Source organism: Eximiradius proteiniborus, assembly GCF_058546985.1.
Window position 1 is genome coordinate 1,672,471 of record NZ_CM178592.1, and the last position, 57,671, is coordinate 1,730,141.

At 39.4% G+C, this 57,671-nt stretch carries 46 protein-coding genes, 1 tRNA gene and 2 pseudogenes (2 of these 49 only partly in view); 12 read left to right on the forward strand and 37 right to left on the reverse strand.

Annotated features, from left to right (window positions below; genetic code table 11):
* Positions 1-168, reverse strand: the beginning of a protein-coding gene (locus tag ACY2LT_RS06930; protein ID WP_491814762.1) for a hypothetical protein. The gene continues 714 nt to the left of window position 1, outside the view; 168 of the gene's 882 nt are visible here — the first part of the coding sequence; it begins with the start codon at positions 166-168; its stop codon lies off the left edge, out of view.
* A 305-nt stretch (positions 169-473) separates the two neighbouring features.
* Between ACY2LT_RS06930 and ACY2LT_RS06935 the strand changes: the two genes are divergently transcribed.
* Positions 474-3,470 carry a methyl-accepting chemotaxis protein gene (locus tag ACY2LT_RS06935; protein ID WP_491814764.1) on the forward strand — a complete coding sequence of 999 codons (2,997 nt, stop codon included), beginning with the start codon at positions 474-476 and terminating at the stop codon, positions 3,468-3,470.
* A 212-nt stretch (positions 3,471-3,682) separates the two neighbouring features.
* Here ACY2LT_RS06935 and cydB read toward each other — a convergent pair whose 3' ends face one another.
* The 10 genes and pseudogenes from cydB to ACY2LT_RS06985 all read right to left on the reverse strand — a co-directional run bounded on the left by cydB (position 3,683) and on the right by ACY2LT_RS06985 (position 10,325).
* Complete coding sequence (cydB, locus tag ACY2LT_RS06940) at positions 3,683-4,708, reverse strand: cytochrome d ubiquinol oxidase subunit II (RefSeq protein ID WP_491814765.1); 1,026 nt, start codon at positions 4,706-4,708, stop codon at positions 3,683-3,685.
* An 11-nt stretch (positions 4,709-4,719) separates the two neighbouring features.
* Entirely contained in the window at positions 4,720-6,087 is a 1,368-nt protein-coding gene (locus ACY2LT_RS06945) for a cytochrome ubiquinol oxidase subunit I (RefSeq protein ID WP_491814767.1), read from the reverse strand.
* Positions 6,088-6,346: 259 nt separating this feature from the next.
* Complete coding sequence (secG, locus tag ACY2LT_RS06950) at positions 6,347-6,682, reverse strand: preprotein translocase subunit SecG (RefSeq protein WP_491814769.1); 336 nt, start codon at positions 6,680-6,682, stop codon at positions 6,347-6,349.
* 69 nt (positions 6,683-6,751) lie between these two features.
* The gene (gene fliO, locus ACY2LT_RS06955; RefSeq protein ID WP_491814771.1) at positions 6,752-7,147 is read right to left on the reverse strand and encodes a flagellar biosynthetic protein FliO; all 396 of its coding nucleotides are present in this window, start codon (positions 7,145-7,147) and stop codon (positions 6,752-6,754) included.
* Between the two features lie 30 nt (positions 7,148-7,177).
* Positions 7,178-7,438 (reverse strand): annotated as a pseudogene (fliN, locus tag ACY2LT_RS06960) (flagellar motor switch protein FliN); the annotation flags it as partial.
* A 155-nt stretch (positions 7,439-7,593) separates the two neighbouring features.
* Complete coding sequence (gene fliM / locus ACY2LT_RS06965; protein WP_491814772.1) at positions 7,594-8,634, reverse strand: flagellar motor switch protein FliM; 1,041 nt, start codon at positions 8,632-8,634, stop codon at positions 7,594-7,596.
* Between the two features lie 3 nt (positions 8,635-8,637).
* The gene (locus ACY2LT_RS06970; RefSeq protein WP_491814773.1) at positions 8,638-9,267 is read right to left on the reverse strand and encodes an SPFH domain-containing protein; all 630 of its coding nucleotides are present in this window, start codon (positions 9,265-9,267) and stop codon (positions 8,638-8,640) included.
* A gap of 358 nt (positions 9,268-9,625) precedes the next feature.
* Positions 9,626-9,895, reverse strand: coding sequence for a 30S ribosomal protein S18 (gene rpsR / locus ACY2LT_RS06975; protein ID WP_491814774.1), 270 nt, complete (start codon positions 9,893-9,895; stop codon positions 9,626-9,628).
* A 4-nt stretch (positions 9,896-9,899) separates the two neighbouring features.
* The gene (gene rpmE, locus ACY2LT_RS06980; RefSeq protein WP_491814775.1) at positions 9,900-10,133 is read right to left on the reverse strand and encodes a 50S ribosomal protein L31; all 234 of its coding nucleotides are present in this window, start codon (positions 10,131-10,133) and stop codon (positions 9,900-9,902) included.
* An 18-nt stretch (positions 10,134-10,151) separates the two neighbouring features.
* Positions 10,152-10,325 (reverse strand): hypothetical protein, encoded by a 174-nt coding sequence (locus tag ACY2LT_RS06985; protein WP_491814776.1) that lies wholly within the window; start codon positions 10,323-10,325, stop codon positions 10,152-10,154.
* 181 nt (positions 10,326-10,506) lie between these two features.
* Between ACY2LT_RS06985 and ACY2LT_RS06990 the strand changes: the two genes are divergently transcribed.
* From ACY2LT_RS06990 to ACY2LT_RS07035, 10 genes and pseudogenes are all read left to right on the forward strand, one after another.
* A complete protein-coding gene (locus ACY2LT_RS06990) occupies positions 10,507-12,033 on the forward strand; it encodes an amidohydrolase (protein WP_491814777.1) in 1,527 nt (508 codons plus the stop codon).
* Positions 12,034-12,207: 174 nt separating this feature from the next.
* Positions 12,208-14,457 (forward strand): UvrD-helicase domain-containing protein, encoded by a 2,250-nt coding sequence (locus ACY2LT_RS06995; protein WP_491814779.1) that lies wholly within the window; start codon positions 12,208-12,210, stop codon positions 14,455-14,457.
* Positions 14,454-15,602 (forward strand): putative lipid II flippase FtsW, encoded by a 1,149-nt coding sequence (gene ftsW, locus ACY2LT_RS07000; RefSeq protein WP_491814780.1) that lies wholly within the window; start codon positions 14,454-14,456, stop codon positions 15,600-15,602. Before ACY2LT_RS06995 ends, ftsW begins: the two co-directional genes overlap by 4 nt.
* The gene (locus ACY2LT_RS07005; protein ID WP_491814781.1) at positions 15,595-15,858 is read left to right on the forward strand and encodes a hypothetical protein; all 264 of its coding nucleotides are present in this window, start codon (positions 15,595-15,597) and stop codon (positions 15,856-15,858) included. Before ftsW ends, ACY2LT_RS07005 begins: the two co-directional genes overlap by 8 nt.
* A gap of 2 nt (positions 15,859-15,860) precedes the next feature.
* Positions 15,861-17,486 carry a bacillithiol biosynthesis cysteine-adding enzyme BshC gene (gene bshC, locus ACY2LT_RS07010; protein ID WP_491814782.1) on the forward strand — a complete coding sequence of 542 codons (1,626 nt, stop codon included), beginning with the start codon at positions 15,861-15,863 and terminating at the stop codon, positions 17,484-17,486.
* Between the two features lie 15 nt (positions 17,487-17,501).
* Entirely contained in the window at positions 17,502-18,137 is a 636-nt protein-coding gene (locus ACY2LT_RS07015) for a dTDP-4-dehydrorhamnose 3,5-epimerase family protein (protein ID WP_491814783.1), read from the forward strand.
* A 1-nt stretch (position 18,138) separates the two neighbouring features.
* Positions 18,139-19,020: a glucose-1-phosphate thymidylyltransferase RfbA gene (gene rfbA, locus ACY2LT_RS07020; protein WP_491814784.1), complete on the forward strand. Its 882-nt coding sequence runs from the start codon at positions 18,139-18,141 to the stop codon at positions 19,018-19,020.
* 52 nt (positions 19,021-19,072) lie between these two features.
* Entirely contained in the window at positions 19,073-19,501 is a 429-nt protein-coding gene (gene fliW, locus ACY2LT_RS07025; protein WP_491814785.1) for a flagellar assembly protein FliW, read from the forward strand.
* Positions 19,502-19,505: 4 nt separating this feature from the next.
* Positions 19,506-19,685 (forward strand): annotated as a pseudogene (gene csrA / locus ACY2LT_RS07030) (carbon storage regulator CsrA); the annotation flags it as partial.
* A gap of 118 nt (positions 19,686-19,803) precedes the next feature.
* A complete protein-coding gene (locus ACY2LT_RS07035; RefSeq protein WP_491814786.1) occupies positions 19,804-20,439 on the forward strand; it encodes a response regulator in 636 nt (211 codons plus the stop codon).
* Between the two features lies 1 nt (position 20,440).
* On the opposite strand, the gene ACY2LT_RS07040 is transcribed toward ACY2LT_RS07035, so the two are convergent.
* The 18 genes from ACY2LT_RS07040 to ACY2LT_RS07125 all read right to left on the reverse strand — a co-directional run bounded on the left by ACY2LT_RS07040 (position 20,441) and on the right by ACY2LT_RS07125 (position 50,722).
* Positions 20,441-20,698, reverse strand: coding sequence for a hypothetical protein (locus ACY2LT_RS07040; protein WP_491814787.1), 258 nt, complete (start codon positions 20,696-20,698; stop codon positions 20,441-20,443).
* Positions 20,699-20,710: 12 nt separating this feature from the next.
* Positions 20,711-21,058 (reverse strand): hypothetical protein, encoded by a 348-nt coding sequence (locus tag ACY2LT_RS07045; RefSeq protein WP_491814788.1) that lies wholly within the window; start codon positions 21,056-21,058, stop codon positions 20,711-20,713.
* Entirely contained in the window at positions 21,045-21,491 is a 447-nt protein-coding gene (locus ACY2LT_RS07050) for a flagellar protein FlaG (RefSeq protein ID WP_491814789.1), read from the reverse strand. The genes ACY2LT_RS07045 and ACY2LT_RS07050 overlap by 14 nt, the downstream gene beginning before the upstream one ends.
* Before the next feature lie 16 nt (positions 21,492-21,507).
* Positions 21,508-23,025: a flagellar filament capping protein FliD gene (gene fliD, locus ACY2LT_RS07055; protein ID WP_491814790.1), complete on the reverse strand. Its 1,518-nt coding sequence runs from the start codon at positions 23,023-23,025 to the stop codon at positions 21,508-21,510.
* 17 nt (positions 23,026-23,042) lie between these two features.
* Positions 23,043-23,396, reverse strand: coding sequence for a flagellar export chaperone FliS (locus tag ACY2LT_RS07060; protein WP_491814791.1), 354 nt, complete (start codon positions 23,394-23,396; stop codon positions 23,043-23,045).
* Positions 23,397-23,479: 83 nt separating this feature from the next.
* Positions 23,480-24,457, reverse strand: coding sequence for a flagellin (locus ACY2LT_RS07065; RefSeq protein ID WP_491814792.1), 978 nt, complete (start codon positions 24,455-24,457; stop codon positions 23,480-23,482).
* A 171-nt stretch (positions 24,458-24,628) separates the two neighbouring features.
* Complete coding sequence (locus ACY2LT_RS07070; RefSeq protein ID WP_491814793.1) at positions 24,629-25,618, reverse strand: flagellin; 990 nt, start codon at positions 25,616-25,618, stop codon at positions 24,629-24,631.
* A gap of 186 nt (positions 25,619-25,804) precedes the next feature.
* Positions 25,805-26,869, reverse strand: coding sequence for a glycosyltransferase family 9 protein (locus ACY2LT_RS07075; protein WP_491814795.1), 1,065 nt, complete (start codon positions 26,867-26,869; stop codon positions 25,805-25,807).
* 9 nt (positions 26,870-26,878) lie between these two features.
* Positions 26,879-27,613: a hypothetical protein gene (locus tag ACY2LT_RS07080; RefSeq protein WP_491814796.1), complete on the reverse strand. Its 735-nt coding sequence runs from the start codon at positions 27,611-27,613 to the stop codon at positions 26,879-26,881.
* Between the two features lie 58 nt (positions 27,614-27,671).
* Positions 27,672-28,754 carry a glycosyltransferase family 2 protein gene (locus ACY2LT_RS07085; protein ID WP_491814798.1) on the reverse strand — a complete coding sequence of 361 codons (1,083 nt, stop codon included), beginning with the start codon at positions 28,752-28,754 and terminating at the stop codon, positions 27,672-27,674.
* Positions 28,755-28,757: 3 nt separating this feature from the next.
* Entirely contained in the window at positions 28,758-29,534 is a 777-nt protein-coding gene (locus ACY2LT_RS07090) for a T9SS type A sorting domain-containing protein (protein WP_491814800.1), read from the reverse strand.
* A gap of 84 nt (positions 29,535-29,618) precedes the next feature.
* Positions 29,619-32,813 (reverse strand): T9SS type A sorting domain-containing protein, encoded by a 3,195-nt coding sequence (locus ACY2LT_RS07095; RefSeq protein WP_491814802.1) that lies wholly within the window; start codon positions 32,811-32,813, stop codon positions 29,619-29,621.
* Between the two features lie 20 nt (positions 32,814-32,833).
* Positions 32,834-34,006, reverse strand: coding sequence for a T9SS type A sorting domain-containing protein (locus tag ACY2LT_RS07100; protein ID WP_491814804.1), 1,173 nt, complete (start codon positions 34,004-34,006; stop codon positions 32,834-32,836).
* Positions 34,006-35,943: a T9SS type A sorting domain-containing protein gene (locus tag ACY2LT_RS07105; protein WP_491814805.1), complete on the reverse strand. Its 1,938-nt coding sequence runs from the start codon at positions 35,941-35,943 to the stop codon at positions 34,006-34,008. The genes ACY2LT_RS07100 and ACY2LT_RS07105 overlap by 1 nt, the downstream gene beginning before the upstream one ends.
* Positions 35,944-36,035: 92 nt before the next feature.
* Positions 36,036-44,057, reverse strand: coding sequence for a YCF48-related protein (locus ACY2LT_RS07110; RefSeq protein ID WP_491814806.1), 8,022 nt, complete (start codon positions 44,055-44,057; stop codon positions 36,036-36,038).
* 101 nt (positions 44,058-44,158) lie between these two features.
* Positions 44,159-44,884, reverse strand: a complete 726-nt coding sequence (locus ACY2LT_RS07115; protein WP_491814807.1) for a tetratricopeptide repeat protein — start codon at positions 44,882-44,884, stop codon at positions 44,159-44,161.
* A 37-nt stretch (positions 44,885-44,921) separates the two neighbouring features.
* Positions 44,922-44,995: transfer RNA gene (locus tag ACY2LT_RS07120), tRNA-Arg, on the reverse strand.
* Between the two features lie 240 nt (positions 44,996-45,235).
* On the reverse strand, positions 45,236-50,722 hold the full coding sequence (locus tag ACY2LT_RS07125) for a T9SS type A sorting domain-containing protein (RefSeq protein WP_491814809.1): 5,487 nt from the start codon (positions 50,720-50,722) through the stop codon (positions 45,236-45,238).
* Positions 50,723-51,297: 575 nt separating this feature from the next.
* Here ACY2LT_RS07125 and mgtE point away from each other — a divergent pair.
* Complete coding sequence (gene mgtE / locus ACY2LT_RS07130) at positions 51,298-52,677, forward strand: magnesium transporter (protein WP_491814811.1); 1,380 nt, start codon at positions 51,298-51,300, stop codon at positions 52,675-52,677.
* Between the two features lie 78 nt (positions 52,678-52,755).
* Here mgtE and ACY2LT_RS07135 read toward each other — a convergent pair whose 3' ends face one another.
* From ACY2LT_RS07135 to ACY2LT_RS07170, 8 genes are all read right to left on the reverse strand, one after another.
* Entirely contained in the window at positions 52,756-53,430 is a 675-nt protein-coding gene (locus ACY2LT_RS07135; protein WP_491814812.1) for a hypothetical protein, read from the reverse strand.
* 87 nt (positions 53,431-53,517) lie between these two features.
* Complete coding sequence (locus ACY2LT_RS07140) at positions 53,518-54,237, reverse strand: ComF family protein (protein ID WP_491814813.1); 720 nt, start codon at positions 54,235-54,237, stop codon at positions 53,518-53,520.
* A 104-nt stretch (positions 54,238-54,341) separates the two neighbouring features.
* The gene (locus ACY2LT_RS07145; protein WP_491814814.1) at positions 54,342-54,719 is read right to left on the reverse strand and encodes a RidA family protein; all 378 of its coding nucleotides are present in this window, start codon (positions 54,717-54,719) and stop codon (positions 54,342-54,344) included.
* A 45-nt stretch (positions 54,720-54,764) separates the two neighbouring features.
* Positions 54,765-55,703, reverse strand: a complete 939-nt coding sequence (locus ACY2LT_RS07150; protein ID WP_491814815.1) for an ROK family protein — start codon at positions 55,701-55,703, stop codon at positions 54,765-54,767.
* The gene (locus ACY2LT_RS07155; RefSeq protein WP_491814817.1) at positions 55,703-56,014 is read right to left on the reverse strand and encodes an FtsB family cell division protein; all 312 of its coding nucleotides are present in this window, start codon (positions 56,012-56,014) and stop codon (positions 55,703-55,705) included. Before ACY2LT_RS07155 ends, ACY2LT_RS07150 begins: the two co-directional genes overlap by 1 nt.
* Before the next feature lie 2 nt (positions 56,015-56,016).
* Complete coding sequence (gene gcvPA, locus ACY2LT_RS07160; RefSeq protein ID WP_491814818.1) at positions 56,017-57,357, reverse strand: aminomethyl-transferring glycine dehydrogenase subunit GcvPA; 1,341 nt, start codon at positions 57,355-57,357, stop codon at positions 56,017-56,019.
* Positions 57,358-57,405: 48 nt separating this feature from the next.
* Complete coding sequence (locus tag ACY2LT_RS07165) at positions 57,406-57,660, reverse strand: hypothetical protein (protein WP_491814819.1); 255 nt, start codon at positions 57,658-57,660, stop codon at positions 57,406-57,408.
* A protein-coding gene (locus ACY2LT_RS07170; RefSeq protein ID WP_491814820.1) for a DNA methyltransferase crosses the window boundary here: on the reverse strand, positions 57,657-57,671 show its 3' end. The gene runs 1,098 nt beyond the window's last position; only the last 15 of its 1,113 coding nucleotides appear in the window; its start codon lies beyond the right edge, outside the window; it ends in the stop codon at positions 57,657-57,659. Before ACY2LT_RS07170 ends, ACY2LT_RS07165 begins: the two co-directional genes overlap by 4 nt.

A 57,671-nucleotide genomic window follows, 5' to 3' on the forward strand; every position in this document is an offset into this window, starting at 1 on the left:
GGCTGGGGCATCGTCTTTCGGATGACCCTTCACCAGCGGAGCTTCGTATCCGTGCTGAGTTGCTGCATTGTAGGTGCGTTCTATTGCTTCCAATGTAACGCTATCAGCAAAGAACGGTCGCCCCTTGCTATCGTTGAAATTCCCTGTCCGAAATACCTCAATCCACATTTTAACCTCAGATAGTGTTGAACCTTGTTGCAAATCTATCGAGGCATAGCGAACAGGTTAAAAAACTGAATAATAATTTTGTTAAAATTGAGTTTATAGTATTATTTAGTATTATGGAATTACTGTGGAACTGTATGCAAAAATATTCAATACTAATAAATCATTATTTTCGTTAAAATACGAAAATTAATTCAAGTTTTCTTATGCATTACCGAAAAATATTATTGTCGGATTAGCCGTTGATTGGGAGAGAATAATCGAAAGCAAATGATATTATTGTTTAATAATAAATATGGAGTTTTTCAATGAAAATTGGTGTCAAAATTGCACTTAGTTTTGTCGGTGCATTTATTTTCGTCTTAGTAATCGGATATTTTGGTGTTACTTCCTTATCCAAAATAAACGAGAACACACAACAAATCGTAAATTATTATTACCCCAAAACCATTTGGGCAAACGAGATAGTTGATCAGTTAAATATTAATGCAAGAGCCCTGCGTGATGCTATTATTCATAAAGATGATGAGAAAAAGCTAAATGCTGATATTGAGCGTGCAAAAGCTGTCTCTCCAATAATCTCTAAAGCTATAGATTCATTGCAAGATTTGAAATCAACAGAAAAGGGTGCTCTGCTTGTCAATAAATTAAATGATACAAGGGCGCAATATAGAACTGCCAGAGAAAAGCTTTTCGAATTATTTGAAAATAAGCGTTTTGATGAAGCTTTTGCACTAATGACTGGTGATTTAGAAAAATATGAAAAACAATATTTTGAAGTTTGTGATGATATGATTAAGTATGCATCAGAAGAATTGAATAACTTCGGAAAAATTGCATCACAACAATATCAATCTACATTGAGATTGTTTATTATAATTTTAGCTGCTGCTGCTATAATTGGACTAATCATGGGATGGTATTTGATCCGTTCTATCACAAAACCGCTCAACCAAGCAGTTACTGCAATTGATAATATTGCTCGTGGCAATGTTGATGTCAATCTGGAAACAAAATCCAAAGACGAAACAGGAATTATGCTTAATGCTCTAAGCACAATGGTTGGCAATTTGAAAAATTTAGTCAAAGAGATGAACACAATGACCGATTCTGCATTAAATGGAAAATTAGACGCCCGAGGAAAAGCAAATCAATTCGAAGGTGAATACAGAAAAATCGTCGAAGGATTCAACTCAACACTCGATGCTGTTATCGGACCTCTCAACGTTGCTGCTGAATATATCGACCGCATCTCCAAAGGTGATATTCCTCCAAGAATAATTGATGAATACAAGGGTGACTTTAACGAAATTAAAAATAATATGAATGTGCTCATTGATGCGACACAAAATATTGCAGATGTATTAGTTCAGGTCTCGAAAGGTAATTTGGATATTGCGATAAAAGAGCGTTCATCGTCGGATATATTAATTCAAAGTGTTAATACAACTATCAATTCAGTTCGTCAGCTGACAATGGATGTGAAGTACTTAGCAGAAAATGCTATGCTTGGCAATTTAAATGTCGAAGTAGATGAAAACAAATACGAAGGCGAATATAAAAATATCATTTCTGGTGTGAACAATACATTATTAAGCGTTGTCAATATCATTAATTCAATGAATGCAAGCGTTATGATCGGTGATAAGAACGGAATAATTAACTTTGTAAATAAATCCAGTTTTGAATTATTCAATAAGCATATTAACAATATAAAATCGCATCTTCCTGATTTCTCAAGCGACAAATTGATTGGCAGCCCAATCGACAAATATCACAAAAATCCAACTCATCAGAAAGCAATGCTTTCAAAAATGGAATCCCCGATTAATAGTTTCATTAGTATGGGCGAAGCTAAGTTCAAACTAAATGTTTCACCAATAAACAATAGAAATGGCGAACGACTTGCATACGTAGTTGAGTGGCTCGATCAAACAGATGAAATAAACTTCAACGAAGGATTGAATAACTTGATTGAAGATATTACCGAAGGACACCTAAAATCAAGAATGGATTCTGAAAAAGTCGCTGGTATATACCAACAAACTGCTTCCGGAATAAACAGAATGCTCAATAATCTGCTCGAACCGATAAACGACGTTACTGATGCACTCAAGCAAATGGCAGAAGGTAACTTATCATTAAAAGTCGAAGGCAACTACAAAGGCGATCACGCTATTTTGGTAAATGCACTCAATACAACTATCGAACAAATGCCTTTCAAAGAAACAATTCAGGTGCTTCAAGGTGTTGCTAATGGCGATCTTACCCACAAAATAGAAGGCAACTACAAAGGCGATGCTTTGAAATTAAAGGAAGCGTTGAACTCCACAATCGACAGTCTGAACGAAATTCTCACTCAGGTCGCTGTAACAGTTGATGAAGTTACTCGTGGCGCTATGCAGGTTTCTGACGCAAGTACTGCACTATCGCAAGGAGCAACCGAACAAGCAGCCTCGCTAGAAGAAATCACAAGCTCAATGGCAGAAATCGGCTCGCAAACTAAGACAAATGCCGAAAACGCCAACCACGCAAATATTCTCACTTTCGAAGCTAAAGAAGCAGCAGAAAAAGGCAACCGCGAAATGCTACAGCTCAACGACGCAATGGAAGAAATTACCGAATCAAGCCGCAACATTTCGAAAATCATCAAAGTTATTGACGAAATCGCCTTCCAGACAAACTTGCTCGCACTCAACGCCGCAGTAGAAGCAGCTCGCGCTGGACGCCACGGCAAAGGTTTCGCAGTTGTTGCCGAAGAAGTTCGCAATCTTGCTGCCCGCTCGGCAACAGCCGCAAAAGAAACTTCCGAACTTATCGAAAACAGTATCAAAGCCGTTGAAAATGGTTCTATGATTGCTGTTCGCACAGGTGAAGCTCTGGAAGAAATTAAGAACAGTTCCGTAAAAGTTGCCGATATTGTTGGCGAAATTGCTACTTCTTCCAACGAACAAGCTCTCGCTATTTCGCAAATAAATGAAGGGCTCTCGCAAATCGACAAAGTTACGCAAACAAACACTGCAAGTGCCGAAGAAAGTGCTTCCGCTGCAGAAGAACTCTCCGGTCAAGCAGCTCAATTGAAGGCTATGATTGCAAGATTCAAATTGAACAACGATAACGTTCAATTTAGCAATTTCGAAAGCTCACATTATGTTTCGGGCCGCCGAAGCCGTTCGCTCCCTCACCACCAAACCGAACAAACCGACTATAGCAGTATAGACTTAGGAAGTGAGGAAGACTACACAAGCAATATTGACCCATCAGATATTATTAAGCTCGACGAAGATGATTTCGGTAGGTATTGAGGCGTAAACAATTTGTATAAATAACCACAAAGGCTGCCCGGGACAAAAGGCAGCCTTTTTTGTGCTTCAATCACTACAAAGTTTCAGTTTTTATTATTATAATTCAACCTATACATATTTTCTTCGGATGAATAAACCAAAAGGCTGCCCACGCAAGAGCAGCCTTTTTCTATTATTTCAAATTCTAATTTATCTGTAAATTTTATATACTTTTAATAGCTCATTTTGTTTAATTTGACTTTTCCTCTGAATATCCAGTAAATCGTAAATGTATATGCAACAACAAATGGCATACCGATTAGTGCAATTAAAAGCATTATACTTAATGTTTTTTGTGATGAAGCCGCATTGTAAATCGTAAGTGAATTTGCAGGGTCTGCCGCCGGAACAATATTCGGGAAAATACCAATCGCAAATAGTGTTAGCAATGCCAAAATTGAAGCACACGACGACAAAAATGCCCGAAATTCCCTACCGTGATGAATTTCACGTGGAATATTTGCAATGGCAAGCATATTCAAAAGCGGAACAATAAACAATATCGGATATTCTTTTATGTTTCCTATCATCTGTGGGAAGAACGTCAAAGTTACCATTGTTGTCGAAACATAACAAATCACAAAGAAAATAATAGTATTATTCACCCAACCGCGAACTTTCGCCTGCAGTTCACCTTCGGTTTTCATAACAAGATATATAGCTCCGTGCATCATAAATAATGCTACTGTTGTTATGCCAACAAGAATAGGATACGGAGTAAGCAAGCTAAACAAAGTGGTTCGCATTTCGAAATCAGGTTGCACAGGCAAGCCCACAATAACATTACCCATAGCGACACCCATAAGCAAGGCAATCAAGATGCTCGAAACAGAAAATGCAATGTCCCAGTTGCGTCGCCAGGTTTTCGATTCGTGCTTGCTGCGGAATTCAATTGCAACTGCACGGAAAATCAGCACAAACAGCAGTATCATAAAGGCAACGTAAAATCCGGAAAATACAGTTGCGTAAGCGTGTGGAAATGCTGCAAATAATGCACCACCACCTGTTACCAACCAAACTTCGTTTCCGTCCCAAATTGGTCCGATTGAATTCAGCAAAATACGCCTATCGGTATCGTCTTTGACAAGTAAATATAATGCACCAACCCCAAGATCGAAGCCATCTAATATTGCATAACCGGTGAATAATATTGCAATCAGAACGAACCAGACAAAATTTAAATCTAAGAACTCAAACATATATATTCCTCCTAATTTTTTTCAAAGATATATTTTTGTTGTGAGTAAACATCGTCGCCTTCTTCATAAGCATCGGGTCCGTGTTTGATTTTTCTATCCAGCAGGAACAAAAAGAGCAGAAACAAAAGTAAATATATTGCTGTAAACAAAATTAAGGAGAATAATACTTCGCTTGAGTTCACTGTTTTAGACAGTGCATCTTTTGTGCGCATAATTCCATAAACTATCCACGGCTGACGCCCGACTTCTGCTGCAATCCAGCCGATTTGATTAGCCAGTTGCGGTAGCAGAACGCTCCAAACCAAAACGTGATGATACCACCGCACATTTTCTAATTTGCCACGCCACCAGAAAAACACCCCAAGATACGCAATCAATATCAAAAGCATACCTATTGAAATCATTATATGATATGCCTGAAATACAATTTGAACCGGTGGTCTGTCTTCTTTTGCAAATTCGTTAAGTCCCGTAACAGGTGTTTTGCTGTCTCCATAAATAAGCCAGGAAAGCATACCGGGAACTTTAAATCCATAAACTTTATTATTTTCTTGATCAACCCACCCAAAAAGATATAAGTCCGCCGGACCTGTTTCATAATGTCCTTCGAATGCAGCCATTTTAGCAGGTTGAGTTTTAGCAACTTGCACACCGCTTGCGTGCCCGGTGAATAACTGAAGCATAGTAGCAAAAGCGGCCACTACAAGAGCAATTTTAATTGATTGCTTTGCAAAGAAATTATGACGGTTTTTAATCAAATAATAGGCACTAACACTTAACACAAGAAAAGCACCTGTTATCCACGCTGCCGAAATAGTATGCGACAGCCTTTCAAGTGTTGATGGGTTGAATACAACTTGCCAGAAATTTGTTACTTCGGCTCGTGCCATAGCACCTTCACCTACGATATGAAATCCGGCAGGAGTTTGCATCCACGAGTTCGCAACCAATATCCATACAGCACTAAGATGAGCCCCAAATGCAACCATAATAGTAGCAATAAAATGCGTTCTTGGTTTCACTTTGTCCCAGCCAAAAACAAGAACGGCAAGGAAGCCCGATTCAAGGAAAAATGCGAAAATTCCTTCTGCTGCCAATGCACTGCCAAATACATCCCCTACAAATCGCGAATATGCCGCCCAGTTTGTCCCGAACTGAAACTCCATCACTATGCCAGAAGCCACTCCCAAAGCAAAAATCAGTGCAAATACTTTTACCCAAAACTTAGTCATGTTGTGGTACCGAATATCTTTGGTTTTCATATACATACCCTCCATAATCACAAGCAACAAGCCAAGCCCGATGCTCATCGGAGGGTAGATATAATGAAAACCGACTGTTAATGCAAACTGGATACGAGAAAGTAGTTCTACATCCATTAATTGACCTCCAAGAATACTCAAAAATATTAACGAAGACAAATTTTTGACGAAATATTCATTAATTTGTTTTGAAAGTTGCATATTTTTTAGACATATTAATTTTTATAAAACGAGTTTCTGACATATATGATATTTTTCTATTCTATCATTGCAGAAATAATGAAACTAAGACACGCGCGCCAATTGCGTCTATAAAATAAAAAAATGGCTGTCTATCGGATAAACAGACAGCCATTATAAGGCGTATATAGCTTTATTAATTATTCGGAGCAGGTGTGTTTGGAATTTGATTTGGAACCGGTGCTTGTTGCATTGGAACTTCTGTGCCTTCGATAACTGGTTTTTCGATGCTTTCTTTTGGTCCAACAAGGAACATATTAATAACTATTACTATTACTGCAATTGCAGCAGCCAATCCGATTGTGATTTTTTGCAATAAATCCATTGCCCGACGACTGCCAAACATCGATGAAAAAGTGCCACTCAATCCACCTAAACCTGTAATCATATCACCTTTACCGGGCTGGATAAGTACTACAGCAATTAGCAAAATTGAAATTAAAAGCAATAGTATTGTCAAAAAAGTGTACATTTTTATACCCTTAATTATTTTAATCTTATTAAGACAACAAATATAAGAAAAAATAACGAGATAGAAAAATCAATTTTCTCTCGCCCGCAATCCGATTGAATCTTTAAGAAAATTCATAAATGATAAATCTTTGCTTTTGCTCTCAGTTTCTGCACTTTTGATTTTCTTTGTCTTGCTTGCAACTTGTTTCAAATCAATATTTGTATAATCAAATTCATCCTTTAATTGTGAAATCAGATTAATACTTTTATCTGTAACTCCCACAAGCAGTGTTTTGCCATCGGCTTCGACCACACACAAGAAGCTTTTCTGCCCGAGAGGAAGTTTAGCCACAATTTTCAAGGGGAATTTATTAGGTTGATTTATGAGTTTTGAGGAGTATTTTTTTATCAGCATAAGCACGATAAACACAACACCCACACTTGCAAGCAATATAGCGAATGATTTAAGAATAGCTCCATCCATAGTTATCTCCTTCCCTGGTTCAATACTAAATTACTTACGCAAACCGCGCAGTCTATCGGTTGGATCGACCAACGTTGTAATACGAATACCGAAGTGCTTATCAATCACGACAACTTCACCTTCGGCAACTTTCTTTCCGTTAATCAAGACGTCCACCGGCTCGCTAACAAGTTTGTCGAACTCAATAACAGAGCCACGTCCAAGCCGCAAAATATCGCGGATAAGCATATTAGTGCGCCCCAACTCAATCGAAACCGGAAGTTGCAAGTCATACAACAGTTCAAGCTTCGGATCGAGCGGTGAATATATTGTATCGGCAGAACCGAGTTTCAGCTCACCAAATTCAGCACTCTCGGCTTCCACTGCCTCTTGCTCTACTTCCGACGATTCCTCCGATTCGAGAGATCCACCGGCAATGAGAGCATCAATTTCTTCCTGCGTCATTGTCATATATTCGATTCCTTAGGTTTATATGAAATATCTTCTTCAACAAGGTCTTCCTCAGTCAATGGACGAGTAATACGGACTGCCCGTTTACCATCGACTGAACCCGGACGCCCTGCAAGTTTGCGTTTTCCACCAATAACAATCTCAATCTCTTCGTTAACTCGTTTTTTTAGCTTTATTACATCGCCCACTTTCAATTCCATCAAATCGCCAACCGTTAGAGATGTCTTTCCTAATTCAGCTACAATAGGCAAATAAGTTGTGGAAATTTGCTGATTAAGGATTTGCATATTTTCTCTCATACGTTTTGGCGACTGCCTGCCCACTGTTGTTGTTACCTGCTGGCGATTAAGCTTTGCAAGCACTTCTTCAAGTGCAAAAGTCGGGAAACACAGGTTCATCAAAAATGTGTGCACACCAACATTTACATCGAACGAAACAACAATTACAATTTCCGATGCGGGAGCTACCTGCACAAAGTCTGCTTCCATCTCTAATCGCTGAAAACGAAAATCTATTTCAGCAATCGACCTCCAGGCATTTCGCAAATCGTACAATGCGTGTTCTATAATACCGCGAACTACTGCCTGCTCAATTGGAGTAATAGTGCGGGCTTTTGGCAGTTGCTCCGCCGAACCTCCAAGCAAACGTTCGACAATTGTCAGTGCAAGCTGAGGGCTTACCTCCAGAATACCGCTTCCGTCTGTTCCAACTATATCAAACACATACAGGCAACTTGGATTCGAAACTGAAAGAATATATTCGCTATAGAAAAGTTGGTCCACTGATGTAACTGTTATAGAAACAACAGTTTGCAGTTTCGATACAAGGTAATATCCGAATACTTCCGCAAAGCTTTCGTGAACCGAACTTAATGTTCGCACTTGATTTTTCGAAATACGGTTCGGACGGCGGAAGTCGTAATTCGTGACATCGCCTTTTGCGTATTTCCCGCTCAGCACATCATCGACAGCCATTCGTCCGCTCGACATCTCACTGAGCAGACTGTCTATTTCGTGTTGTGATAAAACGTCAGCCATAATCTATTCTTGAATAATAAATTCTTGTATAGTAACATTCACCAATTGTAATTCATAATCTCGGAATACCGGACGAAGCTCTTTCTTAACAAGCTCTGGTATTTCCGGTCTTTTTTCAAGTAATTCTTCTTTTGTATATGAAGCAATCATATTGTTCAATGTGCTACGAATTCTTGCCATCATTTTTTTTATTATTGGGTGCTCCATATTTACAGCGCCTTCTTTCACCAATGTTTTATATTCGCTGTTGTCTTTGTCCATAAGTCTGAATTCAAAACCAAAATTTACCACAACGAATACAGAGGCGGCACCTTTTGGGTTTGTGGTTATGCGACCTGTCTCCATTAAAGCAATGTCTTCAAGCTTTGCTAAATAATCTTCGTCCTCTCCTTCCGCGTTTTCTTTTGATTTCGCCACTTTTTCTGTTTTGCCTTTTTCAGCTTCGCCACCTGTTTGCTGCACTCCCATAAATTTAGAAGCGAAGAACACACCTAATATCACCCCCAGAATAATAATAACTAATATTCCCACTGCCGCTCCAATCATCAAAGGTAGCGATACACCCAGCGATTTCTTCTCTTTCTTCACAGGTTCGTGAACAACCTCTTCGCCTTGTTGTTTTTCTTCTGCCATTGTTTCCTCCAATTACATTTATCGTCAGTTACTTAAAAATCTTTATTTAGCAATTTGTATAAGAAAATATAATGCCAAAATTTTATTCCTAATCTAATACTATATCTAATCCTACATCTTACTTGCATTTACTGATTTCTGCATTGCTTTTCAACAATTATTAAGTCAAAACAACTGTTTACTATTAGCAATTAAGTCGAAATATCTACTAATTAAGACGAAAGAAAATTAATTTTATTCATTTATTTACAATTGCAGAAATGCAATCACTGTGCAGTTATTATTTTGGGATATTGAATAAAAAAAGTGGCTGTTCCGCGAACAACCACTTTCTTCATTTCAAATATATAGCAAAATATTATGCAATATCCTGAGCTACGAATGGCATCAAAGCCAAATGGCGTGCGTGCTTAATTGCAGCTGCAATCTGACGTTGCTGATATGCAGTAACTCCTGTAATACGGCGAGGAAGAATTTTTCCCTGGTCGTTTGTAAATTTCTGCAAAAGTTTCACATCAAGATAATCAACAACTTTTGCATCTTTCAATGGATTTTGTTTTTTGCGAACAGTGCGTTGCTTGTTGTTTTTAAAATTGCTGCTTGTTTGCATTGGATAGATTGCGTTCATTTTATTATTTCCTCCTTGCTTCCATCATTGATTTTGATTTTTCGAAACGCTTATTGAAGCGGTCAACACGTCCTGCGGTATCTACAAGCACTTGCTTGCCTGTATAGAATGGATGCGATTTCGAATCGATGTCCAACACCAAACGGTCCTTATTTATGCAGGAACGAGTTTTAAAAGTTGTTCCATCTGTCATCACTACTTCAACAGTATGATAGTATGGATGAATTCCTTTTTTCATTTTCTCGACCTATTTATTTTATTTACTAATGTCAATATTGTTAATTTGGTCTAAAGTATCAACCTTCACGAATTTTTCGAGGAAGCGAGTTGTTCCTGCTTCGCTGCGATAACCTTTGATAATTTTTACACTTATCTTTTCGTCAACTTTCTTTTTCTTTAGTTTATCGCCGAATGTTTGCTGTTTAGCCATTTTTCATTCTCAATTTTATTATTCACATAATTTTAAGATTACAAATATAACTTTTTCATTTGATTTTACAAAAGAAATTTTATGAAAAGAAAATTTTTGTAATTAATATTATTTTATCACTATTTTTTTATCAAATTTTTCATTATATTTTCATCATTGAGTTTCATCTAAACAAATAATTATGCTGGCTTTAACGAGAAAAATCATTGTCGAGAGTGGTATTATTACTGAAATTCTGCACTCCGACAATTTGGAATTAATTATAGACGGACATTCATATAAGTTTCCGCCCGGTGCTGCGGCAGTTGTCGGGTTCGTTGATTGCCACGGACATATCGCAGGCTACGGAATGAGACTTTCGGAAGTCTCTCTGAAAGACTGCAAAAGCATTCACGATTGCATTGTCAAATTGCAAAATACGAAATTATTTCGCGGAAACTGGATTACTGCTTTCGGATGGAACCACGAAAACTGGACTGAAAACAGCCTACCCACAAAAGAATTGCTCGATGAAGCTTTCCCCGATACACCTGTTTATCTTACCCGGCAAGATGGGCACTCTGCTTTAGTTAATTCTGCTGCTCTCAAAATCGCTTATATAAACGAACTCACTACAAACCCACAAGGCGGCGAAATTGTTCGTTCTTATGATGGCAAACCCACAGGAATGCTTATCGACAATGCTATGGCTCTTGTCGAAAAGCACATCCCGGATTATTCTCTTGAACAATACACCGAATTCATCAAAACCGCTCTTTCGGAACTTGCCCGATATGGAATAACACAGGCACACGATATGGATGTCGAAACTCGCTTTGTCCCTATTTTTAACGAACTTGAACTTGCGGGCGAAATGCCGGTTCGTGTGAAATCGTTTGTGCGAGCGCAAAATAATGAATGGTTACGCGATTGCGTCCTTCCATACAAAGGCAACTTTTTCAAAGTGCAGGGACTAAAATATTTCCTCGATGGAGCATTGGGTTCCTATGGTGCAGCCCTTACTCGCGGCTACGACGACAACGAAACAAAAAGCGGATTTCTCCTGCTCGACGAAAACACGCTCAAGAACCGTGCAAAACGTGGCATTTTAAGCGGTTTCGATATTGCAATTCACGCTATTGGCGATTCTGCTGTAAACACGGCTCTGAACGTTGCCGAAAAGCTTCGCTCGGATAGCTTGCTCGAAGGAAGTGGCACAATTAGAATCGAACACGCTCAAATGGTTCTGCCAAACGATTTGCCTCGATTTGCCAAACTAAATGTAGTCGCCTCCGTGCAACCTTATCATTTCACATCAGACACCAATGGAATGGCTCAAAAACGAATTGGCTCGCGAATGAGATTTTCTTATCTCTGGGAATCTTTTATTCAACAAGGTGCAACTATTATTGCAGGAAGCGACTTCCCGATAGAAAAGCCCTCTGTTATCGACGGCATTCGTTCTTTTCTTACCCGTAAGTCCTCTCTTGATGGAACAATTATCTCACCAAATGAACGGCTTTCAATTTTCGAAGCACTCGATGCATATTGCGTCGCTCCTCATAGAGTTCATAATGAAATCGCACATTTTGGTTGCATAGAAGCTGGTAAAACAGCTGATATAACTGTTCTTTCTGCTAATCCTTATTTATTGCAGAATGAACCCGAAATGCCAATCGATGTTCTCGCTACGATAGTTGGCGGAAAAGTCGCTTTTCTGAACTCTTAGTATTCTATTCAGAAAATTGCTTAATTCCATTTCGTTTTTAATTTGAAAATGTAACAGAAGCGATACTATTTTCATTCAAATAGCTAATCTAATACTATCTAATTTAGTTCCAACTCCTTTGGTTAGTAAGATAAATATGATTAATTTTGAAATTTAATTTGGCAGATTTTAATTATGACAGATAGATTAGGTTCAAATCTCGACCCGGAAGAAATCTTACAAGGACTGAACGAACAGCAAGCCGCCGCGGTAAAAGCAAAAAACGGTCCCGTGCTTATTGTTGCCGGAGCTGGCAGTGGCAAAACCAAAGTGCTTACCCACCGCATTGCTTATCTTGTAGCAAGCGGAGTTTCCCCAAGAAATATATTAGCACTCACATTTACAAACAAAGCCGCCAACGAAATGAAGCAACGTATTGCCTCGCTTGTGGGCAGTCGCGACGCTGCACTTATCCGTGCCGGCACTTTCCATTCGATTTTTGCTCGTCTGCTTCGTCAAAGTGCGGACTTTATCAACTATACATCAGATTTTACTATTTACGACTCGGAGGACTCGCTAAGCGCCATTAAGAAAATTTTCAAGGAAAAGTCCTTGCCTGAAAAACCGCTTAGCCCTCAACAAGTTGCTTCGATTATTTCCAAAGCAAAAAACCGACTCCAAACCTGGCAATCGATTTACGACAACGCCCGAAACCCCCAGGAAAAAATGTTCGCTGAAATATATAAGCTCTACGAAGAACGACTTCGCGATAGCAACGCAATGGATTTTGACGACCTGCTCTGGAACTTTATTCGTTTGCTCGAAGAGCATTCAGATGTGCTTGAATTTTATCAAGACACTTTCCGCTACATTATGGTTGATGAATATCAGGACACAAACCACGCTCAATATGTTGCTATTCGCCTGCTTTCAAAAAAATATCAGAACATCTGCGTTGTCGGCGACGACGCTCAAAGTATCTACGGTTGGCGCGGTGCCGATATTCAAAATATACTTGAATTCAAACGCGACTATCCACACGCAAAAATTTTCAAACTTGAACAAAATTATCGCTCCACCAAAACTATTCTCGAAGCCGCTCATTCAGTTATTCAGAACAACACTTATCAAATCAAGAAAAAGCTTTTCACCGACAACGAATCGGGCGATTTAATCGACCTTGTCGAGTGCAGTTCGGACCGTGAAGAAGCGGAATTTGTCGTTTCAAGAATTAACAAACTTTCTGAAAGCGGTATTCCTCTTAATGAAATTTGCATTCTATACAGAACAAACGCTCAATCGCTCGAATTCGAAAAATCCTGCAGGAAATACAGTATTCCTTATATAGTTGTTGGCGGTATGTCCTTCTACAAAAGGAAGGAAGTAAAAGATGTACTGGCATATTTGCGAACTCTAATCAATCCACGCGACCGCGAAGCAATTCTTCGAATTATCAACGAGCCGGCAAGAGGAATCGGCGAAACTTCTCTGAAACATATTAATTCTTATGCAATAGAATATGGACTTTCATTTTTCGAAGCATTGAAAAATGCAGATAATATAGAAGGGCTTGTTCCAAAATCAAAAAATGCAATCAAGCATTTCGTCGAATTTATTGAAAATTATCGCCAAAAACTCACCAGCGAAGACTATTCCACAGTCGTAGCTGAATTCATCAAAAAAACCGGACTAATCGAGTTCTACCAAGAAATCGGAACGGACGAAGCTTACGACCGTATCGAAAATATCGAACAGGTAGTAAGCGACATCACCTATTTTGCTGAGGAAAACCCCGACAGCACTCTCAACGACTATATCCAGCAAATGTCTTTGGTTGCCGATATCGACTCAAGCGACCTGACAAAAGAACGCCTCCCGATTATGACTCTGCATTCAGCAAAAGGACTCGAATTTAAGCACGTGTTTATTGCCGGTATCGAAGACGGAACTTTTCCCATTTCGCGAGCTACCTTCAGCAAAGACGAAGAAGAGGAAGAACGTCGCCTGTTCTATGTTGGAATTACCCGGGCTAAAGAAAAATTAACGCTAACTTATGCCCGTAGCAGAATGAAATTTGGCGATATTATGATGCAAAAACCTTCTTATTTCCTCAAAGAAATAGACCCAAGCCTAATTCGACAATTGAACACTTCGGGCGCACCGATTAGTTCAGCAAAATCTAACTTCAACTCGCACTCCTTCAAATCCAACCACTACGAACAGCAACCCGACAACGACTATTCATATTCGCAAATAGAAAAAACTGTTTATGATTTTCGCATTGGCGATTTAGTTCGCCACAGTCAGTTCGGTGTCGGGAAAATCACAGGATTAAGCGGTGAAGGCTCTATGCGAAAAGCAACTGTCAATTTTGCCAATATCGGAAAGAAACTTTTGCTGCTTCAATATGCAAAACTTGAAATAATCAAACAGGCAGAGCAATGAAAAAAAATGTCGGATATGTCGATTGGCTGATACTAATTCCTGTTGTTGGACTTATGGTGTTCAGCCTTGCGTTTGTTTATTCGGCGAGTGCAACAATAGCCGAAATGAAATTCGGTATGCCCGAAAAATTAGTTCTCAATCACAGCATTAGAGTATTTGCCGGAATTATCTTAATGCTAATTATTTCAAGAATAGATTATCACGTCTGGCAGAAAATCAGCAAGCCTCTGCTACTTACAAGCATTATTTTGCTGGTTGTCGTGCTATTCGCAGGCGAAGCCGCAAAAGGTGCCTCGCGTTGGTTGCGTCTTGGATTTTTCAGCTTTCAGCCTTCTGAACTTGCAAAATTTGCTATGGTGTTGCATTTCGCCACGCTTCTAACACGCAAGCAAGATGTCATAAAGGACTTCAAGCAAGGCTTTTTGCCATTTGTAGTGTGGACTCTTATTATTTGCGGGCTCATCGCTTTGCAGCCGAATTTTTCAACTATGATTGTGATTTTCTTTATTTCCATTGCTCTTATGTTTATCGGAAATGTAAATTTAATTTATTTATTAGCAACCGGACTTATCGGAATTGCTTCTGCCGGAGTGTATGCAATTAGTGCAACTTACAGAATGAACAGAATTAAAGCTTTTTTAGGTTTGGGCGGCGACTCTCATCCGATTGAAACAGTAAACTATCAGTTAAATCAAGCGCTTATTGCTATTGGCAATGGCGGGCTATTCGGTGTCGGACCCGGGCAAAACCGTCAGAGTCATCTGTTCCTCCCAGAATCTTACGGGGACTTTATTTTCTCAATTGTTGGCGAAGAATACGGATTTTTCGGCTTGCTTATTATCATCCTTGCTTTCGCAATTATTTTCTGGCGCGGAATGATCATTGCAAAAAAAGCACCTGACAATTTCGGCTACTTCCTTGCTGTTGGTATCATTACTACATTTGCAATTTATGTGTTTGTCAATGCAGGTGTCAATACAGGGCTTTTGCCAACAACTGGTGTTCCGATGCCGTTTATTAGTTACGGCGGAACTGCTGTAATTTTTTATTCAGCGGCAATTGGCGTGCTCCTGAATATTTCTGCCCAAGCCGGAGTTTTTCCTAAAACTATAAAAAATAAACCAAAGGAGAGCGAAATTGAATAAATTATCCGTGCTGATTTTTCTGTTTTTTGCAGTTGTAACCTTTCTGCTGCACAGGTTCGAACTTGCTGCGGCAAACTTTATTGCTTTCATCGGGTTTGCAATGTTCGAATACAGGCTCAATCTCGTCGTCCGATTTCGGCTGCAACATATCTGGGAATATCGTTTCCGTCGGATTGGTTTATTAGTTGGCTATCTTGCCATAACTGCAATATTTGTGATGATTGCACTTCGTTTCCTGAAAATTTATAACTTTTGATTATGCTTTTCATTGATTTTTCCGAAATTCCACAAAACGGCAACTTCTTCCGCAAGTTTTCGGAAGGCGACAGATTTGTTCTATCACGTTTTGCAGATATTTCGGAAACAGAAAACAAACCATTTCTTCTTCGCAAAGCTCAAAAGTTCGCTAATCGGCAACTTACGCATAAGATAATTACGGACACGATGCAACCGCTTGATTTGTCCGAATCGCAAAAAGCGAATATTTCGCTCTCATCCCAATCAAACACTTTATTTGTTTCCACCGGGCAACAGGTTGGTTTTCTGGGCGGGGCTTTCTATACTTGCCTGAAAATAGCAACTGCAATAAATATTGCAAATAAACTTCAGGCGAAGCACCCGGAACTTCATATAGTCCCGGTTTTCTGGCTCGAAGACAACGACCACGACGCAAAAGAAGCAGCCGAAATTTATGTTTTCGATGCAAATCACACTCCACATCTGTTCAACCCGGATTATACGCAATACGAAAATACACCTGTTTCTGAACTCGTTTTTGACGAAAAAATCGAACAAACTATCGACGAAATAATCGACACTCTCCCCTTTTCGCCGAACAAGGAGCAGCTTGCCAACGCCATTCGCTCGATATATTGCAAAGGCAAGCGCTGGTCGGACGCAATGCTTCAGTTTTATCAAATGCTATTCAAAAGCTACGGTTTGCTTTTTGTTTCGGCTGCTGCTGCCCGCAAAAGCGGTGCAATTGCCCTCCTCGCGAATACAAATTTTGCTTCATCAGATAATTTCAAAAAATTATTTGATATTTTTTCGAAAAACAAAGCTTTGCTAACGAGTTACGGGCATTCAATAAATATTTCTTTCGACTATTTCAATTATTGCAAGCACACGGAAGGCAAAAGATTTTCTATACGCACAGTTTCTCCGGAAAATTTTCTTTTTTCAGTAAATCATTGCCAATACACCTACGACGAGATTGTCTCGGATATTTCCCGAAATCCGTGTTCCTTTTCGCCAAAGGCAATTCTGCGACCTGTTTTTCAGGAAATTTGCCTTCCTTCGGTTATGTATGTGCTTGGTCCGGGCGAAATTTCATATTTCGCAATGTTAAAGGAAGCTTATGAATTTTTCGGTGTAGATTTTCCGCCTGTTACCAACAGAGCTATGGCTTGCTTCCTGCCCGAAAGGCATTTTCATTTTATCGTGCAGAATAATATAGATTTTGCTAAGTTTTTCGAGCCTTTAAATAAATTCGAAAGTTTTTTGAGTAATTTAGTAATTGACGACACATCGGACAAAATTTTTGAGCAAGTGAAAAACGAAGTTCAGCAAAGCTTTTCGCAGCTAACCCCACTGCTTAGCCAAGCCGACCAATCACTTCTGAGAACGCAGGAAAGCTACGCCCACAAATCATCTGAACTAATTGACAACTTACAGAAAAAATATTTTGCGGCACTGAAAAAGAAAAACACCGATTACGTAAGCAAGTTCAGAAAAATCCGGACTATTCTTTTGCCAAATGAACGCTTGCAGGAACGTAAGATTTCACCAATAAATTTTATTAATATCTATGGATTTGAAAATTTTTCTAAAATTTTAAATGAAATAGCCGATAATTACGTTAAAGGATTTATAATTTATTCATAATTCAGGGACGAACTGATGCAGGTTCTTAGCGTGCAACCGCTTGAAATAGAAGAAATACAAGTTATTCGCTTCAGGAAATTTCTCGACGAACGAGGCTATTTTACAGAAACTTACCGGGAAGATGATTTCTATGGTATAGATGAACTTGCCTTCATCAGACGTTATGATTTTTTGCAGTTCAATGAATCATTTTCCTATAAAAATACATTCCGTGGCTTTCATTTCCAGTGGAACCCGTTTATGGGCAAATTAGTCCGCTGCATAAGTGGTAATTTGCTTGATATGGCAATAGATATTCGCAAAAATTCCGATACTTTTGGCAAAATTATTGCTTATGAACTATCGGGCGCGCCCGCTCTGGATTATTCTGAATGGATGTGGATACCGCCCGGATTTGCACACGGAATGCTACTGACAAAAGATAGCTATGTTCAATATCTTTGCAGTGGAACTTATAATCCACGTTGCGAAGGGGTTATTTCGCCGATGGCAGAAGATATTGATTGGTCCCTGTGCGACAAACGCATTGCAAAAAAAATCAAACAAGCATTCAGCAAAGATATTCTGGTTAAAGAACGCGATTTGCAAGGTATGACACTTGCTCAGTGGAAGAGCAATAAAGCGTCAGATAAGTTTTTGAACATAGATTAGTATGGACACAAAAGGAATAATTCTCGCAGGAGGCAAAGGAACCCGCCTTTATCCGATGACGTCTGTAATCAGCAAGCAACTGCTGCCGATTTACGACAAGCCTATGATTTACTATCCGCTGTCTACTCTTATGCTTGCTGACGTGCGCAATGTTCTTATTATTTCCACACCTCGAGACCTTCCTTCGTTCCAAACTCTTCTTGGCGATGGTTCTCAATGGGGCATTAATCTGCAATATGCCGAACAACCGCATCCAGGCGGATTGCCCGAAGCATTCATTATTGGTGCAGACTTTATCGAAGACAACCAGAGCGTTCTTATTTTGGGCGATAACTTGTTCTATGGCGATCTCACTTTTTTCCGCAGGTCGCTCGAAAAGAATATTGGCGGAACAATTTTCGCATACAACGTCGAAAAACCCCAGATGTATGGAGTTGTAGAATTCGACCGAAACGGCAATGTCCTATCAATTGAGGAAAAGCCTGAAAATCCGAAATCGAACTATGCAATTCCGGGACTTTATATTTTCGATGAAAATGTTGTCGAAATTGCTCGCTCGCTTTCTCCAAGCAATCGCGGCGAGCTTGAAATAGTGGACATACACAAGCACTACTTACGGCAAAACAGACTAAAAGTGGCACCCATAGGGCGCGGAGTTGCCTGGCTCGATACCGGCACACCGGAAAATTTCACCGAAGCGTCTGTGTTTATTATGTCAATAGAAAAGCGTCAGGGCACTAAAATTGCCTGCTTAGAGGAAATTGCTCTCAATCGCGGGTTTATCTCGATCGAGCAATTCGAAACGACAATGAACGCAATGGCAGACTGCGACTACAAAAAGTATTTGCAAAAAGTATTTGAAATGATAAAATTATCATTGTGAAAATAATTTTATTTTATTATTTTGTTAATTATTTGTAACATATAGAATTGCTATGGCTAAAAAAAGAGTAATAAAAACAAACTACTTCGGCGAATTGGAAATAGACGACGAGTATATTTTCAAATTCAAAGATGGTATGCTCGGATTTGAGGATTTGCACGATTACGTTTTAATCAGCGAGGAATCAACTGCACCGTTCAAATGGCTAATATCTGTCGATGAGCCGGAGATTGGCTTCCCATTGCTTAGTCCATGGCATATTGATGTTTATTACGATCCCGGGATAAAATACGACCTCGAAAAGCAGGTGCTATTTGTTGTAATCACTTTGGAAGACGAAAACGGCGAGATGAGTGCTAATATGAAAGCACCAGTTATCTTTAACATCGAGGAGCAGACTGGCAAACAAATCATTTTGCCGTCAGACAAATACTCAACAAATTATGTTATCGCAAAAAAGCAACAAACAATAAAGGAATAGCAAAATGTTAGTTCTATCAAGGAAGATAGGGGAAGTAATCACCATTGGGAACTCAATTCAGATTACTGTTTTGAGCTACGACCGTGGGGTTGTGCGTTTGGGCATCGAAGCGCCCAAAACAGTGCCTGTGCACCGCAAAGAAATATATGAAAAGATTATCCAGATTAATCGTCAGGCAGCCAAAACTCATCTAATGGCACTAAAAGATGCAATTGCAAATTCCAGTATTAAGTTTTCTCACTTAATTGACGAAGATATAAGTGGTATAGCCATAAAAAAATTAAATAACAAGGAATAGCATTATGGCTGAATATTCTGCATTAATAATTGATGATGACATCTGGATGCAGAGGATTTTGTCCAAAACATTGGCAAGTTACGGATTCAAGACCTCTTACCTTGCGTCTGATGGATATTATGGCATTGCTCTTGCGGTAGAGCACCAGCCAACTCTTATTATTATCGATATTCTTATGCCTGAGCTTTCCGGACATCAAACTCTAAAGATTCTGAAGCACATCAAAACTACCAAACATATACCCGTTATTATGGTTTCTGCACTTTCCGACGTAGAGAATTTAGGTTTAGCAGTAAAAAACGGAATATCTGGCTTTATCTCCAAACCGTTTACCAGAGCAACTGTTTACGACAAACTCGTAGATATTTTCGGAACAGAGAAATTAGAAATGATAATAAAGGGTATTCCGATAGATCCGGAAGAATTATATGTCAATGAGAAGGTATTAGCTCAGAAACAGGAAGAGATGCTGGAATCAATTACAAACATCAAAGAGCCGTCACCAGCCGAGCCTCCGCCCACACCAGAAGAAAAGACAACGCCCGTTGTCAAATCAGATACTATTTTGAAGCATTATCAGGAAGACGAAAAGAAAAGTATAGAATCAATTAAGAAACTTCTGCTAAAGAACCGTAAGTAAGCTACTCTTGCTTATCCAATTCATTCAAAATTCGTTGAGCAGTTTCCTTGAGCACTTCCGGCGAGTTGTAGTAGCCCGAAGAAATCCGAGAGAAAATACGGGAAAGCTTCTGAGCTTCGGTCGAAATCGATAATGTATCACCACCCGAGCTTGCAGAAGTTTTGCCAGAAGAAGTTTTAGCTTTGCTCTTTTTATCAGAAACCCGCTCGTTATCTTTAGGTCCCGACACTCCCTGTGGTTTTATTGAACTGATATCCATATCGCACCTATTTTATTTAGAATAAATTAATACCGATTTTTGCTTATTCAATTGCTTTAATTTTTCTCCTGTATCTTTAGTTTTTTTTCTAAGCAATTCTAAATTAACAGAATCCAAATTAACAATCAAATTTATTTTTTTATTCCATTCGTCTTGCTTTTCAGCAACAAATTCCTTACCAATATCAGATTCGAGCAATGATTTAAGGTGTAGAATATTTTTTTCTCTTTCTTCGTATAGATTAGAGATTTCTTCAAGATCTTCCAGCTCGAAATTTCCATTATTAAGTGCGTCGGAAATACTTTTAGTATTTTCGAGCACAAGTTCGATATTATTCAGTATTTCACTATACTTTTGCATTAGCTATCTGCCCTTCACCTTCGATATTGCTAACTATTCTTGCAATTTTCAGAGCAATTTCACTTGGCAATTGCTGAATAACTTCTTTTGTTTTGTTGTCGATAATGCGTAAAATCATTTTGTTTGTATCTTTGTCGATAGAAAATTCGAGAAAAACATCTGCTTCCTTAATAATATTTTTGAGTTTTTCTCCAAGTTCCTTCAAATCAGAATTTACTTTATTTTTAAATTCTTTTTCTTTCGGCTTAGCACTTTCAGCTTGGGTTTCCTTATCGTGTTTTGCACCGACAGAGGACCCTTCTTCCTTGTCAGAGCTGAATTCTGCCTTGAATTGCTCGGCGAGCAGGGCAAATCGCTCTTTTCTTGTTTCCAACTGCAAATCTTCGAGAGATGTCTCTCTAATTGCAGCAGTGGGCTGAATTCCATTAATCATTTTGGACCTCTTAAAATTATTGTCCTAATGAAGCTTGTTGAGCAATCAAGCTACTATATGTAGAAGTAGAAGAGGTAGACATCGTTGAAAGCAAAGAGTATTGTCCCTGCGCTTGCAAGTATACTTTTAAATAACTTTCATACTCTTTTCTTAGGCTTTCAGCTTGTTGCTCGATAGTTGCTTCCAGAGAAGCAATTCTTTTATCTATATTAGTAATTTCTCTTGTAATAGATTCATTTCTTGCCTTCAAAAGACCGCTATTGCCACCTTGCGGCTTTAGATTATAAATCACTTCATTAACTTTTGCAACAAACCCTGTTTCAGAAGTGAAAAGCTTAGCAATATTTTCAGCCCCGTTTTCCTTTGCAAGAAATTCTTTTAGTTTATCTTTGTCTCGAAGGACTAATGTCCCGTCGTTGTTTAATTTAAAGCCAATATCAGTAAGACGTTTAGGTGCGTCCGGGTCGTCCGACGAACTAAGAACGGAAGTCCCAACTGCACGTAACCTTTGTTGCAAAGACGAAATTGCAGTATCTTGCCTTTGAATATCTTTATTCTGGCTCAAATTAAACAGAACGCCGTTGTATTCTTTAATCAAAGCATCGACAAAGCTTTCAAAACCATCGACATCAATATCGGTAGTAACATTAATTGGTTGAGCATCTGCTGCTTGCGGCTTCAACAGGTTAATGGTAAGTCCGGGCAATACATCTTTCACTTCGTTAGAGTTTCTTGTTATTTCAATCCCATTTGCATCGAAGCTTGCATTTAGCAACGATGAGTCAGACACTTTGTAGCCAGCCGAGCCACCGCTAATAGCAGTACGTGCATTGGGATCCGAGTAAAGCGAAGTAGTCCAGCCCAATAGTTCAGTAGTCGATGTTTGAGTAAAAGTAATTTTGTTATTCTGACCGGTTTCTTTGGAAGTAAGAGAAATTCTACCGGTGGTTTCGGTATCTTTCACAAGCGAAGCGCTAATTTTAACGTCTTTAATTCCGTTGATAGCATTAACAATTTTTTTCATTGCTTCTTCGTTTGTTTCGCTTCCAGTGAAATTAACCTTAACGGTGTAAGTTTTGTCATTCACAGAAAGATCGAAAGTCTTCTCGCCGGCAGTTTCCCCGAAGGCATCCGAAAGATTAAGTCTGTTGGAAACCAGCACATCATTTGTTGCAATGCGATTTACCTTTATTGAGTTAGAACCGACTATGGCATTTCCATCAGCTTTTACTGTAAAATAATCGTTTTCTGATATTGTAGCCTTATAAGTTTTAAACTTGTCATTAATTCCGTTTGTAGGCGTAAATGTAAAATTATCGCCAACCTTCTTATATTCGCCAAATTTATCGAGTTGAGCAATAAGCGAGTTCAGCTTTCCATTTAATTCATTATAAAACTTCTGACGAGTTTGAAGGGTTTGCTTTCGCGATTGCAAACCTTCTGTGCGACTTGCCTGCGACTTTTTATATGATTCGACAAGCAATTCGCTATATGATTTGTCGCTGCCCGATATTCCGAATGTGTCTATAGCCATAGTCAATGCCTCCTTCGCTATTCAAGGTTGAAGGCTTTTGCCCAAGCATTACGAAGCTCGGTAATAATGTAAAGTGCCTCGTCGTATTTTTTCTGGAAAATACATCTCTGGCAATATTCATAAAGCCGATAAAGACGGGTTGCTGTTTCTTCGTATTCGAAATTGAGAGCACCCATAAGTTCAACAAGCACTCTGCTCATTTTATTGACATCCTGTCTTTTGCAGCTTACAATGAATAAATCATACATTTTCAAGATAATTTTTTCTTTGCTCCACGACAGAACTTCCTGTTCGAGATAAGCAGGAATTTTTTTCTCTTTCCCACCACCATACATTTTCGAGGCGGCAAGTTGTTGTGCTTGTGTCAACATAAATTCATCCTCACATTTTGTTTTCTAAATGGAGCGGTATCTTCCTGATACCGCTCTTTAATTAAAGCAAAAACTATGCCCAATTACCTAAACAATTGCAAGAATTGTTGTGGATTTTGGTTAGCTTGGGCAAGTGAAACAAGCGATGCTTGTTGTAAGAACTGGGATTTTATAAGTTCCATTTGCTCTGTTGCGACATCTGCATCTTCAATACGTGAAATTGCAGCTTTGTAGTTAGTGATTTGCGATTTTAGCACATTTTCCTGTGCATTGATACGAACCTCGATTCCGCCGAGATACGATGCTACTTTGTTAATATTATCAATAGCCATAGCAAGTGAAGAAATAGTTTGAGTAACAGCTGGAGTTGCACCTACGTTTTCAAAAATTCCGAGATCAGAAGCTGAAACAGAATTGAGGTCTTCAAGGTTCAGACCTGCAACTCCGGCAAAGCTTGTTGCAGCACCAGTTGTAGTGCCACGAACGGCTATTGCTTCGTTTGTTGCATTCAAGTCGAAGATACCGTCCACGTTGAAATCAGGATTGCTTGTAGTTAAGTCGATGGAAATCTTCATCAAGTTGTTATTGGCATAATAGCCAGTAACCCATTCGCCTGTGAAGTTGCCTTGAAGTAGTTGCTTGCCGCCAAACACAGTTGAATCTGTAATAAACTGAATTTGCTGAGCAAGGCGGTATGCACCTTTTGCAAGAGCAACCTTTTCGTCTGTTCCCAAAGCACCTGATGATGCAGTTGCAGCAGCATCTTTGATTTGAGTAACAAGAGTGCTGATCTGATCAAGAGCATCCTGAGCTATTGATGTAACATTTTTAGCATCGCCTGCAGAATTGAGTGCAGCTTTCAATGCACCGTTGCGAGCCTGCAATGCACGCGAAGTAATGTAGCCTGAAACGTCGTCAGCGGCAGAGTTGATTCTCTTGCCTGTCGATAGTCGCAACTGGCGAAGAGCAATATTATTGCTCGAAGCCGTAAGAGCGTTGTAAGCATTATCCGCGGGGATGTTCGTCCGTATTCTTGAATCACCGCTAATTGCTGATGGCATAAGCCCCTCCCAAAGTTAAATGTTTTTTTGGTGCCTCCTCCACCAAAAATTTTTCATCCTTCTCTATATATATCGGCAATATTATTTAAAACTTTAATAAAAAAGGACGGAAATTTTTCCGTCCCGAAAAAATATTTTGACCACATATTTTTGAGCTATTTTAGTCAGATATTATCTGAATAGCTGCAAGAACTGTTGTGGGTTTTGGTTTGCCTGGCTCAACGATACCAAAGAAGCTTGCTGCAAGAACTGTGATTTGATGAGTTCCATTTGTTCTGTTGCAACATCTGCATCTTCGATACGTGATATTGCAGCTTTGTAGTTTGTGATTTGAGATTTCAACATTGCTTCCTGCGAGTTGATACGAACCTCAATACCACCAAGATACGATGCTACTTTGTTAATGTTGTCAATTGCCATTGCAAGAGATTGCAAAGTCATTACAACATTTGATTTTCCTGTTACCGGATCATTTAAGTATCCGAAGTAACCCAAATCAGAAGAACTGATATTATTGAACTCTTCCAGATTCAAGCCGGTTACACCTGCAAAGTTAGTTGATGCACCCGATACTGTTCCACGAATAGCTGTTGCTTCGCTTGTAGCATTCAGGTCGAACAACCCATTGACGTTAAAGTCTTTGTTGTTTACAGTTAAGTCAATGGAAATCTTCATCAATTCGTTATTTGCATAGTAGCCGGTAACCCATTCGCCTGTAAAGTTGCCTTGAAGCAATTGCTTGCCGCCGAACACAGTTGAGTCAGTGATAAACTGAATTTGTTGAGCAAGGCGGTATGCACCTTTTGCAAGAGCAACTTTTTCATCTGTTCCCAGAGCACCAGACGAAGCAGTAGCTGTAGCATCCTTAATTTGAGCCATTAATGAGTAAATCTGGTCTAATGCATCCTGTGCAATAGAAGTTACATTCTTTGCATCACCGGCAGAGTTCAACGCTGCTTTCAACGCACCGTTGCGGGCTTGCAACGCACGTGAAGTGATATAGCCCGAAACATCGTCTGCTGCTGAATTGATGCGTTTCCCTGTGGAAAGACGCAATTGACGCAATGCTATGTTGTTACTTGATGCTGTTAATGCATTGTAGGCATTTTCTGCCGGGATGTTGGTGCGGATACGGCTATCGCCGCTAATTGCTGATGGCATAATAAACCTCCATGTAAATTATTTGTTTTTCGGGCGTCCTGCCATCAATATTTATTTTAATCCTATCTTCCTGATTTATTTTTCGGCAATTTTCTGAAAAACTTTAATCCTTCAATGTTTTTCAGATTTGCATTTTCTTTTCAATTAATTTATCGTCAGATTTTTTCTGAACTTTAGCAATTTTTTTCATTTCATCAATTTTTTTACAGCATCCATAATTTTTTCGGGGCGAAGGTGTTCCAGGCAGAAATACTCTTCGTTTACGCACTTTGGACTGAAAAAGCACTTGCATTCTTTGTCCGGCTCGACTATTTCGCCTCGTCCGTATAGTTCAAATTCGTATTTATTGAATATGTTGTTCATCAGAACAACCTTTTTCCGCAGTCCTATTGCAATATGAAGCCCCATTGTTACTGCCGTTACCACCAAATCGCACTGATTAACAAGCGAAATAAATGTATTTAAATCAAAATATCCGAAATAGCGGGCACCGCTTTCTCGGGAAATATTTGTATTTTGCTCGTGTTCTTGCTCGCCCCCCAACAGAATTGGCTCATAGCCTGCAGCTTTCAGCTCTTTGGCAAGTTCTATCCAATATTCCTGCTTCCATAGTCGAGACACCCAGCGAGCTCCACAACCGGTATTCAGCCCAATCACTCCTTTTCCGCGATTCGGAATATCCCATTGCTTATCGGTTTTTAATTCCAGCTCGTATTCTTCACCTGCAAATTCATATCCACATATTTCGAAAATTTCCTGAAGATAATTTTTTGTGTTTGCTTTGTTTACATCGTCGAATAGTCCGGTTAGATACTTATGCATAGCTCGTTGATTTGCAGGCATTGGTTTGCCTTCGACAAGTGTGAATCCATCGATATAATCTGCGTTCAGTTGCGATGCCAATGCACACGCGTGATGGTCTTTGTCAAGATTTATCACTTTGAAAAAATGAACACTTCGCAAGCTAATTACTGATTCAAGATTAAATTGCAACACTCTATCCACCGATGATGGAATCACCTCAGGCGAGTTTGTTACCCACCATAGCATACATTTAGGGAATTCCTGCTTTATGCGTTTGATAAGCGGTGTGGTTCTTATCACATCACCAATAGCACCAAGCTTTATTATTAGTATATTTTCTTTTGATGGAGAATATTCGGGACAATTTTGACAATGATAACCACTTTTTTTGTGCGGTCGGCAGGGAATATCACCGCGAAAATACCTACAATCTTCTTTGAATAGCACTTTTATCACCTATAATGAGTATTTCAACAAAAGCATAAAATTGAGAACAGGAACAATTTGCTCTTTCTTTTCATAATATTGAAGCGGGGTAAGCAATTCCCCGCGTTTACTGTCTCTTGGGAATAGATTCAAAACACCTACTCCAATTGATGCATCAATTTTAAGTTTAGATTTAAGTTGCCCTTCTATTCCGAGTCGGGCAAAGCTGCCAATGCGGAATGCACCGGATTTTCTATTAACAACGTAGGAAGTATCACGTTTTTGATCGTTACGCCAGCTGTCGCGATAGGTGAGCTCTGAACGAGTGATAATATTGCCGCGGAGGTCTGCCCCGGCATATATATCTGTTTTTGCCCAATCTAAATGCGTAAGCACATAATAGAACCCGGAACCAACCGATAAATTATGCACCTCGTGCCAGTAAAATATTGTAAGCAAGCCACTCACAGGATAACGTTCTCCTGATGAATATATAGTAAAATCAATATCGACAGGAACACGTATTCTTTCGCCCTTATACATTGTAAGACGTGCCGCAAAGCCCGGTTGAACGGCATCAAAGCTGCCGCCATAAACAAATTTCTTTGTAGTATCATTCTGAATAATCGGCAATTTGGCTGGATTGTCGCCCAAAATAGAAAATGTTGATATTCCTGCTCCAATAGAGTACGCGTCGAACATATCGGCTTTTACTGCAGAACCAATAAGAAATATCGAGAGTGCAACTAATAGTAATTTTTTCATATTAATGCTTTTTTGTGTATAAATATTATTCATAATAACAAAAAAGACGGCTCGTTTACTACAATTTTTCTTTTATCGAGTAATTTTTTGTTTTTTCGAAGTTCTGCTTTACTATCATTTCGCCAACCAGCCCGATCGAAAAGAACTGCACACCAACAATTATCAGAGCAATTCCAAAGTTTGCGAGCGGGCGGTTGCTCAAATATGTGTTCCCAAGAAACCATTCAACTGTAAGATATGCGTTAATAGCAAAGCCTATCAATGTGAAAATTGTTCCAAACAACCCAAAAAAGTGCATAGGTCGCTTCATAAATCTTGTGATAAATACAAAAGTAAGTAAATCGAGAAAACCATTTATAAACCGCGACAAACCAAATTTTGATTTTCCATATCGCCTTGCGTGATGAACCACAGGAAGCTCAGCCACCCGAAAGCCTTCCCAATGGGCAAGCGCTGGCAAATATCTATGCATTTCTCCATATACTTGCAGTGTATCAGTAACAGATTTGCGATAAAGCTTTAGCCCGCAATTGAAATCGTGCAGTTTTATTCCGCTCACAAGCGATGTAACAAAATTGAACAGTTTCGATGGGATTGTTTTAGAAATTGGGTCTTTACGGTTTTGCTTCCAGCCAGTTACAAGGTCGTAGCCTTCTTTCATTTTCTTAGCCAAATTTTTTATTTCGGCTGGGTCGTCCTGCAAATCTGCATCCATTGTAGCAACAAATTTGCCACGAGCAGACTCGAACCCAACGGCGAGTGCCGCACTTTTGCCATAGTTGCGGCGGAAGCTTATATAGCGAAAACGTTTATTTCTGCGATGTATCTGCTTTATGTAGTCGAGCGAACCGTCAGTAGAACCATCATCTACAAATATCACTTCATAGCGTCCGTGCGTTAGTTCCTGAAGCTCTTTCTCTAATTGCAATGCAAGTTCGGGAATGGATTCCTCTTCGTTGTAAAGTGGAATTACAACAGAAATTAATAATTCGCTCTTGCTGTTCTTGTGTTGGTTCTGTTGGTTCTGTTGGTTCTGCTGATTTTGCTGATTTTGATGTCGCTTTGCATTTTGTACGTCTTTTTGATTTGCTTTTTCTTTTTTCTGGTTTTCTTTTCTGTTTTCGTTATTTCTTTTTTCCATAATCTATCTGTTAATTAATAATTTATTAAAATAAAAATTATTATTTATGTCGATAATTTTAATAAAATAAACACCATTCTGTAAATTTACAAGATTAATTTTTTCGCTCGAAAGCGAATTGGTATTAAACACAATTTCTGATAATTCATTGTAAATTTCAATTTTACTGATTTTTTCGCTATTGCTTAGCGATATCCATCCATTAGACGGATTTGGATAGACTGCAAAATTTTCGTTGTCTTGCGTCACTGAGGTTGGAACTTTCGTATAAACTACATCAATATAAATCGGTATTTTCGGAAGATTTTCGTTGTTAATAACAACAGAATTTGTAGTTTTCATATCTGCAGAAAAAAGCAGATTCAATTCATCATAAATTCTTGCAGATTTGACGTAATCTGGCAATTTTCCCCACGAAATAGTTGCAACAGACGGAACGCGTTTATTTAATTCAATTTTATAACGATGATGAAATTCATTTTCGTCGGCTGGCACACTTCTAAAATCTTTATAGCTAAATAGTCCATCAATGTTTGTTGTGTCTAAGTTGAATATAGCAAAAATATCAAATGCGGGAGGCGGGAATGGTGGAATTTCGATTTCTCCGAGATGAGCATCTAACCCATCGGTAGCCGAAGAAACTGCACCAAACTCAAGCAGGCTATCGGTTGCAAAAGTATTATCAATAGTAAGCCGCACTCTCACATCAAATTCTTCCGAGATTGCCTCGGAATACATAAAAATCGCAATTATTGCAATAGTGAATATTTTTATTCTCATATCTACCTTCCTTCTTATAAACTAAAACAAATGGGCATCATTTGTTTTAGATGCCCATTTGTCGTGAAAAAGATAATTAAGAAATTATCTTACAATGTTGATTTTAGCAACTTCTGTGCGGTCGCCAGCAACGATTTTAACGATATAGTTACCAGTTGCGAAGCGGGAAGCATCAAAAGTATATGAATGATTGCCAGCGTTCAAGCTGCTGTTTAGCAATGTAGCTACTTCGTTACCGAGTGCATCGAACAACGAAATTGTAACATTTGCATTCATCGGAATTGCAAAGTTCACAGTTGCTGTCGATGAAACTGGGTTTGGACTTACCATCAGATTAGCGTCCGAAGCTGCATCAACTTTTACAAGCTTGAATGCATTGTATGTAGCGCGGTTGATAGTTACAGCATTGTTGAAGCGGTTGATTTCGCCAAATACTTCGCCAGTAACTACATCAACTACTTTGTATGCATCTTTACCGTTTTCAATTGAAACAGTAAGAGGATATTTAACGCCCTGAACGCGAACAACACCTTCGTTTTCTGTTGTCAGGTAGCTGTTGTTAGCAAAGCGAACATCGAACATTTCTGCAAGTGGTGCAGGTGGAAGTTCAAATGTATTGCCGCTGATTGCTAAATCGTTTGATAAGTATAATGTTCCGAAGTTGTTTTCGCTGTCTTTGATGTTCAATACAGCTGAATTTGCAAGAACTGACTTCTTAACAACTGAACCATCGATTGAGTTAAGTTTGAAGCCAAAACGCAAGTTCTGAGGAACATTAACTTTCAGGTAACCAGTTGTATTAACTTTAATCCAGTATCCAAGACCTGGAAGAATTTCGGATACTTCTTTATAACCTCTGTTAGTTTCGTATGCCCACACACCATATTGGCGAGTGAAGTTTACATCTGGTGCATCCTGACCAGCGCTCAAAGCATCAAATCTAATGTAGTCAATACCCAATGGAACAGAAACTGAACCAATTGTGTTCCAGCCGGTGTATAGACGAATACCGTTGAATGGAGCAACATTCTTATCAAGGTCGTAGATGAATGTGCCAGGGAATTTAGTATCAACGATTGAATCGTATTTTACAAAGTAGCCAATACCTGGTTGCAAAATACCATCCGGAGGAGTTTGATATTGGTTCTGAGTGAACAATATTGGAATATTGATTGCATTCTTATAGAAGTTCGAATAGTATGGATTTACCGGACGAACAGGCATTGATAGCAAGTTCCATCCTTTCTTAATGATAGGTTCGCCAGCTTTATTTACATAATCAACAACAGTTGGCAATGTGTATTCAATCACAAATTCTTTAACTCTTGGGTCAAGAATTGTGAATGAGAATTTACCATCGCCCAATGGAGTTGCTTCACGCATATTAACTGCCGGGAAGTAATATCCATTTTGTCTGTCGTGAATATAGAGCTGAGCACCTGGATAGAAGTCAGTAGTATCCCAGGTTAAAATAACCGGATAACCGTTGTTTGGCTCAAACTTGCAATAGAAAATGTGTGATTTGGCAGTGTAGTTGAAATCACGAATATCGCGGGAGTTCGAACGGCGTTGAGCTTCGTTTGCAGCAAAATCCCAGAAACCATTCGGATATTTTGTAGCCAATGTTGGATTTACAGGGAACCAGCGAGCATCAAATATTGCGTTGCCTTGTGGATCCTGACCCAATGGCCATTCGTATGGGCATTCGCCATAAAGTGTATCGATTTCGTCTGAAGCACGAGTGCCAGTACCGAAAATCAACAGTTTGCTTTCGCCTTTGCTGTTTGATACATTAAGTTTGATACCAGGAACAATATTTGTTTTAACAAGCGGCTCAACCGGAGTTTTGAAGAGAATAAAGTTTACTTCTAATTTAGTTGGGTTTTCGTCAATGTAAGGAGTAGTGAATGTAATATGACCAGTATAGAGCCCTTCTTTTTCATTGTCGAATGGTGATGTAGTAAGTTTCGAAGGATCGCAATCTACTAACAAGAAGATTTCACCATCAGGACCAATTGGCTGACCTTTTGGATCTTTGAAATCTTGTGAACCAAGAATTCCAAAGTCTATGTAATTGATAAAGCCTTTTCTTGTAAGCTGAGGAATTGGGTTTTTCGAAATTGAACCAACTGTTACAGTCTGGAAGTTCAACCAAGGTTGGTCTGATTCTACTACGATGTCTTGAATACGAGTTTTCGAAAGTGCGTCAGGAATTCTAACGCGAACGATTCTTTGAGCACGGCGTGGTTGAATATCAGCATTATCAACTGTAAGTGGAGTGTATATTTTCCAGTAGCCGCTGCCCATCTTCATTACAGAGTCGCTGGATGTTGGGCTTGTGCTTTGAACAACACCAGGACCTGGCATAAAGCGGAATTCAGGAATTTTTTCGAAAATAGTAACCCAAATTGAACCTGGGATATATCTTTCAGGATATGTTTGCCAATCGATAACAGCAGCTGGAAGGTTATCGTTGCGCATACCTGTCAAGCCAGTAATAGGCAATTGGTTTGTAGTAGTTCCTTCTTCGTTTGTGAAAGCAAGCGAAGTCGGAGTGCATGGGAAGTTGTTTACTGTGAATACGTGTTCACGAATGTTGATACCATTGTATTTAATAACGTCTGCGTTAATGTAGATTGGAGTGTTTACCGGCAGGTTAGGATTTTCTTTGTCCACCAACACTTCAAACACTACATAAAGCAATACTTGATATCTACGATTTTCTACAGTGTTTGCTGGAAGTGGTGTCGTAGAAGCACCAACGATTTTGAATTTTCTACCAACAGATGGAATTGGGTCTGTTCCTTTTCTTGTTGGGAAAAGATTTTTTGTATAGTTGGTATCAGGCAATACAAATGTTTGGAAATTAAAGTTTTTAGCAAGAGGTTCTACATAAGGTAAGAACCTGTTGTCGTTTCTTGCCTGAGCTTCCTGAGCAGTTACAGGATGATGAGTTTGAATACCTACTGCTCTGAAAGCATTACCATTATACGAAATTGAAAACTCAAAACTTTTGATAGGAGCAAAAGTCTGGTCTGTTACTTCTATAAATACTGGCAAAAGGAATTCACGCTTCGATGTTGATGAAGGCGGAATCCAAATTCTGCCATCGGGATACCAAGCTGTATTGTAACCGCTCAAATCGCCGGTTAAATTCAGCTGTGGTATAATTACATCGCATTGAGCCTGTGCTTCAACATATGTTGTAAGTCCAAAGACTACAACCAATATGCCGAGTAGCATTCGACTTACCCTGCGAGTTAATAAGAGTTTATTCATGATACCCCCAAATTAATAAATTAATATTTTATTAGATTTTTTATAATTTTCTCTGCTTTACTATCTATTTCAACTATATAGATACCACGTGCAAATTTTTCTGCATTTATCCGTATGTTTTTTTCGTATGTATTTTCTAAATATATCATTTTACCGTTTATATCATACACTTTAACAATTTTTTCGTCTTCTTTGTCTGTTCTTACTGTTATGCAATCACAATTTCTGCTATAATACACAACCGTTTCGAGGTCTTTTTCAACTACCGTTGTTGTGTCTGGAATATCTGAAACAAGTTCCAGATTATTGATTTCATATCGGGTAATGCAATCGCAGTCTCCAACTATTGCATTATCAATTGAAATCCAGCCACTGTATTTGCCAATATCGCTATTGTTCCTTATTTCAATAATCAATGTATCATTAAGCACCTGATTATTGACCGAAATATCAATGTTTATCAAGCCGTCTTCATCCGAAATTTTGTTGATAACAATATTATCGTTCATCGGCTCAACTTTTGATATTTCGAAAGAACTGCTATTTTTCTTTAAATCCAGTTTCACATTGCTAACTTTTTTTCCGTTGCTATTTAGAATTAGCTTTGTTTCTTTTGCACCCTGTGAGTCGAAGTTTAATTGATTATCGCTAAATAACGCACTCAGTTTTCTATCTGGTTTATCTGCGATAATCGCCTTGACGGTTGCTTGCTGTGGTTCAGCGATATTCTTCTTGAATTCTTCGGTAAATGCAATGTAAGACAAACTTACTGCCGAAGAATCATCGCAATCGCCAAGCCATTCGCCTTGAATTGCAAGCAATGGCAAATCACCTTCCACAGGTTCAAGGAACGGGTTTAAATGACCAGCAGTTCCATAAATAGCGCTATCGGCTGCCGAAATTGTAAATTGCTTTATTTCAAAGAGCTCAGACAAAGTACCAAAGGTACTGACAAAATTAAATTTGATTTTCGAAGGGTCATACTTTATTTCGAAATTATACCCGAACAAAGAATCTGCCTTCGTAATCTTACCAATTGTCAAAAGAACTAATACTTCGTAATTGCTAATGTCTCCGCATACATCTATTGTCTTAACGCTTTGAAGCGTTGGTATTATCGTATTATTTTGGGCTACCAGGCTGCTGAGCATCGTTATTATCAGCAGCCCGACGCCGCAAATTCTTTTCAGCATTATCTCGAAACAACGACTTTATTTGAAACAGTGTTGCCATTACCGGTTAAGCGGTAAATATAAACGCCGTTTCCTACTTTCTTGCCAGCTTCGTCTGTCAGGTTCCAGTCGAATGAATATTGTCCAGCTTTGAGTGAACCTTTGTGCAATACTTTAACCAAATTGCCCTGAGCGTCAAAGATTGCTAATTCGTAGTTGCTGGAGTTGTCGATGCTAACAGCAATATTAGTAGTTGAGTTAGCAGGATTTGGATATGCAGACATTACAAATTCTTCGCCTGCCAATCCTTCTGCAAGTTTAATTTTAACGCTTTCGATATCGCGTTCGTTAAATCTAATATTGCTTGCGTTGATTTCTTTGTTGTTTGTAGTAACTGTAACATAAGCGAATGGTTTATTAGCAGCAAATTCACCAACGCCGCTAATTACTACATTGTTTTTGCCGTTCATTGCAATTACATTTTCTTCGTTTGTGTTTACAGCAACTACTTCGCCGTCTAATTGGAATTTTGCACCAACCGGTCCAGCGAAATTAGCATCCAAATAGACTGGAATATTATAAGTATTTTCATTTATTCTTGTCCATTCGCCGAAACGAATCGATGCAATTTCATTATTTACTTTTCCGTATTGAGGAACAGTATCCCAAATCCAAGGCAAGTAAGGAATTCTGCCAGAGATGTAAGCAATAATCAACGCAGCATCGTATTCGTCTGCTTGGAACATAATTTGTTTGAGAGAGCTGATGTCTGTAATTCTATGCATACTATCTGCATAGTTCATTGTTCTCCAAGGAATTGTTTTTCTATTGCCTAATGTATCATAATAGAAGCGTCCATTATGATTTACATCAGCGTGATAAGCAGCACGGCGGCGGATTGAATCGAGAGGAACGTTAGTAGCAATTGCTCTCATTACCAAACGTGCATCGTTAATTGTTACAAAGCGGTTTTGTGGTTTGTTGTAGTGTGGTTCGCCGGCAGCTTTCGAGAAATCAACATCACCGTCGCCCCACCATTCAGCTATGTTGAATCGTTTTTTAGCTCTGAGGAAAATCGACAAAGCATTATTTCTTGTCGGAGTCCATTCAGTAGTTTTTGATACTTCGCTAACAACTTTAATTGGGTCGTATGGTAGATATCCACCATTATACAAAGCGTTCATAAAGTCAGCTTTCTGCAAAAAGCCTTTGCCTTCGCCTTTCATACCGACGGAGCAATTGTTAGTGAAAATTCTTTCGTCGAATCCTGGCTGACCAGTTTGCCAGTAAGGAATTTGTTCTGCACGTTTACCAACTGTTCCATAGCGGAATTCGATATCGCCTTGTGCTGAATAAGGATCAGTTGATTTATAGAGAATAAGTTGGAAATCAGCAACGCTTGCTTTGAAATCCGGGAAATAGTTAATATTCAGATTTTTCCATTCGATTGTGAATTTGTCTGGTTCGCTCTTGTAGGAAATTGTAGTAGGAGCATAACCTTTAAATTTCACACTGTCCGGGCGGTAGTAGTGATCGCCCCAGAAAGGTGCAATAACGTTTACCGGATATGATGGATCATCATAGAACAAAGCGTCTGGGTTCTTTGTTCCGGCAATCAATGTTGGAGGACCTTCCAAAGTTCCGTTAATTGTAACTTTACCGAAAGTAACGAAACCATTAATGTTAATCCATACCTTTGTAAAGATTTCGCCATTGAACTCGAATGGGAATGGAAGAGGAACTTCCGCATAACCATCATCGAGGTCCAATGTATTATTTGGTGGTACTACAAAATTTTCGTAAGGTATTGCAGTTCCACCTTGGAGGAATTCAAAGGGGCGATTCACTAACTGAATGCCTTCGAATTCGCCAAAAACCTGAGCTTTCAGTTGCTTACCCGGGAATACAGTCATCATCAGAACTAAAATCCCGGTAGCAAGGAAAAATAATCTTCTCATTTTAACTCCATTATTTATTTTGTATATCTTTTTCATAAGTTAATTTCATATGGCTCCCCCTTCTTTCGTGGGGGAAGCCATACGACGACATATTATCTTACTACAACAACCGGGAAGACTGATACTGATTCACCGGCTACCAATCTTACGTTGTATGTACCGCTTGGTAAGAGCGAACCTTTCACATCAACTGCATTCCATTCTACGTTGTAGTTACCAGCATTGTATGGAGCATTGATAATTGTAGCAACTTTATTGCCGAGGTTATCGAATACTTCCATTGTAACGTTTGTAGCGTTAGCAATGCTGAAGTTAATGTTAGTAGCAGCTCTTACTGGGTTTGGTGAAACGTTATTTATACGTGATTCAGTAACATCGTTTTGTCCATCAACGCTTGTAGCCATATCATAGATAATGATGAAGGCATCGATAGCGTCGGAAAGGATAGTAATGCGAGCCAAGTCAGGGTTGCCTGTAACTGAGCTTTCAACAATTACGTTCTGGCTGTTTCTTACTGCACCTGTCTTCATATCAACTGAGAACAAGTTACCGTTTGAGTAAGCATCGCGGATGTACCAGCTTGCGCCTGTTGGGTTAACAGGATCATTCTTAGCAGGAACTGCACTCTTTGGCCAGGTAATAGTAACCGGGTAGAGGAGTGAGCCACTGCCGGTTGTTCTTTCGCCACCAGCCTGGAAGCGTCCGCGGTATACTCTTTCACCACTTTGACCAGTCAATGCTCTTGGATAGATATTGCGGTGCAAACCATTACGTGATGGAATTGACCAGCGAGCATCAAATACGTCGTTTGGTGGATATGGAGGAATTTCGAATTCGCAGAGGTCATAGTCTATTGCACCAACATCGTTTCCATCAGTTCCGTCGCCAGTAGTTGCTCCATTTTGTGCAGTACCGAATACGAGAGTTTGGTTAGCACCATTTGCGTTTTCAACTGTTACTGGTACTAAGAAGTCTGTTGGCAATGAGAGCTGTAATCTGAATTCAAGAACAGCAACTTTACCAGCTTTGTCGCGAGCTTCGATGCGGATAGTTACCTTACCGTCAGGATCGCGGTTGAGGTTAAAGTTGTTTGTCCAGATACGAATTGTTGTGTCAGCTTTGCTCAATGGTCCACGAATTGATGATGGAGTAATATTGAGCTTAGTTGGATCGCTTGGTTTAACCAAAGTTAAAGTAATTAATTCGTCAGAGTTTGTACGAGCAAGGTCTAAGTCTTTCAATGTAATATATGTTTCCCAAGGTTCGCCTTGATCGACGCACTCTACTGCTGGAACGCCTGAAAGTTCAGGTGTATGGTTCATCGGGAGAACCTTCAGGTTGAGAGTTTTAACTGCAGGCAATCCATTTTCGTCGGTAACAATAATAGTTACTTTTTCATCTTTTGGAGCGTCCTGCATACCAGGAGTTCCATAGAGCAAGCCGCTTTCTGCATTAATCTTCAACCATTTAGGTGTCTTTCTTTCAACGTAAATCTTACCAGCTTCTGGGAAGCAAGGATCTACGTAGATTGAATCTGATGGATATGTATCATAAGCAAGTTCAAATCTTAGGCGTTCGCCAGTGTTAGCATCAAATGCTTTCACTATTCTTGTGCTATCCAGCATTGATAAGTTATAATCAATACCTTCTTGCGCATCTGGCAATGCATCAGTTAGTATTTCCGGAGCATAGTTAATATATACATCAACTAATTTCTCAGTTACACCACCGTGTCCGTCGTTCGCAACTATTGCAAATACTGTATCGTTTACTAACGATGTAGTATTTTGATCGTTACGTCTCAACAGACCCAATGCAGTAGTTCTGTCGATGCTGTAATGCAACTGACCTTTCGAGAGGAAGTCAAATCCATAAGGATCTGCAACTGTTGGGTTGTCGTATTTAACCATATATTGGTTGGACATCCACAATGGGCGTAATTGTTTCATTCCGAATACTACTGTATCAGGAGTATCACCACCACGCATAGCTATGTTCATAAATCCATATGAAGTTCTGCCATAGCGGTAATCCCAATCCAATGCCCAGCTATCTTCTAATTCGTCGTCTGTGTTGAAGTCTACTTTGAAGCGTAATCTGTCAGTTAGATTTGCTTTAAGTTTGCCAGTTGCAGTCTTTCCACAAGTGTAAACTGATGGAACGTAGTCTTTCATTACGAAATCGCTTGTATTCTTATCTACTTTAACCATAGCTGAACCAAGACTTGAGCCGGGCTCTAAGAAACGTGGAGCGCTATCGACAACAAATACTTTTACAGCTTGGCGAGTTAAGTAGTTCGAAGCAAAGTCGATTGTATCTTGTTGCAAGTAACGTGCATTTTCAATATCATAGATCGAATTGCTAATATATTTCGGGAATATATTAATAAACTGATCAATTGTGTCTTGTGGCACATTCAATGCTTTCAATACATCTACGCTACGGTAGTGTGGTGGGAAGTTACGAACTTCGAGATAGAGATCTTCGCCGCCTGGCACTACGTATGGGTTAAGTGGTTGACCTTTGAACATAAAGTAGCCGCTTGCATTATCTTTTTGATAAGTAGCTGCTAATGTATCAACCAACATCCATCTCTTAATACCGGAATTGTCATCTACCAACCAGTTATAGAGCAAGTTGGAGTATTGATCTGGATAGAGCAATGAGCGAGGATCGTAGAATTTGTTGCTATCAATTGCAGTTACTGTCAAGATAGAATCACGACCACGATCGTATCCACGACCAGTGTAAGTGCCAAGAGGTGCTGGATATGATCTATCTTCTGTTACAAATATCTTGTTGATAAAGTCAGTGATAATTAATGTATCTTTCTGACCCGGATTGAATTCAGAATCAACAATCTTTCTTACTGTGTCCTGAGCTAAGCGAGCAAGATCGCCAGTGAATACCGGTGGCATTGTTGAGCGAGTTACTTTGAATACAATACCATCATTGTATGCAGCCAATACGCCTTCACGCCATAGAACTGTACGTGAAATAATGCGTACTACGTCGCCTGTATCAACTGGGAGTGCTCTGTAGCGTTCGCCAGCAAAGTAAGTAGTGTTGGAAACAGGAGTAGTTGCAACATATGTTCTGTTGTTTTCTGGCATTGATGGACGGTTGCTGAACAGATCGAATACTTTTGCTAAAGCGTTTGAATCTGCGTGGTATTTACGTCCTTGCAATGCTGCAGCATCTTCGTTGTATGCATCACGATATAATTTTTCAAGAAGAACTGGGTTTGAATATGGAGCAAATGGATACAAGCCATTCGAACCAAGGTTCAAGAGACCTTCAGCACTTCTTCTGATTGATGAATTTGGATTTCTATTTGTTGAGTCTGGTACTAATTCAACTCTTGCGCGGAAGATTTCGCGACGAGCTGCATCTTCACCAACTTGCTTGAAGTTTACGCGAATATAGTCGCCAGTTGTTTCGTTGATTACAAAGAATACTGATTCATTGAGCATTCTTGTGTCGTGGTTGTTCTTTTCAACTTCGCCATTGTTGTAATCAATCATTGTTTCGAGGAACAATGGGTAACCAATTGGATGGTAGTAGCGACCAGTTTCATCTGGTTTCCATTCGCCTTGAACTTGTGCAAGGAATGGATACTTCAAGTTGCCTTGGTCGTCGCGTGCTTCTACTGCGAATGGATCGCGCAAGTAGCGTTTTACATATTTACCATTAGATGGAGTGTTTGCAGCATCATATCTCTTAACTTTTGGAGCAATACCAACTGCAAAGTCTTCAATTGGGCTCATACGGCGTTTAGTATAGTCAGCTGTCTTAATGTCTGTTCCTTTATCATAAATATCATAGATATGACCGCTCATTAAGTATTTTTCAGCAATGCTGTTTTCGCCAACTGTGTTTTCATCTTGTCCGTTTTTGAGAACAATTGGAGTGTAGTTGTATTTTCCAATTGATTCGAATGGACCTTGAGTTCTTGGGTCTGAAGTAGTTTGGAACAAGAATGGCAGATAGTTAGCATCAGCATTTACTACATTGTACTGGTCAGCTGGGGCAATATTTACAAAGAATGTTTCCATTCTTGCAAGTTCAGGTGAATTGTGATTGTTTTCAATGTTCAAAAGAACATTAGCTTCTGTATGACCCCAGTAGTTGCCGCGCAATGTGTCTGTACCGCCAGCACCGATACCAGTAGTTCCGGCAAGAACACCTTTAGTATTTGGAGCGTCCGGCAGACGGATCATAAAGCGTGCAGTGTTGCCATAGAATGAGTTTGCAGCTTCACTGAAAAGATATGATGGCAATGGACCTTGCACTTCACCATAGATTGTTGCAGGAGCTAAATCTGATGATGCAAAGTTGCCAACTGTTGTGTTAGAAGCATCTTTCATTACCGGACCACTAATGTAGTTCTGGCTCAAGCCAATTGTATTGCGTTCGTCTGTCTTGTTGCCAGTTACAAGTGAGCGGTTAAAGATAAGTTTAAGATCGAAGTTATCTGAATATATTGCAGAACCAGTAAATGCAACGTTGTTTTGAATTCTAACGCGGTTGAACAATACTGTATCAATGCGGTTAGTTCTGTCGAGGCTTGCTTTATCTATTAAATAGATTGCACCACCAAGACCAACGCCGTTTTCTGGAAGGTTAGTTTCTTTGTGCCAACGTTTAACATCGATAAGAGCCATATCAGCAGGTGTTACTTGCGACCAGGTTGCACCAGCGTCTTTTGTTGCAAGCAACAATCCAACGTTACCTGATACGAAACCTTCGTTGTTATTTACAAAGTATACGCTATTGAGTGTATTTGTAGTTCCGGATGAGAGAGCAGCCCAGTTGTTACCACCGTCTGTTGTTTTAACGATAGTACCACTTGAACCAACTGCATAACCAATACTTTGACCATAGAAGAATATTGATCTAAGTTCTTGGTCTGTTCCGCTATTTACGAAGTCCCAAGTATTGCCACCGTCAGTTGTTTTAATCATAACACCAGCTTTGCCAGCAGCAAAACCAATTGAAGTGCTTCTGAACATAATATAGTTCAAGTCTGAAGTAAGACCTGGCATAATCTGGACATCCCAGTTATCGCCGCCGTTAGTTGTGTAGAGGATTAAGCCTCTGTCGCCAACTGCATAGCCTTTGTTTACGCCAACCCAGGCAACTGATTGAAGGTTGCGGGTAGCAGGACGTGTAACTGTCCAGCTTGCGCCAGCATCTATAGTCTTCAAAATATAACCTTCGTCAGCAACTGCATAACCTACTTGTGTGCCAACGAACAATATATCATTAATCTTAGGATCGTTTGTGATTGATGGAACACTTAGTTTTGTCCAAGTTTGTCCTTTGTTTGTTGTCTTCAAGATTGTTGTGTAAGCACCAACTGCGTAGCCAATATCATCAGTTGTGAAGTAAATATCTTTCAAATCAACGTTAGTGTTGGATGGCATAAAGTCCCATTTAGCACCGCCGTTGCTGAATTTAACGATCATACCGTTGTTGCCAACTGCATAACCTTCTTTATTATCGAGCCAGTAGATAGCGTTAATGTGGTCACTTGGAAGAGGAGTGCCTTTTCCAATTTGAGTTGTTCCGCTTCCCATTTGTGTGTCGATTACACTATCATCAAGAATGATTGTGTTGTCGAGGAAGCGAGTAAGCATACGAACGTCAGCAACAATTGGTCCATTTGAGAAAGTAAATGGATCATTTACTGATTTGTAACCAATAGCAAAGCCATCTTTGGCATCATACATATCGTATTGAACTATATCGAGGTCAGTTACGAAAATCTTATGTATTGTAGTAATTGGGTTTGCAAGTGCAATTGCACCACCATTACCATTATATACTTTATTATTGATAAAGAGTGAACCTTTTACTAAGTTCAAGTCGCCGTTGAGCGAATAAATAGCACCACCACCACGGATGTCTGGTTTATTAACGTCTGCAACGCCTTCACCTACAACGTTTCCGTCGAAGTTAGCGCGAACAACCTGGATTAAGCGTTTGAATGGATCCATTCCAACATTATTTGGAATGTTGAATGCAAGAGCGCCACCATAGTATCCGGCTTTATTGTTCTGGAAGATAACCGGATATTTGCCGCCGTAGTATTGCAATGTACCATTAACGCCACCGGCACCAGTGATGATTGTATTTCTCTTAGAATAAATTGCACCACCAAATGATGAAGCAACGTTGTTTACAAATTTAATATCAAAACCGTAATCGCGTGTGTTCCATGTGTTGTCGTGACCACCGATTACAGGAGAAACTAAATTATAAACATTGCCATCAACATAAATTGCACCACCAGCACCAGCTTGGTTGTTTACAAAGTATGTTTGATTAGCAATTGTCAATTCAGCATCAACATCTGATCTTACTTTGATTGCTTCACGCTGACCGCCGCGAATTTGGATGCGGTTCAATGTGTTTTCAGCAAATATAGCACCACCCATCGAGAAGAATCCGTTGCCAGATTCAGCATTGTTTGCACTTACAAGGAATGGAGCTTTAGTTTGGTTGTTTTCGAATTTACCGCTGAAAATAATGCTTGTGTTAGCACCAACATAAATTGCACCACCACGAGCACCGAATGAACTCGTATGCTCCTGATAGTTCAATGCTTCGTTGTTAGTTACTTCCAAAGCGTCGTTATAACCAGGATCTAATTCAACAACATTTCCGTTGATGAGCAATTTATCATTCAAACCTAAAGCAATTTCCATACGGCGATTTTCATCTGCATCATTGCCAGCAATGTAGAGAGCACCACCGAATGCTTTGTTGCCATAAGCGAACGGATAATCTGCTGCTACGTCAGTAAGCTCACCTATTACAGGAACAGGAGGAACTGTATTTGTAAATTTTTGTCCAACTTTTGCAAGAATTACTTTGTTTCTGTCGAATTTAATATTACGTACACGACCTAAGTAAACTGCTATACGAGCATCGTCCCAAGCCATACGTTCACGGTCGAGAAGTGGTTCAGCAGCTGGATCGTCAATATTATCAATTAATGGAATTTTATATGTTGAATTGATTTCAGAAAGATTTCCATCGCGGTCAGTAATTTGTGGGTTTTTGCCAGCCGGATAGTAAGCAGTTGGAGTGTTATAAACCGGGTAGCCTTCCGGAGCTTGCAAGATTTGCAAAGCACCGCCACGAACGCGAGCTGTATTATCTTTGAATGTTACGTTGATAAGCCAGGTTCTTGAAGAGAAAGTAGTCAAAGCACCGCCAGCACCATTTGCCAAATTCTTAATTCTGTTCATCAATGCGTTGTATTCAAATGAGTTCAAACCTGGAAGGTCGCTTTGAGCATAGTATGGATGACGGTCAACAGTTGTATCTTTTTTGAAGTTTTCAAATACTACATTGCGGAAGAAAGCAGCGCGAGCGCCCGGAAGCACTACGATATGTCCCCATTCACGCGAGAAATTGTTCACTGGCTGACCAATGAAACGAATTCTTGACTGAGTAAATGGAACATCAGCACCACCGAATCTCTTCCAAGGTGATGTTTTAAGGTTTGGATCGCTTTCTGGATTTAAGTATAAGCGAGCTGCCTGGAATGCGATTGCATATTCAAAAGGAACAATCACATAACGTGGGTCTGTAGGCAAATTGTTAGGATCTAAGTTTACAAGCTTGCGAGCAAGAGTATCCAATACAACGTTGAAAATATGGTTGTATTTGCTTGGATTAACAGTTGCATCACGTCTTGTATTATACGATAATGTTCTTTTTACACCATCATCGTATAAGAAATAACGCATATCAGCATAACCAAAGCCACCTAAGTTAGCTGGATATGCAGATACTGGATCAGGAACTGCGGTTTGATCGTAAGTAATACGAGCGAAACCGTCAGCAATGATACGACCGCCAGTTGAGTCGATTAAGCAGCCGTTGTCAAAGAATTTTACTGTTGTCCCGGGTTCGATAATAAGAGTACCGCCGACAACAAGCTTTTTGTTGATTACGTAAATTGAGTCTCTTTGGAACACTCTTACTTCTCCGGGAGCGATGCTGCCGGAAGCGTAAGCAGTTGGCAACTGTGCATACCCTTCAACGCCAAGGAATATGCATAGTAACGCTGCCAAGAAACTCATACGAAAAAATCGTTGCATGTTACCTCCAAAATGTGAAAATTTTGTTATAAAATCTATGTTACTTAGAAAATCTATAGTCATTTTGCATTATATAAATTATTATTATACATAAATCGCTTTTACTCAATAATCGTGCCAAGTCGTGCCAATTCAATTTTTGCAGCATTTGCAAACTCAGCATAATCTCGATTTTTTGCAATCATCGTAAGATGTTCTATTGCGCGGTCTTTTTCTCCCATTCGTGCGTAGCAAATTCCGGCAAACAGCAGATAGCGCCCCTTCGATGTTGGGTCTATTGCTAATTCTGATGCTTTTTCGTAGTTTTCTGCTGCTCCGCTTAAATTATTGTTCTTTTCGCTGCAAACAGCAAGTCCGGCATAACCGCCCTTTGCAACTTCGTCTGATTTTGCTTTTGTGGCAATTTCAAAGTATTTGCGTGCTTCAGAAACTTTGTCCAATGCAAGATATGCCTCGCCGGCAAGCAACGCAGCAATTGCCCCGGACGGAGTTGATGAATACTCTTCAACAATTTTCACAAGTCCTAATACTTTCTCGCCTCGCACTGTGGGAACCGAATCGCCTCCAAACAATGCGCGAGCGTATTCTTCCTTGTCGAAATATGGTCTGATTCTCGAAAGCGCCAGAGCTGCTTCTTCTTTATTCTTATTGCTTGTATATGTAAAATAATATGCAACAGCGACTATTGCCACTACTGCAACAGCTGCTATTGCTATTAATTTACCATACTTTTGAATAAAACTTACCTCGCCGCCTTCTTCCTGAACCTGATTTTCAAGTTCGTCGTCTAAACTTTGTTCGTTTTTGTTGTTAATCTTGTCGCTCATAAATCCTTAAATTTATTAATGATACTAATTTTTTTCGCACGCCCGAAGGGACTCGAACCCTTAGCCTTTGGAACCGGAATCCAACACTCTATCCAATTGAGCTACGGGCGCTCAACAAAGTGAAACTATTCGACCCTTTGGCATACAAATATATTATTATTGAATTTTTCTACCAAGTTTTTATAATTCTTTTTATCTCTAATTTCAAATTTTCTAAAAATTTTTCCACAAATTATTGACTAATTTTTTAACACTGTCAGATTTTTTACACACAAATCTGACACTATTATAACGAAAAGAAAAGGGAGCTATATTTTGCTATAACTCCCTTTTCTGTATCATTAATCTACACTATTTCACTACTTTTAGTGTTGTTGTAGTTGAATGATTGCCAACACTCACAACAACAGTGAAGCTACCAGCAGTCAAACTTCTGAGGTCTAATTTCAACTGATTTTCACCAGCAGAAATAGCGTTGAACGATTCAGCAAATACTTTGCTTCCGGCAATATTGTAGATTTCTACTATTGCCGAGCCTTCCGATGGTGAATAGAACGAAACGTAAGCGTAATCTTTTGCTGGATTTGGTGAAATTGCGGATACTTCAAAAGCACCTTCGCCATCAATTGTAACAACTCTTGTGTTGCTGTATGAGAATTCACCGTTTTGGTCGATCATCTTTAATCTATATGCGTATGATTTGCCAGCAGAAACGCTTCTGTCGATAACTGGTCCATATTCTGTTGCAACTGCTGAATTGCCTTTTGCTTTAACTTCATCAATTTTCGAGAATGCACCGATACCTAACTCACTAACTTTTGCTTTTTCGATGTCAAATCTGGATGAATTAACTTCTGAAGCAGTTACCCAGTTAAGTTCAACGCGTCTGCCGACAGCATTTGCATCGAATGAGAACAGTTCGATTGGAATAATTGTTCCGCCGTTGTTCTGAACAAAGTCCATCGAAGCACGAATGAGAGCATCAGCCGTCGGGAAGTGTCTCCAGTCGAGCCCGAAGTAAATCACGTTTGTGAATAAGGACGAAGTTGCAACGCACATAAGTTTCTGGTCAAACATTACATCGACCGGGTCTATGTAATACATACCAACACGTGCCACACCAATACCGCTTTCTGTCATATTCACAACATCACCAACAGGATTCGGGTCGCCAAGGAAGCCAGTCGGAACTGCTACAAAATCAATATTGCGAGCTATTGCGAAACCACGAACAACAGACAATGTGTCGAATGGACGTGTTTCTTTTGGAGTTGCTCTCAATACTTTTTCTGTGAAGTATGTACCATCAAGGTATTGAGGAATACCATTCTGGCGGACAACTTCCTGACTTGCAATGATAAAGTTGCTCTTATCGTTGAGTTTTCCTTTGTTCAGGAATTTCAAAATATCGCCAATTGTATATGTTGAATACATTTTATCGTGAGCATCACCAAAGAAGAGCGAACGATACATTGTGTAGTTCACTGAACGTTCTTCCCAACCGCGACGGTCGAAAATATCAAAGTCGTGGTCTGCTTCGCCCTTCATCTGGAACCAGCCGATTCTCTGGAATGCAGCAATCAAGGTATCTGCATTCAAACGACCTGCGATTTGATCCATCTGAACAGGTGTCGGGTCCGAAACTGTATCAATCTGAACAAAGCTGTTTTCTACTGAAAGAAGCAGATCGAGCTTAGCACGTTTCAGATAGAAGCGAACGATTTTGTCTTCCAATACATTGTTTGATGTCATTTCATCAGCCTGAGCAAGGCTTATTCTGATTCTGTAGCGAGGAGTAACGTTTGGCAACATTGTTGTGAAATGTTGAGGAGGATTATATCCAACAACTTGCGAGTATGTAAGCGGAATAAAGTCGTCGTTATCCTTGCCATCGCCTAAGCCGAATGTAACAACTGCATCATCTGTCGGACTAATCTGAGCAGTTACAATTTTTGGAGCAACTGCCGGAATAACGAAGTTGCCTAATGTATCTTCACGGAAGATTTCAACTTTGAATCGGGCAGCAGCCTGAAGCATATTACCATTGTTGCGAACAATTGCTTTTACTTCAACCGGTGCCTGAGTCATTATATATTCAGCATCGTTAAAGAGTGAAGCTGAACGTAGATCTTGGTAAGCGCCAGGAGCAATAATCGAGTGGATTTCAATATCGTTATTCAGCAATCTGCCATTGAATTCGCAAGCTCCAATGTCGTAACGCTGGTTTGAAAATCCACGCAAGTTGCCATCAATATCATAACTTAATATATCATATCTTGCACCACGATTGTTAATCTTGGAGTTAATAGGAGTTGGGTTTGTTTTAACTCTGAGATTGCCGGGATTAGAGCCAACTATTTCGTGGTCTTGCAGGAAGTTGTAGTCCACAGAATAAATATCGCAGCCAGTCCAGTATCTCCATTGGTTCAATGTTTTGAATTCACCAGTGAATCCAAGAGTAAGCAAATTGCGTTCTACATCAACTTCAATATAGCGGTAGTAGTCGATTCCTTCGGCAAGCCAGAATGCATTGCGTTCAATTTTAGTTCCGTCTTCTTTTGGTTTTTCATTGTAATAGAATACAGCTGCTTTTGTAGCAACTGAGCTTGCAATATTATTGTCCAAAATCGAAATTGCGTTGTTGCCCATAATTAAATCTTTGTTCTGCATCACAGCAATACCAGCTATGTTACCAGTGTTTTCAAACTCATCGTTTGGAATAATAATAGTATTATTGACAATCTTGTCTTCACGTGTAAAGAAGCCAGGTTTTGCCGGTGCCAAAATTCTATCGTTGAAGTTGGGCACATTCAGATCGCGGGCAGTTGCCATATAAATACCAGCAATGTGAGCATCAGCATTATTAACTTTCAGGTCGTAGAGCATATTATTGACAACGACAAATTTTTCTTTGTCTTTCGGGAAGAATTGAGTGCGGCTAACACCTTCTTGCAATGTGTAAGACGCTTGTTCGATTTTCACACCAAAAGTAATAAACGATGATTTAATATCGCTGATTTCGTTACCGTCAATTCTGATATTGTTATTGTAGTAACCCAAAAATCCTGCTTTGTCTTCGCCACCTACAATAACACCAGCTGCATCGCTTGTAGTAGCATTAATATTATATATACGGTTCTGAGCTATCAATGTATTTTCTTCGTAACCTACAAAAATACCAGCACGCCCTACATTATAAATTTTGTTCTTGATAAACTTATTATTATTATTGAAGTACTTAGTAATTGTTACTTCTGGTCCCCTGATTTTATCCAAAACACCTAAGCCAAGAGAAACGATACCGTATCCGAATTTTGTTATTTCGTTGTTTTCGATAACTATATTATTAATGTTAACAGTATCCAGGTTGTAATAGTTGCTTTGAGTGCTTGCAAAGAACGGAGGAGTGTTTCTCAACACAAAGCCAGCGGAATATGTGCCGGCAGTGCGAACATTTTCTTCGAATGTATATAAACTGCGGTCTGCAACAAATTCAAATTTAACGTTTGGCAAGCTCGATGCATACGATGTTGTTGTGCTTTCTCCATCAACGATACAGTTCTTAACTGTAATATTACGGGAACCATTGCCAAAATAGAACGGAGCACGGAACATTACCGATGGAGGAGTGTGCATTTTGAAAACTAAAGATTTTTGAGGACCACCGTCGAATACTATATAGCCATCGCTTGTTGCATAGTCGTTTTTATGTTCGTTCAATACAGAGTTTATCGGAGCAAAAGCCGAAGTCTGATTATGGTTCTGTCCGAACAAAATGCCGATACCCGAAGCACTATATAGATTAACTACAACGCTTGCACGATTTGCCATTTTCTGTTGCGAAGGACGAATGATAATTTTAGCGTTTTCGGAAGCACCAATAATCTTTGTTCTCAAATCAAGTGCCGGATATTGTAAATCAATACTACCTAATTCATACACGTCATCTTCCAATTCCAGAACTACTTCGCTTGTAACACCTTTCTTGTAAATTTCATCGAATGCTTGGGCAAGACTTGTGAAATTATTGCTACCAGAGCAAGTCGAGCATACTTTATAAGTTCCTGCTAAGCCGGATTTCACAACAAATGTAGTTGTATATGTGTTATCAACCGGATTGCCCTCAGATGGGTGGTCTATCATTATTGTTGCTGTATATGTTCCGGCAGCAGTAGGAACAAATTCATTCGGGAAACGAACAATTTTATATGGTGGGAATGTAGATGGAATAATATCAATATCAGTCTGATCCTGGAAAACTACCTGACCTTGTGAGTTTGTAATAGTAACAGTTGCTAATGCTCCGAAAATATCTTCGAAACCATTGTTCTGCACTCTAACGACTACAGGTTGAGGACGCATTTTGTAGTTATCGTCGACAGTTGGTGAATACAGTGTGTCCGGCTTTGCATCAACTCCATAAGTTACTTTGAAAATATGCGGAGTTCCACCTGTTGAAGGGAAGAAGTCATTCGATGGATTCAAATCCTGTGAGTTCAGCAAATACACTCTTACACGAACTTCATATTCGCCAACTTCAGTTGGAGCAAAGTTCTGGAAGTATATAGTTGTATTAGTTCCCGGTTGAAGTGGAGCAGTTTTGTTTACCCAAAGAACGTTTGGTGGTTGGTAAACCAACACACTGTCTTTATAGATACGGCATTCAACACGGAACGAATCCACCGGGTTAATACCGGCATTCTGAACAGTTATCCCAAGTGGAATAGTTGTTCCTGAAAGCGGATATTTTGCAAATTCTTTTTTCAATGGGAATGGAATACCAACAGCCACTAAGTCCCAAGGGAGAGCGATATAGAATTTTTGCTGGAAATCTTGTGTCAAATCAGGTCTGCCTTCAACCTCAAATCGTGAGTAGATAGTATATTCACCGCTTGAAATACCAGGGTTCGATAAATCAAGCTGACCTGTAGGACCTTCCAACGGATCTATGTTAGCAGCAATACCTTTTGCGTGAGTGAAACGGTAACGAACAGGGTTTGGATCGCCAACAATAGTTAATGGAATTCTTGTAACGTTCAAATCACCTTCTGCTGTTGCTATATATATTGTATCCGGATTTGGACTTGTCGATGGACCAACAATTGCATAGCTTACATAAACAGTCGGTTGAATAGAAGCACGTTTGATATTTACAGATGGATGATTATTGCTCTCAAAAGGAATAACCGAACCAGCAGTAAGTACAGTAGATCCCGGAGGATATACAGCAGTCATTTGAGGATTTGAGAGAATTTCTATTCTTGCATTCGGACGTGGCACTGTTCCTGCGCTTGTCCCGGCAAATGTAACAGAGCAACCATCTCCATCACCATAGCGAACGTGAGCACGACCGGAAATATTAGTTCCATAAACATTTGTAATAGCACCATAGTTTGAATTGTTATAGCAGATCTTAACTAATAAGTTTCCACCAGTATAATTAAAGTAATTATCTGCCTGGAAGTTAAACTTATTCCACCCAGCCGAAGTTACTGTATATGATGGAGTTGTATAAACAAGTTGCCAGCCCGATGCCACCGGACCTGTTATCGTCGATAAAGTCGTATTTTGCATGTATATAGAAAATCCGGCATAAGAAGCATAAGTAGGACTAATTACATTAATCGAGAATGCTCTGATTAATCCAGGATTTCCACCTGCACCAATAATTTCAGCAGCTGTATATAAATAAAAGCAAGCTGCATCAGGATTGTCATTGAATGGATAGAAACTTGTTACTGTCCCCGTCCCAATCTGAATTTCTTGAGAACGAACAGTCCCAGCAAGCACTGAAAGCACTACTGCAACAATGCTAAACCATCTTAAAAATTTTCTCATTAATAACCTCTCAAATAGTAACAAAATATATTTTTATGCTCACTAAATAATTTCAAATAGCAAGTTACATTAAAATTAACAATTTTTTAAGAAATAAATATAATGATATTATAACAAAATTATAACAAATTTATAATAAAATTGTTACAAATGAAAAATAAAAATAAAAAAACCGTTGCTCTGCAAAAAATTTTCAACAAGGGGATGACATTTTCGCTGAATTTTTCGGCGAGATACAGAGCAACGGTTGCCGAAAGCATCGCTTTTGCGATGTTTTTAAATACACATTTTTTCTTGATACAAAATAATTGATTTTTTTTCTAAAAATTTATAGTCCTTTTTGTGATTTTATTGTAGTAAAGTCCCACTTCAATTTGTAGTGCTTAATACTACAAAAATTCCTTTCTGTTTTATTAATATTTTTGATAATTTTGTATGATTTATGTTTCACAATTCTATTAAAAAAATGTCTAAATCTGATGATCCTGGCAGTTGGGTTATCTCGTTAATTAACGTAATTATGTAATTGCGGGGATGGTTTTTGCTGCTATCTCCGCATAAAGTGTGGAGGTAATATGCAAAACATCATCATTCTTCCCGAGCTCAAAGAACTTATCGAAGCTAAGGAATTCGATGTAATCAAAGAAATTTTCGACGACGCGCACTCCGCTGAAATTGCTGAACAAATTTCCGCCCTCGAACCAGAAGAAGCCTGGCAAATAATTGAACTCTTCGACAAGCACCGCCGTGCCGAAATCTTCAGCTTTTTGGACCTGCAAATGCAGGTTGATATCGCTGAAATCATCGAACGTAGCAAACTTGTTGATTTGCTCACCGAAATGTCCTCCGACGACCGCGTCGACCTTTTCAAACGTTTTCCCGAAGAAAAGCAGGAATTAATTCTTCCGTTACTCGCACAAGCTGAACGCGAAGATATTCGCCGCCTTGCCGAATATCCCGAAGGAAGCGCCGGTTCCGTTATGACTTCGGAATACGTCGCCATCCCCGACAATATCACAGTTGAAGACGCAATCCGCCGTATCCGGTTAGAAGCTTCTCAAAAAGAAACTATATTCTATATATATGTTATTAATGAAAAACGGCAACTTATCGGGTTCGTTTCTCTTACAGATTTGATTATGGCTCACCCAAACACCAGAATTAAAGACATTATGAAAAAAGATGTTATCTATGTTACAATCGATGAAGACCAGGAAAAAGTTGCCCGCAAAATCCAGAAATACGACTTAATCGCTATCCCCGTTGTTAATGGAAACAATGTGTTAGTCGGTATCGTTACTCACGACGACGCTATCGACATCATCACACAAGAACAAACAGAAGACCTTGAAAAGTTCATGGCTATCGCCGGTGCTCACGATGCTGCTGCCTACAACAAAACCCCTGTTTTCACTCACTTTAAAAACAGAGCCGTTTGGGTTGTCTCTCTTGCTGCTATCGGATTAGTTCCCGGTATGATTATTCATTCATTCGAAAATACTTTAATGAATTTGATGATTTTGGCTCTTTATATGCCAATGGTTGCTGATACCGGCGGCAACGTCGGCAGTCAGTCCGCAACAGTAGTCGTGCGTGCCTTAGCTCTGGGCGAAGTTACCTTCCGTGATTTTTTCAAGGTTATCTGGAAAGAATTCAGAATTTCTCTTCTTCTTGCTTTAGCATTAGGAATACTATCGTGGATAAAGGTAGTCTTCCTTTCATCCAATTCGGAAATGCCTCTGAATTTCTCGCTTCAGCAGGTTAGTATTGTTATTGCTGTTGCTCTGTCATTACAGGTAATTACTTCTACTCTTATTGGTGCAATGCTTCCGCTTGTTGCCACTAAGCTCAGGCTCGACCCCGCCGTTGTTGCAAGCCCGGCACTTACCACTATCGTTGATATAACAGGACTTTTGATTTATTTCTCAACCGCTAAATATCTGCTCGGAATTTAGAGACAAAATCAAATATTATAAACAAGGCTGCTTGTGTATGTTCACAGGCAGCCTCGTTTTTAAAATTCTAAGTTTTTTTTACTTTTGCACTAATACTTCTTTTTTGCTGCCATCCGAAAATTCAATGCTCAATGGCATCCAGATAGCTCTCAAATTCTTCGAATTGCGGAATATTTCATCTCTTTGGTTTGTGCTTTCGTGAACAAACGGCATAGCAAAGCGTTGGGTTTCTCCTGCTCTGATTGGGCGGTCGCTTACTAAATTGTATGCTTTAAGCAATGTGTTTTCTGGTGTGTAGAAATCTAACTCGCCTTTTACAACGCGTATTTCTTTATCTGAAACATTAGTTATTTCGAATATTATTACATTAAGTTGCTGTCCGTCCTTTTCAAGCGGCTGATAGCCAACATATACAAACTTATGATTTATTGCTAAATCAACGCGTTTTGCTGTTGCCTCGCAAAAAGTTTTTGATTGTTGCATAACATATTCTTTTTGCGACTTTATTATATCAAGCACTGTTTTCCCAATAACTGAATCCTTATTAATCCCTAAGCGAACAAGCCCGTTTGCAAATAATTCCACTTCTTCTTTTGTCAAAGCTGGTTCTGCTTTCACTTTTTCAGCAATTTCAGGTAGATTGTGCAAAGTAATTTTTTCGCTCATTACATTTGCATTCGAAAATTCCTGCTTTGTGCAGGCGCTCAACATAACTCCAACAATTGCCAACAATAAAATCGTTTTTCTGATCATATTAACCCCAATTATTATTAAAATAATCAAATTGCATTCTTTTCAAACTTTAAACTTATCAAAAAATTATAAACTTAAGAAACAATTTTATGCTCTCATCAATGCAGCTACATCAATCCGCCGCGCACCGGCATCGAGAAAAGTTCCCGCAAGCGAGTTTAGCGTCGAGCCGGTTGTGAGAACATCATCCACTAACAATATCACTTTGTTCTTTACTTTTTCTGCTTGAACAACCTCGAAAATATTTTTGACGTTGAAAATTCTATCCCTTGCACTCAACTTAGTTTGCGAAAACGTATATTCTTTTCGTCGGGCTATATCCAATTCCAGATTGCTCCCAATCGCTTCGGATACTGCTCTTGCAATATAAACCGATTGATTATATCCGCGCTCTCGCTTCTTTGCCGGGTGAATTGGCACCGGCACAACAAAATCGTATTTCACTTCGGTATTCTGCTTTACCAATTCCCCCAGCATCGTGCCGAACACCTGCCCAATCTTTGTTACGCCTCCGTATTTCAAAGCATAGATTAATCGCTCGAACGGGAATTCATCACTCGTGGAAAACAAGCAAAAAACATTGATAAAATTCAAATTGTCAAATCCGTGAAATTCTGCCAGCCTGTTTATTGTTTGCTCACTGCTTTCCGGCACCGGCATCGACGCCCGGCACCGCAGGCAGACAATCTGCCCGAAATCGCCCGAAATCTTTTCTCCACACACATAACAATGCTCTGGGAATAGCAAATTTCTGCCTGATAAAGCGAATTTTGCAGCAGTTCTACCAAATTTTTTCAGGATTTCCATAGTATTGGGAAAGAATCTCGGGAACTTGAATAATACATTTTAGAGAGGTTTGTTTTTCCACTTGTCTGAGCAGAAAAACAAACAACCTCTCCGCAAAAAATAGATTAGAATACAGCAATAGCTTCAATTTCAATCAATACATCTTTCGGCAAACGAGCCACCTGAAAAGCAGCACGAGCTGGCTTGCTTTCACCGAAATATTCATTATAAATCTCGTTCATCACAGTGAAATCATTCATATCTTTTAGCAGAACTGTTGTTTTAACAACATTATTAACAGTAAGCCCAGCCTCTTTTAAAATAGCAATAATGTTTTTTATTGCCTGATGAGTTTGAGTTTTAATATCATCGCCTGCTAAATTGCCTTCCGCAGTAAATGGAATTTGACCGGAAATGAACAAAAATTTACCTTCTGCTTTTATTGCTTGCGAGTAAGGACCAATCGGTGCCGGTGCTTCTTTCGAAAATACAACTTCTTTCATTTTAACCTCCAGATATTAATTCATAATTTATAATTAGAAAATATATCAAAAATCATTTTCAATTAGAGATTTTCCAAGCAATGCTGCACCGCGAACTCCGGTCTCGCTCAGATACCGAGCAGTTCGCAGTTCAAACTGCTCCGCAAGTGGTGGAAGCAAGTGCCCGCGCATCGCTTTTCTTGCACTATCGAATATCATTTCCCCTGCGTTTGCAACTCCGCCACCAACAATAACAGTGCTTATATCCAGCAAATTCATTGCACTCGACAATCCATAACCTAAGATTTCTCCTGCTTTTTGAAGCACTTTTCTGCTTGCGGTGTCGCCTTCGAGAGCAAAATTGTAAATATCGACAACATCAAAATTGTCTTTTGCATTCAATTTCGAGCCTGTGTCTTTTGCGGCTTCATCTTTTGCAAGCGAAATCAAAGAATTTTTCCCTAAAAATGCTTCGAGTGTGCCTTGCTGATACTTGAAACGTGTTTTTGTGCGGCAATTATAATCGATGATAGTGTGCCCAATCTCACCTGCTCCGCTGCTACTGCCTCGGAATAGTTCCCCGCGATAAATTATCGCACCGCCAACACCTGTTCCAAGCGTAACATAGATAAATGCATCACGGTCTCTGCCAGCCCCTTCAAGCATTTCGGCAAGTGCTGCTGCATTGGCATCGTTTTCCACTGCCAGAGGCACATCCGAATAGTTTCGCAAAAATTTAAGCAACGGAATATTTTTCCAGTCAGGGAAATTCGGAGAAACAAGCACATTGCCCATCAAATCAACTACGCCGGGCACACCAACCCCCACGGCTTTAATTTTCGGGTATTCCTCGAAATATTCCCTGAGAAGCGTTCTCAGTTTAATCAATACATTTGCAACGCCCTGGTCGGCTTCTGTCGGGATAGTTCGCCGGGCAACAAGACTTTCGTCATCCAATATTGCCGACTTTATGCTTGTTCCGCCAATATCTATACCAAGATACATTATTTTTTCTCTCTTTCGATAATAATCACTTCTTCATTTGGTTTGGTCATACCGTATTTTTCGCGGGCAATCCGCTCAATTTCGGTTGTATCGTAGAGCAATCGCTTAATTCTTGTGTTAAGCGAATCTTTTCGCTTCATTTCATTTTCAATTTTTTCAGTCATTTCAGTTTTTTCTAATTCAAGTTGGAAACGCTTATAAAGCCCTGAATCCGAAAAAACAACAAGTAGCAACACTAAAAGCAAAACAAGCCAGAAAGTATATTTTCGCTTTCTGGCATTGCTCCGCGTTTGTTTTTCTTCGTCCGACATTATTATTTTGCAAATTTTTGCAAGAATCCGACAAATTTATTCATTTCTTCAATTGTGCGTTTTTCAGTTACAGCAACAAGCAATCCCTGACTGCATTCCGGGAAACGGCTTGTATCTATTCCGGGCATAATTGCAACTTTCGAAGCTTCTTCAATGATTTGCGAAGCCGGCACTGGCGGCACAACCAAGAATTCATTGAAGAATGGCTTATCGTTCAACAATCTGAAGCCCTTGATTTTCTTAATTTGTTCAGCTAAATAGTGAGCTTTCTGCATAGATTGTTCTGCAACTTCTTTTATACCTTGCTTGCCCATTGCTGCCATATAAACAGTTGCAGCAAGCATAAACAAACCTTGATTAGAACAAATGTTCGAAGTTGCCTTTTCGCGTTTGATTTGTTGCTCGCGGGTCTGAAGGGTAAGCACAAATCCGCGTTTGCCTTCCAAATCCTCTGTTATACCAGCAATTCTGCCGGGCATTTTACGGATAAATTCATTTTTGCAGGCAAAAATACCAAGATATGGTCCACCTAAACTTAATGGAATACCGAGCGGTTGCCCTTCGCCAACTGCTATATCGGCATTGTATTCGCCGGGCGAAGCAAGCACGCCCAAAGATATTGGATTTATTACTGTAATAAACAGTGCTTTCTTTTCGTGAGCTATTTTTTCAATTTCGAATACATCTTCTAAATTGCCATAAGCATTTGGTTGCTGAACAATTACAGCTGAAGTTTTGTCGGTAACAAGCGAGCGGAGTTTTTCAAGGTCGCAGGTGCCGTCTTCGAGCTTTGCTTGGTGGAAAGTATAGTTCTTGCCAGCAGTAATAGTATCAACAACACGTCTGTAATTAGGATTGACAGTGCCGGCATAAACAAACTCTGTTCTGCGGTTATGGGCGTTTGCCATCATACAGGCTTCGGCAAGAGCAGTAGAGCCATCATACATCGATGCGTTAGCAACATCCATACCGGTAAGAGCACATATCATAGACTGATATTCATACATAGCCTGCAGCGTTCCCTGCGATACTTCTGCCTGATATGGTGTGTAGGCAGTTTTGAACTCAGGACGCTCAATAACTGCACCGACTATCGATGGAATAAAATGATCGTAGCTTCCGCCACCCATAAAACATATATGTGATGAAGTTGTAACATTTTGGTTCGCATATTCGCTCATCATTTTTACAACTTCGAATTCGGACATTGCCACGGGAAGATTAAGTTCTTTATTTAATCGGATTTCTTCTGGAATTGCTGCAATAAGTTCGTCGAAATTCTTTACACCAATACGTTCGAGCATTTCCTGACGCTCTTTATCAGTATTAGGAATAAAAGGCATAATTTAACTCCATATAATAATTATGTTTATACAAAACACAAAATTAGTTTAATTAAATGAGTTTTCAAAAAAATATTGCATAAATATTCCCAAACCGAAAAATACTATAAAATCTCCTTTTCTAATTCTTTGTGAATCAGCAATCATTCCAACTAAATTGTCTTCTGTTGTATGGTTTAGTTGAGTGTTTGGCTTATCATTAAAATCTATATAATTATCTTTGGCACCCGTTCCTGCGAATAGATATTCTAAGTGATACTTGAATGTGTTTGTATCAACAATAAATACATGGGTTGTGCTCATTTTTTTTCCTT

Bases quoted from the DNA above. Each gene is read 5' to 3' on its own strand.
- ACY2LT_RS06935 (WP_491814764.1), top strand. From the start codon at position 474: ATGAAAATTGGTGTCAAAATTGCACTTAGTTTTGTCGGTGCATTTATT.
- cydB (WP_491814765.1), bottom strand. From the start codon at position 4,708: ATGTTTGAGTTCTTAGATTTAAATTTTGTCTGGTTCGTTCTGATTGCA.
- ACY2LT_RS06945 (WP_491814767.1), bottom strand. From the start codon at position 6,087: ATGGATGTAGAACTACTTTCTCGTATCCAGTTTGCATTAACAGTCGGT.
- secG (WP_491814769.1), bottom strand. From the start codon at position 6,682: ATGTACACTTTTTTGACAATACTATTGCTTTTAATTTCAATTTTGCTA.
- fliO (WP_491814771.1), bottom strand. From the start codon at position 7,147: ATGGATGGAGCTATTCTTAAATCATTCGCTATATTGCTTGCAAGTGTG.
- fliM (WP_491814772.1), bottom strand. From the start codon at position 8,634: ATGGCTGACGTTTTATCACAACACGAAATAGACAGTCTGCTCAGTGAG.
- ACY2LT_RS06970 (WP_491814773.1), bottom strand. From the start codon at position 9,267: ATGGCAGAAGAAAAACAACAAGGCGAAGAGGTTGTTCACGAACCTGTG.
- rpsR (WP_491814774.1), bottom strand. From the start codon at position 9,895: ATGAACGCAATCTATCCAATGCAAACAAGCAGCAATTTTAAAAACAAC.
- rpmE (WP_491814775.1), bottom strand. From the start codon at position 10,133: ATGAAAAAAGGAATTCATCCATACTATCATACTGTTGAAGTAGTGATG.
- ACY2LT_RS06985 (WP_491814776.1), bottom strand. From the start codon at position 10,325: ATGGCTAAACAGCAAACATTCGGCGATAAACTAAAGAAAAAGAAAGTT.
- ACY2LT_RS06990 (WP_491814777.1), top strand. From the start codon at position 10,507: ATGCTGGCTTTAACGAGAAAAATCATTGTCGAGAGTGGTATTATTACT.
- ACY2LT_RS06995 (WP_491814779.1), top strand. From the start codon at position 12,208: ATGACAGATAGATTAGGTTCAAATCTCGACCCGGAAGAAATCTTACAA.
- ftsW (WP_491814780.1), top strand. From the start codon at position 14,454: ATGAAAAAAAATGTCGGATATGTCGATTGGCTGATACTAATTCCTGTT.
- bshC (WP_491814782.1), top strand. From the start codon at position 15,861: ATGCTTTTCATTGATTTTTCCGAAATTCCACAAAACGGCAACTTCTTC.
- ACY2LT_RS07015 (WP_491814783.1), top strand. From the start codon at position 17,502: ATGCAGGTTCTTAGCGTGCAACCGCTTGAAATAGAAGAAATACAAGTT.
- rfbA (WP_491814784.1), top strand. From the start codon at position 18,139: ATGGACACAAAAGGAATAATTCTCGCAGGAGGCAAAGGAACCCGCCTT.
- fliW (WP_491814785.1), top strand. From the start codon at position 19,073: ATGGCTAAAAAAAGAGTAATAAAAACAAACTACTTCGGCGAATTGGAA.
- ACY2LT_RS07035 (WP_491814786.1), top strand. From the start codon at position 19,804: ATGGCTGAATATTCTGCATTAATAATTGATGATGACATCTGGATGCAG.
- ACY2LT_RS07040 (WP_491814787.1), bottom strand. From the start codon at position 20,698: ATGGATATCAGTTCAATAAAACCACAGGGAGTGTCGGGACCTAAAGAT.
- ACY2LT_RS07045 (WP_491814788.1), bottom strand. From the start codon at position 21,058: ATGCAAAAGTATAGTGAAATACTGAATAATATCGAACTTGTGCTCGAA.
- ACY2LT_RS07050 (WP_491814789.1), bottom strand. From the start codon at position 21,491: ATGATTAATGGAATTCAGCCCACTGCTGCAATTAGAGAGACATCTCTC.
- fliD (WP_491814790.1), bottom strand. From the start codon at position 23,025: ATGGCTATAGACACATTCGGAATATCGGGCAGCGACAAATCATATAGC.
- ACY2LT_RS07060 (WP_491814791.1), bottom strand. From the start codon at position 23,396: ATGTTGACACAAGCACAACAACTTGCCGCCTCGAAAATGTATGGTGGT.
- ACY2LT_RS07065 (WP_491814792.1), bottom strand. From the start codon at position 24,457: ATGCCATCAGCAATTAGCGGTGATTCAAGAATACGGACGAACATCCCC.
- ACY2LT_RS07070 (WP_491814793.1), bottom strand. From the start codon at position 25,618: ATGCCATCAGCAATTAGCGGCGATAGCCGTATCCGCACCAACATCCCG.
- ACY2LT_RS07080 (WP_491814796.1), bottom strand. From the start codon at position 27,613: ATGAAAAAATTACTATTAGTTGCACTCTCGATATTTCTTATTGGTTCT.
- ACY2LT_RS07085 (WP_491814798.1), bottom strand. From the start codon at position 28,754: ATGGAAAAAAGAAATAACGAAAACAGAAAAGAAAACCAGAAAAAAGAA.
- ACY2LT_RS07090 (WP_491814800.1), bottom strand. From the start codon at position 29,534: ATGAGAATAAAAATATTCACTATTGCAATAATTGCGATTTTTATGTAT.
- ACY2LT_RS07095 (WP_491814802.1), bottom strand. From the start codon at position 32,813: ATGAATAAACTCTTATTAACTCGCAGGGTAAGTCGAATGCTACTCGGC.
- ACY2LT_RS07100 (WP_491814804.1), bottom strand. From the start codon at position 34,006: ATGCTGAAAAGAATTTGCGGCGTCGGGCTGCTGATAATAACGATGCTC.
- ACY2LT_RS07105 (WP_491814805.1), bottom strand. From the start codon at position 35,943: ATGAGAAGATTATTTTTCCTTGCTACCGGGATTTTAGTTCTGATGATG.
- ACY2LT_RS07110 (WP_491814806.1), bottom strand. From the start codon at position 44,057: ATGCAACGATTTTTTCGTATGAGTTTCTTGGCAGCGTTACTATGCATA.
- ACY2LT_RS07115 (WP_491814807.1), bottom strand. From the start codon at position 44,884: ATGAGCGACAAGATTAACAACAAAAACGAACAAAGTTTAGACGACGAA.
- ACY2LT_RS07125 (WP_491814809.1), bottom strand. From the start codon at position 50,722: ATGAGAAAATTTTTAAGATGGTTTAGCATTGTTGCAGTAGTGCTTTCA.
- mgtE (WP_491814811.1), top strand. From the start codon at position 51,298: ATGCAAAACATCATCATTCTTCCCGAGCTCAAAGAACTTATCGAAGCT.
- ACY2LT_RS07135 (WP_491814812.1), bottom strand. From the start codon at position 53,430: ATGATCAGAAAAACGATTTTATTGTTGGCAATTGTTGGAGTTATGTTG.
- ACY2LT_RS07140 (WP_491814813.1), bottom strand. From the start codon at position 54,237: ATGGAAATCCTGAAAAAATTTGGTAGAACTGCTGCAAAATTCGCTTTA.
- ACY2LT_RS07145 (WP_491814814.1), bottom strand. From the start codon at position 54,719: ATGAAAGAAGTTGTATTTTCGAAAGAAGCACCGGCACCGATTGGTCCT.
- ACY2LT_RS07150 (WP_491814815.1), bottom strand. From the start codon at position 55,703: ATGTATCTTGGTATAGATATTGGCGGAACAAGCATAAAGTCGGCAATA.
- ACY2LT_RS07155 (WP_491814817.1), bottom strand. From the start codon at position 56,014: ATGTCGGACGAAGAAAAACAAACGCGGAGCAATGCCAGAAAGCGAAAA.
- gcvPA (WP_491814818.1), bottom strand. From the start codon at position 57,357: ATGCCTTTTATTCCTAATACTGATAAAGAGCGTCAGGAAATGCTCGAA.
- ACY2LT_RS07165 (WP_491814819.1), bottom strand. From the start codon at position 57,660: ATGAGCACAACCCATGTATTTATTGTTGATACAAACACATTCAAGTAT.